Source organism: Candidatus Eremiobacterota bacterium (assembly GCA_031082125.1).
Taxonomy (GTDB): domain Bacteria; phylum Vulcanimicrobiota; class CADAWZ01; order CADAWZ01; family Ess09-12; genus Ess09-12.
The window spans coordinates 57,672-111,680 of sequence record JAVHLM010000028.1 but is presented as its reverse complement, the minus strand read 5'-3'; the positions used below and the strand labels follow the sequence as shown (position 1 = coordinate 111,680).

Below are 54,009 nucleotides of genomic sequence, written 5' to 3'. Positions count from 1 at the left end.
CCGGCGGCGGCCCCGGTGGCGGTCCCGGCGGCCCTGGTGGCGGTCCCGGCGGTCCCGGCGGTCCCGGCGGTCCCGGTAGCGGTCCCGGCGGCCCCCGTCCTTAAAGAAGCAAGAAAAGAGGAGCCTCAGAAGGCTCCTTTTCTTATTTTACGGGCAATCCTTCAATGAGGTGCGTCACCAGGCCCGGGGGTGAACGCCGATCTCCGGAGAAAGGGATTCCCCCGGCACAGAGTGAATCAGAACTCAGTGGTCATGAGTAAGCCTTTGGAAAAATACCATCTTATGCTGCCCGTCTCGTCATCAGACTATGCCGTCTGTTTCAGGGAGCTTGCCACTCTTTACAGGGCCGGTGTTCCCATCGCAAAAAGCATGAAAATAATTGCCGGCCAGGCAGGGCACCCGGGCCTCCGGGCGGCGCTTGAGAGCTGCGAGGCAGACATTCTGTCCGGCAAGAGCATTGCCCGGTCCCTGGAAGCCTGCAAGGCAATCTTTCCCGTCCTCACAGTGAAAATGATTGATATTGGCGAGAAGACGGGAAGACTAGAGATCATGCTCGAGAGAATAGCCTTCCATGCCGAGAAGACGCGGGAGCTGAATATGAAGATCTCGGCGGCCCTTGTATATCCTCTCTTTGTCGCCCTCTTTTTCCTCGCTTTTCTCATAGTGGCGCCTTCCATGCTTTTCAAGGGGATATTGCAGTTTCTTGGTGACCTCAATATGTCCCTCCCCCTCCCGACGCGGATTTTCATGGGAATATCGGCCTTCATCAGGTCAGGTTTTTTCCCTGTTGCGGTAATCATGGGCATTTTCCTTCTCTTCATCGCTTTTCGCTCCCTGTGCAGGCAGATATACTGGAAGATACAGGTCCAGAATCTTCTCTTCTCCCTTCCTGTCATAGGGAAATCTCTCAGGATGGTCGAGGCCGCCAGGTTTGCCAGAACCCTCTCCATAATCTATGACACCGGTATGCCGCTCCTTGAAGGGCTTGATATCACGAGGGAGGGAGCTTCATCAATTTTCTTCTCCGAAAAAATAGCCGTGGTCCGTGAAGAGGTCTCCCAGGGGGTGGACATCTTCACCGCTCTCTCGGCCACGGGCTTTTTCCCGGCCACGTTCCTTCATCTCGTGGAGGCGGGAGAGCAGTCCGGCAGGGTGAAGGAGATGCTGGACAAAGCTGCCGACATCTGTGAAGAAAGCCTTGAGGAATCTCTCAATACCGTCATTACGGTGATGCAGCCCTTCATACTGCTTGCAATTGGAATTATCGCCGCCTTTATCATGATTGCCACGATGACGCCGCTTCTGCAGGTGATCCAGGGACTCTCATAAGCTCCCGGGATCACCGTCATCTCCATTTGCCGGCACCAGGGCGAGGAACTCGAGGGCGCTGGAAACCTCCGCGAGGCTCCTGAAGCGCTTATCGGGCTCTTTCGCAAGCATTTTCATTACGATCGGTATAAGGGCAGGAGGAAGGTCACCCCTGTAAGAGGCCAGGGGCGGGGGGTCTGCCGAGAGCTGCAGCATCACGATCTTGAAAGGATCCTCGTCGTCAAAGGGAAGTCGGCCCGTAAGCATCCTGTAGGCAATGATGCCAAGGGCGTATTGATCGGTGCGGGCGTCAAGCTCGCCCAGGGAGACCTGCTCGGGGGCCATGTACTCGGGAGTCCCTATGATCTGTCCCGGCATGGTGATTGTCGATTCCCTGGGGCCTTTCGCGAGGCCGAAATCTATCACCTTCACCTTCCCCCCGTCAGTGATGATGATGTTGCCGGGCTTGAGATCGCGGTGGATGACCCCCTTCTGGTGGGCATGCTCAGCGGCCCTGAGAACGGGGAGGAATATGGCAGAGAATGTATCGAGGGCCATTCCCTCCCGGGGAATCACGTGGCCCAGGGTTTTTCCTGAAACGAGCTCCGTGACAAGGTAGAGCTGCCCCTCATGGTCGCCGAAATCGAAGAGCTGCAGGATATTGGGATGACTGAGCGACGAGAGGATCTTCATCTCCCTTCTGAAGCGCCGAAGGTATTCATCGTGCTCCACAAGCTCTTTCTTGATGATCTTGAGGGCCACAGTCTCCTCAAGTGATCGGCTTTTATCAGGAACCGCCCGGTAGACCGTTCCCATGCCTCCCTCGCCGAGCCTGTCGAGAATTGCAAAGCCTCCTACAACCGTGCCGCACATGGGATCCTTTGTCTCAGTAGCCTGCGAAGCCTCCTGCCAGGAAGAAAGTCTCCTGTAATGGGCCAGAAATGCACGGACGCGCGGTATTATTATAAAAAAAAGGAGCGCTCCCAGCGCAAGGATGGCAGCAGTGGCCGAAATCATGGATAAGGCGGCGTGCTCTCTGCCCCAGTAATAGAGATAGTTAATGGCAGGCTCCGACTTCCTGAGAGCTATGGCTTTATTCTCTCCAGGATAATAGTTCAATGAGTCATTTTTGAACTGGTCAATGGAGATGGGCTCTTCCTTCTCTTCATAGTGCTCGCGCTGGAAGTAAAAAGAATAAGGGCGGTCTTTCCTGAATGGAGACTTGTCAAGTGTTATCTTCTCCCCCGCGAGGCCAAGATACTTTTTCCCCCTGGCGCTGTAAAGATCGACAAAGACGGCGGCACCGGGAGGACTGGTGGTGAAGATGACAGAGGCAGTCTCCGCTCTCAGCCTGATTGGCTCTTCGCTGCTCCCGGGGTACTTTGCATGGGTCCTGAGATACTCGACCGGTATGAGCCTTTCCTCCTGGTGATAACCTTCTTTCCGCAGGATGAATCTTATCATCGCGGGGTCCTTGAGGCTTGAGAGGTCGAGGGAGAATTGCTCAGGCCTCTCAGCGTGGCTTGAAAAGGTGAACATGAGCTTTTTCCGGGAAAGCTCCCTGAAATCGACAGTGAAAGGCCTTCCTGAGGTGCCAAGGGGCGCCTCTCTCTCTTCCGCGCCAGGCGATGGGCTCCAGGTCAAAAAAATTCCCGCCTCGGGAGGTATGGTGGAGAGAGAAAAGCTCCTCCGGAAGAGGTGGTCTTTCGATTTTTCTGCAGGCGCCGGGCAGGCGGGGCGGGGAGCTCCGGAAAGGATGAGCACACAGAGGGCGCAGGCTCCCAGGGTCCGTATGCACAAAATAATCCGGCAGAATGCACTGTAAAATTTGCTCATAATTCGTTCTTAAATGAAATTGTCGTTGAAAGAGTAAAATTTTCCGGCGTGCTCTTTCCCGTGGCGCCCTTCCTGGTAATGGTGATGAGGGGCTCGAGGGGGGAGCTCACTGTTCCCCCGCTCATGGCGCCTGTCACTTTGAATTCACTTACGTCGCGGGAGAGCACCTGGCCTGTTATTGCGGTGCTGCCGGCGATCTCTTCAAGAGTCGCCTGTGAGGCCTTCGCAGGGATATGGAGCGCGGGGGAGAAGGACGCGGCAAGCGTAATGGCCGGTGTCCATTCCTTGCGGAAGAGAGGCGCTCCCTGGCCCTGCCAGCTGTAAACCACCAGTGCCTGCTCCCATTCCTGCCGCCCCTGGGAATCTATATCAGCGAGGCGCATGATGCCGAGGTATACAGGGCCTCCTTCAGGCGGTGATCCCGTGGCATAGTAGCTGATACCGCCTGCAGCGCTGAGCCTTAAATCAGCGCAGAGCCTGTTGAGGCTGGTGACTGCCTCCTGCTGGATCGCGGCGCGAATCGAGCCGCGGACGGAAGACCTCATGGCAGTCGTGAGGAATGAAGAAAAGAGGCCAAAAAGCAGTAGCAGGAGCATTGATCCAATAATGATCTCAGCCAGGGTGAAGGCAAGTCCGCGTTTCCTGGCGGCTCCCCGGGAACAGCCGGCCCTGTCATTGGGAAATATTGCACACATAAAGCTCCTGAGTCAGTGAATAGTTCTTCCCTTTGAATTCCCAGGTGATAGTGATTACTGCCTTTTTTAAAAGTGACGCTTCGGCACCGCTCACCGCGAGAGTGCTGTAATGAAGGGTGTAAAGGACCCCGCCGGAGCCTCTCACCTCGCCGGGATCGGGATCGTCATCGACCTCGCTGAACGGTCCCGACCTTTTCTTCTCAAGCACAGACTGGGCGATATGGGAGGCCTCGATGCGGTGCTCTGCATGATCAATGGCCATCAGGGAGCCGGGGAACACTGAGAGCATGACAATCATCAGGAACAGAAGGAGCGACGAGGTGAAGATCACCTCGATGAGGCTGAAGCCTCCGGGGTTCATGAGACGGCACCGCATCTAAAAATCCCTCCAGAGAAGCACCTTCATCCTGTCCTTGATGCTGATGAACTGGCTCAGGTTTATCTCCACGAGGCTCACCACGGGCGGCGGGGGATCGGGCCGGCCCGGCGGGGGATTCCGGTGATTGAGGTAATCATCAAGGAACCTCTTCGCTATCTCCAGTCCCTGCGCGGTGAATTTAGCCGGTATCCTGCAGTATTCAACGAGAAACTTCTGTTCCAGCTCCTGCTGGCTCTTGCAGAAGAAGGCGCTGTCAGGCCTGCTGCCGTCGGTCACTTCTATCTGCACGAAATACCCGGTAGTCTGCTTCCCCTTGTAGTCATGGGTGACAGGAATAACGGAGCATTCGTGAAACTGAGCCTTCTTAAACTCAATGTCCGCCTGCCCCGGGTCGTCATCGGGATTAGGTGGCATCTGCGACGTAATCGCGCCTATTATATCCATCACGGTGAAAGTGGGAGCGGTTCCCACGACAGCAACAGCATCGAGATCCTCATAGCCGGGAACCTGGATCACCCTGGAATTGTTCAGTTTCATTCCCTGAAACTCCGCCGACTGTCCGCTCCCTGCTGAAGCCACTGAACTGCCCTGCCCTGCCGAGACAAAAGTCCCGCAGAGGTTCACGCGGTCGGCAGTGAAATTCCCCTTGTTGTAGATCAGGCCCTGGAACGATGAGTAATCAAGCGCGTTCGAGGTTCCCAGCGCCACGTCACTGCCTGAGAGAAGGGCCACCTGGTTGTCAGTGGAGAGATCGGAGCCCTTCATTATCGTGGTGCTGCCCGTTGATACAAGGGCGCCGCTTCCATCGACTCTCCCGGTAATGGTGAGATCGCCGTCCACATAGAGCAGGCATCCGCCAAGCCTCAGGTTGCCTCCCACGGTGAGGTCGCTCCCTGCCCGGCAGAAGCCCTTGAGGGGGTCGCTGTCATTTCTTCCGTCCAGGTATCCGCCATTCACGGGGATATAGCCCGCAGGGCATCTTTTCAGGGGATCATAGGAGGTGATGTCCAGGGGAGTGATAGTCATGGGATCGGCATGGCATATCGTTTCACCGAGGATTGAAATGGCTCCCGGAGTTGAGGACTTCATCATCAAGTCCCCTGCAGTCCTGAGGTTTCCTGTGATTCTCGCTTCTCCCCTGAGGTATACGGCATCAGTGCCTCCGCCATTTGCAACGAGATTGCCGGCAAGAAGCTTGGAAAGGTCCGGTGTCGGAGAGAGCTGCCCCGGGAGGTCGCCATAGCTCTCAACAGAAGCAACGAGAAGGGTGCCGTCGGAGTGGAATTTTCCCGATGACGCGATGCTGTAAGGGAAGGGGGGAACATGAATGATGGCTTCCACTCTGCATGTCGAGCCGCGGCAGGTGCCGATTCCGGCAATGTGAGTGCTGTAAGGCGGTACCATGCAATTTTTGAAGCCGTTCACAGCAACGTCACCGTCAAGATTGTTCGTGGACCAGGGGATCCCGCGCTGCGCCGCCACATTCCTGTCAAAAGTGAGCATGCCCGAGGTCCGCGGCTGGCTGCCAGGGATATCTATGGTCTTGTTTCCTGAGTATGATGCCAGGCCAAAGGTCTGATCAGCGATGATTTTTTCTATTGCCTGCGCCATTGCCGACTCGGCGAGGTTCCGGGCCCTCTGGGTGTTCTCGATGTGAGTGCTCATGTTGAGGTGGAATATTCCCGTGCCGGCGAGGGAAAAGATAAGGATCACGGCGATGAAGACCACCATGAGGAGCGACGCGAGGGCCGCCCCCCTGGCGAGCCGCCGCACCTTTTCCCCCCGAAGACGCAAAGAAAATAAAAATCCTATAACCCTGACCTCCCCGATGGTGGTGGCCGGTATTGCGGAGTTTTCTCCAAGCATATTATATAAAAAAAACCGGCTTTCTTCAAGCGGCACGAAAATGCCGTCAGTGAGATAATCTGTCATGAGGCCTGAAAATATTCCAGTTCTTTTTACCGATGATGGTCATGTGGAAGGAAGATGAGGAACGGCTCTTTAAAATATAAGTTATGAGATTCTGGAGGAACAGGGATAATGACAATTCATCATTCACGCCAGCAGGAAATAGTAGAAACGGCAAGAAAAATTATCTCTACATCGGGGATGCAGGGCCTCACCATCAATGCCATCGCAAAGGAACTGAAACTGACCGACGGCGCTCTTTACAGGCATTTTAAAAGCAAGAGGGAGATCCTGGAATTCCTTATTCATGAGATAGATGAAACACTCACGGACCTCTTTGAATCGACAGTCGCAAGCATTGAAGACCCCCTGAAGGCACTTGAAATAGTCTTCGCCTCCCATCTTTCCTACGCCGAGCAGAGAAAGGGCGTATCCTTCATCATCATCACCGAGACGCTTAACCTCAATGATAAGAAGCTTCAGAAAAAAATGAAAGAAGTTCTGGACAGGTACATAGGCAGGATCGAAAATCTGCTCTCGGAGGGGATAAGGAAGGGAATGGTCAGGGAAGATATTGATCCTTCCTCTGCCAGCATTGTTTATTTCGGTATAATCCAGTCTACCGTTACGTTATGGGCGCTTTCCGGCTATCGGCACTCATTGAAGCGAGGATATCTGAAGCTATTTAGAATCTTCAAGTCGGGAATTGCGCAGTCACCTCTCCATTAGCGATTCCGGCATTCCGCCATATCCCGGATATCACCGGCCGGGGGCGGGGGGGCAGGATTCATATATTAATGCAGGTATAGTAAGTGTTGATGTTGTTGAAGTTCCCGCCTGCAAAAATGACCAATATTAAAAGTAAATGAGACAGTGCCGGCTTAAGGAGCATTCTTGCAATAATCAAATCATTGTCTTCCTCTCTGACAATGTGCTACTGTTCCAGGTACTTCCCCGGGTGGCGCTTTGCACCACCCTTGGGAAAGAACCCTGGAGCCAATGCAAGGAGTAAATAGACATTTACATTACGGTGCAGGTACACCATCTGTGGGCTTTTTACCGGGAGTTCCTGCAACTTTTTAAAGTCTCCCTCCACTGGGGCGCTGCATATGAGTGAAGACCTGTGCCTTGCAGAATAATAGAAAAGGGCTCCAAAGAACGTTACTGCGATAAGGGCTGCAGCAATATAGCCTGCTGTATCCACTTTCACCTCTCCTTTATTGAATCCTGGTCTTCAATATTGCAGAACCTGTGATATAATGCGATCACGTTCTTTCCGGTTATCAGGCCGACCAGTCGAGAGGTATCATTTCTTTCAACCACGGGGATGTGATCGATATTTCTCTCGCCCATCTTGTCCAGCACATCGTGCAGTTTCTCGTCGGGATAGCATACCAGTATACTGCTTGTCATTATTTCTCTTACTAGGACAGCTCTGCGGGATTCATCTGAAAAGGCTCTTTTATGAGCCTCCAGGATATCGTGAGAGGCAAGTACACCCACAAGTTTCCCGGTGCTGTCAAGAACGGGAAAGCCATAGTGACCGCTGAACTCAATGAGAGCCTCCGCTTTATCCAGTGCATCCGAATCATTGAGCGTAGCAGGATTTTCTATCATCGCCTCAGCAACGGTATGATGCTCCATCATGTCCTGTTCAATGACCCTGTCTATGTCTATCCCTCTTCTTTTGAGTTTTAGCGTGTAGATTGATTCACTGGATAGTTTTCTCACCACCAGGGTTGATATAATACAGGTGATCATAAGGGGAAGTATGATCCGGTAATCGCCCGTCATTTCGAAAAGGATAAGAACGGCGGTGAAAGGAGCCTGCGCTGCCCCGGCAAATACCGCAGCCATTCCTACCAGTGCGCAGGCCCCGGGTGGTATGGCCATAGCGGGGGCAACCAGGTAGGTAAGCTTGCCATACGCTTCACCTGCCATCGCCCCGATGAATAGAGATGGAGCAAAGATCCCGCCGGAGCCTCCTGAGCCCAGTGTGAGAGAGGTGGCGACGATCTTGAGGAATACGAGGGTTATGCCGATGATCAGCGAAATTTTTCCAAAGAGCGCCAAGTCGATTGCCTCATAGCCGACTCCAAATATCTGCGGGTAGCAGAATCCTATGGCACCTATAAGGACTCCTCCGATTGCGGGCTTGATAATTTCGGGGATCTTGAGGGAATCGAAGAGGTCTTCCGAACCGTAGAGCAGTTTTATGAATGCCAGGCCAAGGAAGGCAGCAATAAATCCGAATATCAGATAGAACAGAAGTTCCCAGAGGCTGTTGAACTGGTATACGGGCGTGACAAAAGCGGGCCTGTCACCCAGGTGATGCCTCGAAATAAGGGTGGCAATCATTGATGAGAGCACAATCGCGGAAAAAAATCGCTGGCTGTATTTTCTCAGGATGACTTCCAGGGCGAAGAACGTTCCTGCTATGGGAGCGTTGAATGTCGCTGCGACACCGGCTGCAGCGCCGCAGGCTACCAGAACTCTGATTTTATCCTCGTCCAGCCTGAACAACTGGCCAAGGCCTGATCCCAGAGAAGAGGCAATCTGGACGATAGGACCCTCTCTTCCCACCGAGCCCCCTGAGCCTATGCAGATTGAAGAGGCAAGAGCTTTCACGGCAGATACCCTGAATCGTATCCTGCCCCCCGAGCGCGCTACGGCAAGCATGACTTCCGGCACCCCGTGCCCCTTTGCCTCCCTGGCAAAAGTGGTGGTGAGAAATCCCACGACTATGCCTCCCAGCGCCGGTATTATGATGACATAGTACGGGCCCATGAACTTCAAAAGACTTTGCAGATAATTGAAAAAAAAAGCCGTGAAGCTTCCTATCATCCACCTGAACACTATCGCTCCATATCCTCCTGCCACCCCAGTCACGCCGGCGAAGAGGACAAGAAAAGCGCTCTCAGAGCCTCTGAGAAAGTGGATCAGGTCATGCGAATATCTTATTACCTGCCCCGATGATGTCTTGATAAATTTTTCCATAATTTCTCACCTTTCTCGTTACCCGAAACTCTGTAAATTATATCACTATAACGACAATATGTAAATATATATTTACTGTTTTGCCTTCATAATTTGCTCGTGAAATCAAGAAAATCTTTCTATGACGCCAAGCAGGGGAGCTGCTCTTATACAAAATCAGCACTCGGGGAGAGTATCTAAAAGTCCCGGTTTGAGCCTCTTTCGCCCTGTGGCCAGCCTGTCAGCCGGATTTGTGGCCTCAAGGAGGGTATAGCCATCCCTGAATGGAAACTGTATTGAAAGAGGGTGAATGAAGACATGGTACTCCAGGAAAAGGTGAGCCTCAGCCTGAATGTGAGGGGCCTCGGTATCTCGCCGACTCTTGCAATCAATGAAAAATCCCGGGAACTGGCCGGCAGGGGCTGCCGGATTTTCCGCCTGGGGCTGGGCCAGTCTCCTTTTCCCATCCCGGCTTCCGTTGTTGATTCCCTCAAGTTTCACGCCCACAGGAAGGAATACCTGGCGGTGAAGGGGCTTGAGGCGCTGCGCGAGGCTGTTGCTTCATTCCACAGGAGAGAAGATAAGGCGGAGGCAAGTGCTGAAAACGTGATCATCGGGCCGGGTTCGAAAGAGCTCATGTTTCTTCTCCAGGTGGTGTTCTACGGTGAGATCATTGTGCCCACTCCCTGCTGGGTCTCATACGTGCCGCAGGCGAGGATTGTGGGAAGAGAAGTAAAGCTCATCCCAACAAGCTTTGAGAGCCGCTGGAAAATCACTCCCGATGCCCTTCTCGCGCTGCTGAGGGAGGAAAATGACAAGTTCCGCCCCAGGCTTCTCGTGCTGAACTATCCTGCAAATCCCGATGGAGAAAGCTATACACAGGAAGAGCTGATGGAAATTGCCGATATCGTGAGAAAATTTGATATAATACTCCTCTCAGATGAAATTTATGCGATGATTCACCACAAGGGAGAGCATGTCTCAATTTCCCGCTTTTATCCTGAGGGCACAATTATCAGCTCCGGCCTGTCGAAATGGTGCGGTGCCGGCGGGTGGAGGCTCGGAACCTTCACCATCCCCTCAAGGCTGGAATGGCTGCTGGAGGCGATGGCGGCAGTGGCCAGCGAGACTTACACCTCGGTGAATGCCCCTGTGCAGTATGCCGCAGTGACAGCTTTTTCCAGCAATATCAATGTGAACCGCTATCTTTGGCATGTCCGCCGCATACTCAGTGCCCTTGGCAAAAAGTGCGCAGCCCTTCTGCGGCAGGTCGGCGCGAGGGTCCACGATCCCGTGGGAGCCTTCTATCTCTTCCCCGATTTTTCACCAATGAAAGAGGTATTCGCCCGCCGCGGAATCACCACTTCAAGGGAGTTCTGCGACAGGCTTCTCATGGAGGCGGGAGTGGCTGCATTGCCCGGCGAGGCATTTGAAAGGCCCCCGGGTGAGCTCACCTTGAGAATCGCCTATGTGAACTTTGACGGGGCAAAAGCCCTGGCCGCAAGCGAGAATATCCCCCTGGACAGGAAGCTGCCCAAAAGGTTTCTCGGGGACTACTGTCAAGAGACGATCACAGCGATTGAAAAGCTTGCAGGTTGGATTGAGAGCCTGAAATGATTTCTTCATCGCACCGCCGTGAACCCGCGCTGGGAAAACACGGCTTCCCGATTCATCAGCCCGGCGGACGGAATCGGGCCGTATTATGGCAAGAGACGGTGGGTCTGCGCTCTGTAGTCTCAGGGATTTTTCCCGTTCTTCCCGGGGTAGCTCCGCTCGAGGCTCTCCTTTGAAATCTTGACAGCGCCGGCATATTTCAGTTCAATCGCCGCCTGGAGGGTGAATTTCCCAGAGAGGATCTGGGGATTCTTCGTCACCACCGGGAGGTAATCGCGGGCTACCTTCTCGCCTGCCGCTATCCTGTCGATATCTGACCACCGCTTCAGCTCGTGCCACTTCCCATTGCTTCTGTCAAAGACGAAGAGCGCCACGGAAAGGTTCCCCATGAGGTTCTCCGCGTCGGCATTCCCGATGTTGCCCACGATGACCCTGAAGTCTACCTGGCTGCCCTGTTTTCTTATAATGAGGTCGCTTATCGCAAGATTCACAGAAGCCTGTTCCGCCGCGCAGGCTGAGGTGAATTGGAAAAATGACTGCAGCAGCGCGCAGAGAAGAATGGAAATAAGGATTCTCTTCATTATCGTCTCCCCCATTCACTGGTTATTTCGCGAAGCTGAAGCCCGGCAGCGCCTGTTGAATCTGTATCTCTCAGAGCGGCTGAGCGCTTCCGCAGAGGCGTCTCTTTATATGATTTCAAGATAAATATCCATTTACCTTCTTTGATAAGACCCTCAATGCCCTATGAGTGCCGAAGTTCTCATTTTACTGAAAGCATCATCATTATTTATTCAATGAAGAAAATGCACGGTGAGATTTACCGCAAATTGCAGGGATTATTTATCATAATGTCATAAGGACCCTGATTTTTAGAATAAATATTTCTTTACTTGTGTGAAGCGTTGAGGCGAGTTGAAGGCGCCTGGAGGAAAAGGAACGTTCCATGCCAAATAACGTATGACTGGAATCAAGCGTCAATAATACTCTGGAGTCTGTAGTAAGGCTCCTCATAAAAACAGGAAACGAGGTGGGATTTCATGGCGCGAGTAAGGGAAAACTCTCATGGCCTGTGTGACGCCGATTCTTTTACTCCGCTTGACAAACTGGATTTTCTCAACAAAGCCCTGGACATCTTCCCTGAGATAAAATCCATCATGGGCAGGAAGAGCGGAGTCGAGGAAGCCCGGGGTGCCCTCCTTTCGCTTTCATACAGGATTGAGAGGGGCATAGAAAGTCGCGATTCCATGGTCCACCCCCTTGAAAGGATAAGCATCAAGGAAGCCCTGCTGGTGTTCCGCAATTTCCTCAGCGAGAGAAATGAAGAGAGAACGGGCCACCAGGTCCTGAAGACTGTCTTTCAGGCACTCAGAAGTGATGAAGAGACTCTGCGCGGCATGTCCATTGACTTCATAGAGGAGCTTGAGCACCTTCTGAAGGCCCTCAGGGGAATGTCCGGGCAGTACTCCCGGGACGGGCTGCAGGGAAAAGAGCCTGCTTACCTGAAGCTGAAAGGCCGCGAAGCGGCTCTTGCACGCTGCCGCTTCCTTGACGGGCTTTCGAGGTACAGCGAGAAGTACATTTATCACAAGTACCCTTCCGGTATTGAAGAGCATGTCGCCGCCGCTCGAAAAGAGAACGTGCGCAGGATTCTGCGCTTTTTCAGCGCCAGGCAGCGCGACTGGAATGATTATACCTGGCACCTGAAGCACATTGTGAAGGACTGCAGCACCCTCGAGAGCTTGGTGGAGCTTACCGGCGACGAGAGGGAAGCCATAGAGGAGGCCCGGGGAAAAGGCATTCCTTTCGGCATCACCCCCTACTATGTCTCCCTCATGGACAGGGAGCCACACCGGAAATTCGACCATGCCGTACGCGCCCAGGTAATCCCTCCCCTGAGCTACGTGAAGCGGTTCCGCCACATGGACAGGAGGGAGATGGACTTCATGCGCGAGCAGGACACCTCTCCCATCGACCTGGTGACGCGCAGATACCCTATGATCGCCATCTTCAAGCCCTTCAATACCTGCGCCCAGATTTGCGTTTACTGCCAGAGAAACTGGGAGATAGACGAGGTGAACTCGCCCCATGCACTTGCCTCTTCGAGGCAGATCGATGATGCCATCGAGTGGTTCAGGGTGAACGATACCGTGCGTGCGGTCCTCATCACGGGAGGAGACCCTTTGATTCTGCCCGATGCAATGCTTGATGAGCTTATCGGCCGCCTGAGCGCCATCCCGCATATCGAGAGAATCCGCCTCGGCACAAGGACCCCCGTGGTGCTTCCCATGAGGTTCACAGGCACCCTTGTGAAGATCCTGAAAAAATACCACTCCCCCGGGAAGAAGGAATTATGTATCGTGACTCATTTTGAGCATCCTTACGAAATCACGCCACAGGCCATGGAAGCGGTGCAGAGGGTAAAAAAGAGCACGAGCATCAACTTTTACAACCAGCAGGTATTTACCATAGAGAACAGCCGCAGGTTCGAAACGGTGGCGCTCAGGAGGGCCCTGAAGCTCATGGGCGTTGATCCTTATTACGTGTTCTATGCCAAGGGCAAGAAAGAGACCGAGCATTACATAGTTCCCATTGCCCGCCTTCTCCAGGAGAGAAAGGAAGAAGCGCGCCTCACCCCCGGTGTCATAAGGACCGATGAGCCGGTATACAATATACCGGGAATAGGCAAAAACCACCTGAGGGCCATGCAGGACCATGAGCTCATAATGCTGACCCCCCGGGGAAACAGGATTTACGAGATGCACCCCTGGGAGAAGGCGATAGTCACTTCCGGCACTTACCTCTACGAGGACGTACCCCTGGGCAGTTATTTAAGGAGGCTTGCCGGGCGCGGAGAAGATACAAGTGAATATGGGAACCTCTGGTATTACTATTGAAAACCGCTTGGCGGCCTCTTACCGGGCTATGCAGAGAGCGATATAAGGAACAAGGTTGAAGACAAAGAACGCTATCTTATACAGGCCGATGAAGGAATAGATGGCAATGTTGAAGGCTTCCCTCGGGATTGGTAACCACCTGCTGTGCATGCCGTAAATCCAGTTCCCGGCAGCGGCGCAGAATATGAAGGCCAGGAACAGCAGAGCTGCATTGATGACTGTGCACCACATCAAGACAGATTTCAGGGTTACGAGGTCCATGATTCTCCTCCTTTTCAATTCGATTGAAGCTCAGTGCCTTCAGGCACTGTGGGAATGCATGAGCCTTCAGGGAGCCCGGAGAAACTCTCATGGCCGTTTATCAATATCCGACGGTGCATCACGGAGCTTCACCGTGAAGACCGGTGCCTCCACAAGGTGGAAAGTGGCTGAGGCTAACCCAACCGCACCCCTGCTCCCTTCCACCTCTTCCAGTATTCGCGTGAATATCCTGTCCCTGGCATCCCGTCTCTCCTTAAAGTCAACCACGTAGCGGACGGTAAACTCTATCCAGTTATCATTGGCCGTCATCCACACTTTGGGCTCCACAGAAGCGTTTTCTATCCTGTAATTTTTCACCATATGCTCCCAGGCCGTGCGGGCGACTTCAGTATGCTCTTTCATCACTTCGTCAGCCGCTTCCTTAAAAAGCCTCTTCGCGAGCTTCCAGTCGCTTCCGTATTTGACAGGAACGATGATCTCATCCCAGAGAAAGGGGAAATCGCCTGAATAATTATATACGGGCTCCTTGAAAACAAAGCTGTTGGCCACCCGCACTATCCTCCCGTTGTAGCCATCGCCGCGCACCCAGTCACCCAGCTCCATGAGCGTGGTCCGCAGTACGCCGATGTCGATGACATCGCCTTTAATTCCTCCCAGCAGGACGCGGTCTCCCACGCGGTAGAAATTACCCATCATAATGGCCACCCATCCCGCTATGCTTGCAATAACCTCCTGCAGCGCAAAGGCGATACCTGCACCGGCAACGCCGAAAGCGAGCGTGAGCCCTCCCAGCTTGTCACGGAAAATGCCGGTGATGAAGATAAAGGCGACCACATAAGCAAACACCATGGTGAGCTTCTTCATGGGGTAGACGCTCTCAGGATTCCGCATCCGCAGGTCGAGCTGGCGATGCACGAAGTGCATCAAGCGATTGAGGATCAGCAGCCCTACGACCATTACCATGACCTTTACCGCTGTCGGATCATTGAGCCAGCCGAACAGGACATGCTTCATATTCTTGAGGTATTCCATGGGTGAGTAGCCTCCTGCCATTATATAGCGTTAAATTCTGCAACTGAACAGATACCCGGAGCTCCCAGGAGCATTCAACAGGACCTGTGTCTTGGCATACGGGGCTCAATCTCCTTCGAGAGATATGAGGGAAGGATACTGCCACTTGGCCTTGCTTCATCACGGCTTGCCGAGGCGCTCTCAGCTCCGGGCATCCTGCCTGCGCATCGTGAGCACCGGACATTCCGCGCTCCGCACCACCTTGTCTGCCACGGAGCCGAAGACCAGCAGGTTCAGCCCCGTATTACCATGGGTAGATATGACAATAAGATCCACACCTGCGGCTTCTGCATACTTGACGATCTCCTCTGCTGCCGCTCCCTGGAGCACGACCTTGTGAACCTTTACTTCCGGCGATATCTTCTCCTCGACCACGCTGTCCATTTTCCGATGCGCTTCCTTGAGAAGCGCATCCTGGTACGTGACCACGTTGAAGTCAACGTACTCATCGGGACCCATGGGGGAGGGATAATAGAGAAGCGGTATCGTCGGAACAATATGCAGCACGAAGAGCTCGGCATCGAGAGACTTTGCCAGTTTATCTGCCATGACAAGGGCATTATAGGAGGGGTCGCTGAAATCGCTGGGGCACAGAATCTTTTTAAAGGGAATCATACCAGGGTCTCCTATCATCTTATACTGCTTTTGCAGAATATCGGAACTCAGATGAAGGATTCATCTTTCCTTGTCACGATCCTGCAGATAGAGCATTCTGAACATCCTGACAATGGCGTCAGACGCATGAGACGCACTGATCATTTCGCTGTTGATTATCAGGTCATAGTTTGTCGCATCGCTGATGTCCATGAAGAAATTATTCCTGATGAACAGTGCCCGCTCCTTATCTATCACTTCCACCATCTCTTCTGCTTCCCGCATTGTCATGCTGTTTTTTAATGCAATCCTTTCTGCCCTGATTTTCGGAGGACATACTATTCTCACCCGAAGGAGAGGAAATGACCTGAGCAGAAAGCCCGCTCCCCTTCCCAGTATGACCACCCTGCCGTGCTGGGCCGCCACCACGAGCACTTCCGTAAGCTGCCTGAGATATTCTGACCTTGAGAGATCGTCCATCTTCATGACCGCGCGGAGATACTCCTCCATCATGCCGCGGGCTCTTTCATCGAGCGTCTCAACGGCAGTCTGCCTGATTGATGCGCGCTCCGCGATTGATTCCACGATGGCCCGGTCGAGAAACGGGTATTTCAGCTTTTTTGCGGTAAGAGCACCGATTTCACCGCCGCCGCTGCCGACCTGCCTCGAAATGGTGATGATCGGGGAGCGCCTCTGCAGTGATTCATCACGCCTCTCCCGGGCTTTCTTTTCTTTTTCCCACCGGTGAATCTGCGAATTAATAAGCCTGTCAAGTGTTTTTGTGGACATGGTATCAATCTCCTTTCCTGTGGCACTATTCAGAATTACCCCGCCTCATGCGGATGCCGGCAGATAAAGATCATGGCAGTCGGAGCGGATATAGAACAATATCAAAGCCGGGTCTTGGAGGAATAAATGCAATGCCCTTCTATACTGTGAGAATCATTGCTCTTGTTACATCTCTGGCGGCAGGAGGGCAACGGGGCGAGAGCCGTAAAGCCTCCTAAAATTATTATATCATAAATCATTGCAGGGAACAAGGAAATCAGGGAAACAGGGACAGGAACCTTTTTTTCCCTGAGCCCCCGGTATTGCTGTTGAAGGCAGCCTGGCGCCATGTGCCTCCTTCTTCTTCCCGCGATTTCTCCATAAAGTTTCCCGCGAGGTAGGAAAACGGGCCCGCCCATTGAAGTTCATTGGGAGTGCCGAAACCTCGCCTCTGTTATTTTCCAGAGAAAGATCCAGCCTTATCATTATAAAAAGGGCAGGAAGGTCTCATGAAAACCCCCAGGACCCGTAATGATTCCGATATGGAGAGAAAAATCCTCGTCCGCTATTTTATCCTGTTCTTTCTTCCCATTGCTCTTATTATCACCGCAAGCACTTACACAATATACGTGAATGAAGAGAACGTGGAGCGGGTCATCTTCGAGAGAGAGGAGGAAAAGACCGTGGGCCGCATTACAAGGGGCATCCTCTCCGACCTCCACGTGGTGATATCCGATTTTCTGATCCTTTCCGAAAAAAGAGAGCTTCGCGAGCCCCGCCGATTCTTCACTGCCTCCTTTATGGACAATCTCAAGGAGGAGTATCTCGTCAGTCTGAAAATGAAGGAATTCTTCGAGGAGCTTACCCTTCTCGATGCTGAAGGCAAGGAAGCCCTCAGGCTGGTCAATTCAAAAGGAAATCCTTTTGCGGTGCCCCAGAGTGAACTGGCCGACAGGGAAAAATTTCCCCACTTCATTGAGAGCGCAAAGGGGGGGAAATGGGAGATTTATATCTCACCGGTCATGAGGGACAGCCAGGAAGAGAGGCGGCCCGGCGAGCACCCTCATCTCTCGCTCTATATAGGGAAGCCGATTTACGACATGAACAATGAAAAATGGGGCGTCCTGCTGGTGAAATACTATGCAGACCAGATACTTAATCATTTTGAAAGATTGTCAATCAATTCAGAAGGGCATGTGATGCTTGCAGACTCCACGGGAGTGTGCTTTATGGACTCAATGAGCGAAAACAGCTTTGCCTTGAAGAGCGGCCTCTCGCTGGAGCAGCTTTTCCCTCTCGAGTGGACCCGGATTATGGCAGGCGACTCGGGGCAGTTTTTGGACAGGCAGGGCCTCTTTACCTTCAAGACCGTCTTTCCCCCAAGGGAGGCTCTCAGGCTTGCAGCCGGCCCCGGTTACAGAAGTGATCCCGCAGATGTGGTCCCGGAGGAGAGCAGCTATTGCTGGAAGATCATATCCTTTGTCCCCCGGGAGACTCTCAGCCTGCCCATCAGGAGAATCTCGAGAGACTTTATTATATTTGAAGCGCTGCTGCTTGTTCTTCTTGCCTTCATCTCATTCTATATCGCCAGAGCACAGGCAAGCAGGAGGCTCGCGGAAAACGCTCTCAAGGAATCGGAAAAGAGATACTCGACGCTTGTGGAGCAGGCCAAGGACGGGATCATCATCATGAGGGAAGGAACCATCAGCTTCGCCAACAGGGCGATGGGTGGCATCTGCGGATACCGCCCGGAAAGACTTGTGGGCATGAATGTCTCGGATATTGTTCTTGATGAAGCGGAGTGCCTCCTCAGTAATGCCTGCAGTACAAGATTCCTTGACGAGCATTCGCAGTCTCTCTATGAAATGCAGATGCGCTGCGATGACGGGTCGCTGAAAGTCGTGGGCATCTCAGCGGGAACCATCTGTTTTCATGACGAGCTTTCCGTCATGTGGGTGGTGCGGGACATAAGCGAAAGAAAAAGAGCGGAAGATGAGCTCAAGCGGGTGAGGGAGGAGTTCCTCGCGACGCTCACCCATGATATGAAAACTCCTCTTACCTCTATGATGGGATATATCGGTCTTGTTGCCAACCCGCGCTTTGGGGAGGTGCCGCGGAAAAAGTTGGATTATATCAAGACAGCGGAATACCTGGGCAGGATCCTCCTTGTCATGATAAACAACGTCATTCATTCCTCAAAAATTGAGACAGGGCACATGGATTATCACTGTGAAAGCTTTCTGCTTTCGGAACTGATCGGGGAGCTGAAAGCGACATTCGGCTCCCATTCGCTTCTGAGCGGCGTGAATAATGATTTTTCCTGCCCTGAGGATACATGGGTGCGAGCTGACAGGCCAAGAATCAGGGAAGTCTTTTATAATCTCATTTCCAATGCCTATCGCTACACCCCCGAGGGAGGGACCGTGGCAATCAGCGTGGTGCCTGCCGGTGAGGACATCAGCATCAGGGTCTCTGATACGGGTTCTGGCATTACACGGTCTGATCAGGAAAAGATATTTGACAAATATGGGCAGGGCCACGGAGAACGGAGGGGCACAGGGCTTGGCCTCCACATCGTGAAAAAGATACTTGAGGGCCATGGGAAGGAGATTAAGGTGGAGAGCACCCCGGGGGAAGGCACGGCCTTCACCTTTTCTCTCCAGAAGGGGCAGAGGCCCGTTGAGGCGCTGCCGAGGCGCAACGCGGTGCTTATCGTGGGCGATGAGGCAAAAGACATTGAAAGCCTCGCGAAGATGCTCTCCGCCGAGGGATATCCTGTTGAGACTGCTGAACGGAGCGGCGATGCCGTTGAAAAGATCCATTCCCTGGACCCGGGCCTCGTGGTCATCTTCCGCAGGCCTTCTGACTGTGACACACTTGAATTCATGGACCTCCTCGGCAGTTCCACAGTGCGCCGGAAACTGCCAGCCGTGCTGATTTCTCAGGAGCCGAGCATTGAGGCGGTGGAAAGTTTTTCCCTCGTGATCCCTCTCCCCCTGGATATCCAGTATCTCACGGACGAGGTGCGAATCCTCCTCGCATAGTGACCTTGACCTGCTGAGCCAGTCCCCGCCGGGAGGTCGCCCATTATTCTGGATCTCCGCAGCGGAATTCTTTTGAGCGGTTCACATAGTTGTCTTCCATAAACTTAAGGAAATTTTTGCTCACTCCATATTCTTCCACGGCATTGAAGGCTTCATTATCATTATTGTGCATAAAAACCGCGCATCCTTGGGCGTTTATTGAGTATTCCATAGTCAAGACGCGCCTCCAATTGCCAACCGGAAATCGCCCGAGTTGATTGACAGCAGTGTCATCGAAGAATATAAATGTATAATTACTTATGGCATGCCCTTGAGAAAAAGCTAATGAGGGGAGCGGAGGCTGTGGTATGCAGTACGAAGAGACAAAAAGAAATTGCAGAGGCGGCAATGAAAATAATAAGCACCTCGGGCCTCCAGGGGCGATAGCTGGTAATGAGAGATACGCCGGAAAATCTGTTTATCACACTTTTCTATGGAAAGATAGAGGCGGAGAAAAAAACTCTGTTCTATGTCAATGGGGGCAATCCCCCGCTGATGCTGATAAGAGGAAGCTCGCCAATAGAGGAACCGCATCATCACGGCTGAGAGCCGCCTGGTGCCATTGTTGATCGGTTAAGCGAGGCTCAATGCCCGATTATGATTAGGATCAATGAGCTCATGAATATGGAAGTTATTAATGTAATCCCAAGACAGAAGAAAATTTGCTTATCTGATTACCGATGCTAAGCTCGGAGAATTGGTAAATATATATTTACAATATAATTAATAAATTTGACAAAATATTGCATAATATGCTAAAATATAAATAAGTAATTTTTTTGCCATGGCACTCTGCCGGCAATCAAAAACTTTCCGGCAGAGAGTACATAGACGGAACAGCATTTGCTTCTTTCCTGTATTCTTGGATAATCTGCCAGTCACCTATTGAAAGGCATCCTGTAATTTCAGCGGAGAAATTAGAAGGGAGGCTTCAATGAATCTTTACAGCGGGGACGAGTCCATCATTGATTTGCTTGGAGAGGAGATAAGGTGCAGTAAAAGAAAAGCCAGGGAATACAGAAAATGCATCGCACTTTTCCGCGCCCGGTTAGCGGCGACTCCTGAGCTGCTGAAAGAGGAAAGGCAGAGGAAGGTCACAATACTCCACTGGGCAGTCAAGGAAAATTTCACCGATGTCGCGGAATTGCTCATCTCCCGGGGAGCAGATGTCAATGCTCTTACAATAAACGGTGTTTCCCCCCTTCATTGGGCCTGCGAGGGAAATTCCCTCGAGATGGTTGACCTGCTGATTCGTAAAGGGGCCAGGCTCAACGCAAGGGACAGGTGCGGCAGGACTCCTCTTTATCGTGCTCTCAGGCGCAGCAGAAAAAGAATTGCAGCGTTTCTCATCATGAAAGGCGCAGTAATCAACAGGGGAGATTTGTCTGTCGCTTCCGTCATTGATGTGCCCAAAAGAGAGCTCCTCCATGCGTATCATGGATAGGGGTCATCAGCGCAGAGGCATTCCCCGGGGCCGCGGCCATAAGGGATCAAGCTCAAAGGGAGCAAGGAGGAAGCCATGAAGGACAGCGGCAAGACGAAAAAGCGGCTCATCGAGGAGCTTGAGGAACTGCGCAAAGAGCTTGTCCGGCTCAGGGCAACACGGCAGCAGCCAGGAATGGCCATTGATGAGGAATTCATCATCAATCTCATGCATTTTGCCCCCCTGTCCATGTACATCACCTCTTCAGATAACCGCTATCTGGTGGTGAACAGGGAGTGGGAAAAGAGGACGGGGGTCGCGAAAGAGGAGGCTCTCGGGAAGAAGATTGACCAATTGTTCCCGCCCCCGGTGGCGGGGCGGATTATCTGTGTCAATAACAAAGTGAAAAATAAAGGGGTTCCTCAGAGCCAGGAGCTCTCTATTGACGGTGACGGAGGGAAGAAATATTATCTCACGGTGAAGTTCCCTCTTCGCAGTGACTCCGGACGGGTAAAAGCGGTGGGAACGATATCGCTGGATATTACCGACCGCAAACTGGAAGAAAAGGCGCTGAAAGAGAGGGAAAACGCTTTCCGGAGGCTGCTGGAAAGCCTGCAGGAAGGCATCATAATCACTGACGGGCGGGGCGTTATACTATTTGTGAACGCAGGAATGGCAGAAATGATTGGATATACGATAGAGGAGCTGACAGGGAAAGACCTGGCTGTAATCATTGCCCGTCAGGAAGTTGATGTATGCTGGCCTGGCAGCAGATGCGGCAGCAGGGAATCGGGAGAGCGTCAATATGTGGAGTTTATCAAGAAGGATGGGGGCTTGGTGCATGCAATAGTCAATGCTTCTCCGGTGCTCGATGAAGAGGGCGCCTGTCGTGGGCTGATTGCAGGGGTGCTCGATTTCACCGAGCGCAGGAAACTGGAGAAGGAAAGGGAGGATCTTATCACCGATCTTAAGATGGCTCTTGCCGAGATTAAGACTTTGAGCGGCATCCTTCCCATCTGCATGCACTGCAAGAAGATTCATAATGACAACGGCTCATGGGAGAGACTTGAGCAGTATATCTGCAGGCGCACCGATGCGGAATTCAGCCATGGCATCTGCCCTGAATGCGCGGAAAGCCTGTATCCTGAAATTTTTGCGCGGAGAAAATCTGGCTGAGCAAAAAGTCCATTCCTGATAGTATGCAGAGGTATGGAGGTAAAGGTGAATTCCTTGGAGCCATTGAGCAGTGCAAAAATGATCATGCTGTGAAGGATGCTTTGAACAAGCATATCATTTTTGCATTGCTTTTTGCTGTTCTGGCGCTCTTGCTGATGATGAAGGGAGCTCCTGCGCAGGAACAAAGCCCTGCCGCTTCACCCGGCTCAGTGCCTGAGCCATCTCTTTCTCCCATGGCCTCTCCTGCCGCTTCTGCTTCAGCCTCTCCTGCAGTCACTTCTTCGGCTCTCCCTGCAGCTTCACCTTCGTTGCCTCTGGCTGAGTCCGCAGGCCCTGCTCCCGGGAAATTCTCCCTGTTCTCCCTTCTTGAGAATATTTTCACTCCGACAATCCCTTTCATCCCGGCAGCCAGCAGCAAGATATCTTCCTTTGAAAGGCGCCGCCTCATCAACAGGCGCCTTGACATGGTGAAAACGCTCATGAACAGTGAAGAAGTCATCCTTTCTGTTGACAATGTGGGAGGGATTACGGTAATCCGCGCCGGCGACATCATTGTCATGACCGTGATAGACGAAGACCTCCCCGAGTATAACCTGAGTCACATTTCTGCAAAGGAGCGCCGCGAACTTGAGCAGGAGTTTGCGGAGAAAGCCCTCAAGGGTTTCAACGCATCGCTGAAAAGATACCGGAAGATGAGCGAGCCCGGCTATCTCCATGCCGCTGCCGCTATCGCCGCCGTGCTCATTGCCATCGCTACCATTATCAACTTCCTTCTGCGCAGGTTTTTCCCCCGGACATACCTCAGGTGGTTTGTCAGATTTGGCATCTGGATCTTTACCGCCATAATAGTCCTGCTTCTCTTTCCCTTCACGCGGGGAGCCGCTTTCCTTGCCGTTGACATTGTTATAATGCCCATCTTAATTCTCTGGGGAGTGATTGCCGGGGCCTGCCTCATTGATCCTCTCCTCCAGTTCATAGCCGCAAAGGATATTGAGGGGCTTCGCTCGCTGGGAAGATTCCGCGGCGCCAGGGAGAAGCAGCGAGTCGAGACTCTCCTTGAAGCCGCGCGCTATGTCATAAGGAGCCTGGTGATCCTGATGGCGATCATAATATATCTCAAGATTCTCAAGGTCAATACTACGGCCATCGCGGCTTTCGCGGGGGCGATTGGTGTCATCCTGAGCTTTGTCGGCCAGGATTTTTTGCGCGACACTATATCGGGGTTTATCATAGTGCTGGAAGACCAGTTCGGCGTAGGGGACATCATTGAGAGCAACCGCTATGGAGGCATTGTTGAGAGCTTCAGCCTGCGCTCCACGCGCCTGCGCGACATCAAGGGCGCCCTTTGCACGGTTCCCAACTCGCTGCTCCGCGAAGTCCGCAATCTCTCCCATAATTTCGCCCAGGTAGATTTCAAGGTCCAGGTCTCCTACCGTGCAGATATTGACCTGGCTCTCAGGGTCCTCAAGGAAGAGGCAGACCTGCTCCGGGAATCGGCTTCAGGTGATATAATTGAGGAGCCCGAGCTTGCAGGTGTTGACAGGCTGGGAGAAAGCAGCGTGGAGCTCCGCATGTTTCTCAGGACCCGGCCCAAAATGCAATGGTATATAGAGAGGGAGCTCAACAGGAGAATCAAGCAGCGTTTTGACAGGGAGGGAATCGAGATACCCTTCAACCAGCTCGACCTCTGGATCCGCCAGGGCGCTCCACTGCCATGCAGTGAGGGACAGCGGGAGCAAACGCATGTTGTCAGCGCTCAGAAGCTGAAATAGGCTTATCTGTTTACAGCAGCGGTCTTTTTGCTATACTAAAATAACATAATAAAATGGCAATAGATAAAATGCATATTATTTCCGGGGGGGGAGCGCGAAATCCAGGAATACGCCGACTTAGAGGGAACCGTGGCCCTTGCAGAGGCTTTAACGGCCAAGTGCTATAATGTCTCCTGGATGAACAGGGCACAGGTCACCGGGGTCCTGAGCGAAATTGAGAGCCTTCTCGGGCCCGTGAGCTTTATCAGACCTCCACGACCCTGGTTTTATGGCGCACCCTCTCCAGGAGCGGTCCCAGGTACTTTTCGGTAAGGGAGCCCATGACAAGAATCTCATCGGCGTGCCTGAACTGCTGAAAGACCTCATCTCTCGCCTCCTCTGCGGTGAGCGTGGGCTTCCTGATGAGAGGGGGTATGAGGTGAACGACGGGGAGAGAACCTTGATGACTACCAGAGCATCTGTACTATTATTAAGGCGCTGCCTCCTGCCGTTGCAGGAAATGACCTCCTTTGATGGAATTGACTGCAGATGATAGCCACTGCCATTATCCTGTTTTTCCCTTTCATGGAGGACTGAAAGGCCACGGCAGGTCTTGCGCTTCAGGCAGGATAAGCGGTTCTCTATGGTGAAATCCTTGGAGAGCCCTTTCACAGTGAATTTTCAGGAGAACGTGATGCCATGCCTGAGCCAAAAATGATAGTCTCAGCCCTCATTTTTATCGTCACTTTCACCCTTATCATGTCGGAGAAGGTGCACCGCACGACGGCGGCCATGCTGGGAGCTTCAGCGATGGTGCTTGCCGGCACCTGGATGGGATTTTATAATGCCGAGGAAGCCTTTAAAGCCGTGGACCTCGAGACAATAGGCCTCTTGATGGGAATGATGATCATACTTGCCATGCTCGAGCGGACGGGCTTTTTTGAGTACGTGGCCATCTTTGCCGCCCTCAGGAGCAAGGGCAATCCCGTGGTCCTGCTTGTCGCCCTCGGCACCACCACCACGGTGCTCTCGATGTTTCTGGACAACGTGACGACGGTGGTCCTCATAGGGCCCGTGACAATCCTGATCTGCAGGATGCTGGGAATCAGCCCGGTGCCTTTCCTCATGGCGGAAGCGCTCCTCTCCGACACCGGCGGGGTGGCAACCCTCGTGGGTGATCCTCCTAACATCATGATAGGCTCGGCATCGGGCCTCACTTTCATGGACTTCATCATTCACCTGGCCCCTCAGGTTCTCGTTGCCTGGATTATCGCCCTCGTAGTCCTGATGATAGTCTTCAGGAAAACGCTGAGAAAAAAGCCGAAGGGCCTTGACGCGCTGATGCACATGGATGTGGCTTCCGTGCTCAAGGACAGGGTGAATGCCCGCCGCCTCATGATTGTGCTCGGCGCCGTCATCGTGCTCTTTTTCCTGCACAGTGCCATTCATCTCAAGCCTTCAGTCGTCGCCCTGATGGGGGCTGCCGCGGCGCTGCTGTGGGTGAGGCCCAGGGTGGAGGAGATTTTCACGCAGGTCGAGCTCGCCGTGCTGGTCTTTTTCGCCGCTCTTTTCGTCACCGTGGGGGGACTCGAGCACAGCGGGATCCTCACGGTGCTTGCTAAGAGCATCGTGGGCCTTGCAAAATCAAACTGCCTTCACTGCTGCATCTTCCTGATATGGGCTTCGGCCGTCGCCTCGGCCCTGGTGGACAACATCCCCTTCACCATGGCGATGATCCCCGTCATTCAGTATCTTGAGACCCAGGGGGTGATGGTGACACCCCTGTGGTGGGCACTGGCACTTGGAGTGGGCTTCGGCGGGAACGGCACGCCCATAGGCTCTACTGCGAACGTCGTGATAGTAAGCCTTTCTGAAAAGACAAGCACCCCGATTACCACCAGGATATGGCTGAAAAGCGGGCTCGTCGTGATGCTCGCCACGTGTATGGCGGCCACGCTCACCTTCATCCTGTTTTTCAACTTCATGAAATACTAGTCATCATCCTGCGGAGAGGAGCTTTCCTTCTCGGAGAGCTCTGCACTGGACTTGATCCAGTGCAGGAAGGCCACGCCGAGGTCCACCGTCGAGACGAGGCCCTTGAGGAAGCCCTTGTCTGCGATAAGAAGGTCATAGATATTATGGCGGGACATGATATTGACGGCGCTGAACACGGTGCACTCCGTTGAGACGGTGACGGGATTTCTTTCCATCACCCCGGCGACTTGTCTGCTCATCAGGGCCTGGCGCTCTCTGGAGGGGAGCTCCATCGCCCCGAAATCCTCTATATGATCAATATTCATTTTCAGGTCAAAGAAATCGGGAAGAAACTGCTTCAGGATCCTCTTCATCGTCACGAGCCCCAGGAGCCTCCCGTCGGCGGCCACGACGGGAAGAGTGCCCACCCGTTTCTCGACAAGAAGGTTGATGGCCTCCTCGATGGTGGTCTCGCCTGCCACCGTGACAAGCTCCGTTTTCATCCAGTCCGCTATCTTCATAGACTGACCTCCGCAGATTCAAAGATTTTGTGCAGACTCCCCCTTAATTGTACGTCCTTCAGGGCCAAAAGACAAGGAGCTCAAGCTTCTCCTGCGGTATCCTGCCTTTCGTCATCTTCTGCGAGCGGAAGGCCGCGACTCACTTCCTCTTCGGCGTCCAGGGGGGCCTCACCGCCGATTTCTGCAGTCTCTGAGCCCTGCTCAATTTTCCTGTCAATTTCTTTCCTGAGAGAGGTGAAGGTCTCCTCCGAGATGAGGCCTTTCATGAAAGCGTCTTCTACTGCAGTGCGCTCGGCGCGGGCAAGTGCGATGAGTATGTCATCATGGCGCGAATATGCCACACCGGGGTGTTTTTCCAGGTAGCTGGTCATCTCCTCTCTGAGCCGTGAAGACTTGTTTTCCAGGATGGTGAAAAGCTTTTCATAAAAATCATGAGGTATCTGCCCCGTGGAGTTCATCTCCTGGAGGCTTCCGTGTGCTGCTGAAAGGGCCATCCTGCGCCCGATGAGGAACTCGAAATCACTCTCATGCTCGTCCTTTTTCGCGAGCCCCAGGCGGGCAATGAGGGGCTTTATGGTAAGGCCGTTCAGCAGAATTGAAACGGCGACCACTCCGAAGATCAGAGTGACGAATTCCTTCTGGACAGGAATGCCACCGCCTGCAGCGGGGAGTGTGACGCCCAGCGCGAGCGCGACGGGAATTGAGCCCCGAAGGCCCGACCAGCCTATCACGAGCTGCCATGAGAAGGGCATCGGTCTTCCAGTGGCTTTGAGAAGGAGGCCCATAAGGAACACGAAGATCAGCCGGCCAATCAATATTATCATGAATATGAGGGCGATTTTCCCGGCATAATGGCCGAGAGCGGCGCTTTCCATCGCGATGCCCATCAGAAGAAAGAGGAGAGAATTGGCGATAAAGGCCATGACCTGCCAGAACGAGGAGAGGACGAGCCTCGTGCTCGGCGACATGGAAAAGACGCGGCCGTAGTTTCCTACTATCAGGCCTGCAGCCACGACGGCCATTACGCCGGAAAAGTGGAGCCTCTCCGCGAGGATATAGGCGCCGAAGGCGAGGATGACTGATATCATCACCTCAATGAGGTGATCGTCGATATATTTCATGATCCGGTAGACGGCGTAGCCCAGCACAATACCTACCGCGAGGCCCCCCGCCACCTCTGAGACAAAAAGCAGCAAAGCTTTCGACGCGGCGACGTTTTCACCGGCCACAAAGCGGGAGAAGATCAGGAAGAGCACGACGCCCAGGCCGTCATTGAAGCATGACTCACCTTCCACCATGAGGGAGAGGCGTTTTGAGACACCGAGCTCCTTGAAGAGGGCAAGCACGCTTATAGGGTCGGTGGGCGAGAGAATGGCCCCGAGGAAGAGGGATATGGTCCAGGAGTAACCCAGGAAATAATGGGCCCCCGCCCCGATGGCCAGCACCGAGAGGAACGTGACGGGAAAGGCAAGCAGCAGCACTTCCCGCCATTTTTCCCTGAGGATCTCGAGATCCATCGAGAGAGTGCCTTCAAAGAGGAGGGGCGGGAGAAAGAGGAGCAGTATCACGTCGGTGGAGAGGGAAAAGGGGAGGAGAAGGTGGTTGACGCCTATGGCAATGCCGATGAGCACAAGCGCCACCGTGTAGGGGACCCTGATTTTCTTCGTGATGAGCGCCACCACCGTGGCGACGATGAGGAGCTCGACGATCCTCTCGATGCTGAGCTCCATATCAAAGCTGCCGCCGTGGCTCATGGCTGCTCCTTTCCCGCTCCGCTGCCGGGCACTGCCGGAACCCCGCCACCGGGCACACTCCTGGCATCTTCATTGTTCAAATCCGGTGAGAGCCTGCTTTCATCGAAAAGATAGACATACCCCGATGAGGAGGTGTCGGTCCCCACCGTCGAGCGGATGACCAGGTCGAGCCGGGGGGTGATTGACTTTCTCAGGCCTTTTTCGATGATTTTCACATCAAGGGGGCGGAAGTTCACCGGCGTTTTCACCGACGCGAGTACGACAAGGCGCTTATCTTTTTCCCTGTAGCGCACCTCTATGAGCATTGACCCTTTTACCTGCCTGCCGATCTCTTTTGTTATCTCAAGCTGCAGGCGCTTATAAAAGGCAAGGGCATCGCCGGTGAGGGGCTTCACTTCCTTCTTCTCCTCATAGAGGAAGCGCTGTGAGTCTGCATTGCGGGTCATAAGGGAACGCACCATAAGGTGGACCGGCTTTTTAAGGCTTTCACCGAGGGACTGCTCCATTTCCTTCACCTGGGAAGGAGCAATCACCGCGGGGGTATCGACGGCGGCAATAACGGTCAGGTCTCCGTTTTCCGCATCGACCCGCACCTCGTCGAGCTGGGCGCCGGAGACTTTCTTCAGGCTCTCTTCAAGGATCTGCGAGGTCTGTGTAAGAAGGAGGGTCTGCTCCGAGGTTCTTGCCAGGCGCTCCCGCTCCTTTTCATCGATGAAGACAATCCCGCTCCTGTCGGCATCCTTGGAGATAAGGGACCTCACGATGAGATTGACGGAAGGATTCACCACTTTGCGGAGCCGGCTCTCAAAGCGCGCCACCTGGGACGGCTTGAATTCCTGCGGCGTCAGTACGGTGGCGATCACTTCCATGGCCGCGCCGCGCTTCCTGATGGTGGTCTGAGATAACTGGGCGCCCAGTGAGGAATGGATTTCCGCCGAGAGCACCGACTCGATTTTCCGTGAAAGCTTCCTTTCCTCAATCAGACCCGCAAGGGTTCCGGTCATGAAAATTGCTGCAATGGCGAGCGCTATGAAGCTTATAGCAAAACGCTTCAAGAAGCGCAATATGTTATAAGGTTCATGGGGCTTCGCCTCCGACATGCCGAAGAAGGTGAATACTATGGCCGCCGCCAGCTCGATGGCAAGAAGGTTGGCAAGGAAGAGGAGAAATGCGCCGAAGGACCACTCGTAGCGGCCAGCGGCGAGGCAGAGGCCGCATGTGGCGAGGGGAGGGACGAGGGCCGTGGCTATGGCCACTCCCGGAAGGGCCGGGCTTATCTTTTCATCCACCAGCGCATAAGCGCCAGCCAGGCCCGATGCAAGGGCGATGATAATATCATATAGTGTCGGCTGGGTCCTTGCCATGATCTCCGAGCCGAAATCCAGGCGGAGAGGAAGAAGACCGATGAGCATCCCCACCAGCGTTGCAAGGATCAGGCCGAACAGTTCGGCGGCGAGGGCTTTCCTGAGGAGCTTTCCATCACCGGTTGAGAGGCCCAGGGCTATGCCGAATATGGGCCCCATCAGCGGTGCCACGAGCATCGCGCCTATGACCACCGCGGTGCTGTTGGAGAGGAGTCCATAGGCCGCAATGGTCGTTGAGAGAATCACCATTATATAAAATGAAGCCCTTGGAGTGGAGATATCATCTATATTCCCGTATATCTCCTGCTGGCGTTTCTGTGAGATTCTGAGGTGTTTCACGATGGAGTGCCTTCTGTAAGTGTGTGCAATAGTATATGTTCTGTGCTTATTTAATTTGTTTTTTATATCCATAATCCTTCCCCGGCTTCTCTCCGCTTCCCGGTGGTTTTCATTTTTCGATTAAAGGCAGCGCTCCTGCTCCTGCTGAGAGAAATCTCGATAGCTTGGCTCTTTGCTCAATTTCTGCTATAATTCTTCTGACTCTCACAGGACAGCTATACCTGCTGCCTGCCCATTCATTCCAGATTTCTTTATAGAGGTGATGAAAGTGGAAGAAAGATGGCAAGAACATTACAGGGAGCAGACAGAGAGGGAGGAATATATCAGGTGGCTCGAGCTGAACTCGATGCTGTACCAGGCGGAAATACTCGCGAGAAGCTATCTCAGAACGGAAAAGAAATGGCAGAGGCCCTATGCCCTGCCGAATCCCCGCGCGGTGGTCTCAAAGGCCCCCGCATGGTTCACTGCCTACCCGGCTTCGATGATAACGGCAAAGGGTGAATCAATACTCAGGACACTCGCCGATGACAGATTGTGGGACTGCCTGAGGGAAATCGGCATCAAGGCGCTCCACACCGGCCCTACAAAAAGGGCGGGAGGTCTCAGCGGGAGGCACTACACCCCCTCCATAGACGGGAGCTTTGACAGGATCAGCTACGATGTCGCCCCAGACTTTGGTTCCGATATAGACTATCTTGAAATGGTGCATGTGGCGAAGAATCACGGCGCAATAATAATCGGCGACGTGATTCCCGGCCATACCGGCAAAGGTGCTGATTTTCTTCTCGCAGAGCGGAATTTCAGCGATTACCCGGGCATCTATCACATGGTAATGATAGGACCTGAAGACTGGAATCTTCTCCCTCCCGTGCCTGCCGGGGCTGACTCGGCAAACCTTTCGCAGGAGCAGGTGCAGAAACTGAAAGAGAAGGGATACATAATAGGGGAGCTCACCAGGATCATATTTTATGAGCCGGGAATCAAGGAGTCCAACTGGAGCGCCACCGCCGTGGTGACCGGCCAGGGAGGGGAAAAATTCCGCTGGGTATATCTCCATTACTTCAAGGAGGGGCAGCCTACCCTCAACTGGCTTGACCCGAGCTTTGCAGCCCAGAGGCTTCTCATAGGCGACATCATCGACTCCATGAGAGTGCTTGGCGACAGCGGCCTCAGGCTTGACGCGAACGGGTTTCTTGGTATCGAGGTGAACCCTATGACAGGGAAGGCCTGGTCTGAAGGCCACCCCCTCTCCGTGACGGCAAACGGCATTATCGCGATGATGGTGAGAAAGCTGGGCGGCTTTACCTTTCAGGAGCTGAACCTGACGCTTGAGGACCTTAAGGCAATGACAATTACAGGCCCCGACCTGTCCTATGATTTTATCACAAGGCCGGCATATCATCACGCCCTTGCAGCCGGCAACGTGGAATTTCTCCGCCTCATGATGCGCCTCATGCACCAATATCAGATTGATCCTGCAGCGCTTGTCCACGCCCTCCAGAATCACGACGAGCTCACTCTCGAGCTTATCCATTTCAATACCGCCCACGCGGAAGAGCTTTTCAGATACCGGGGAAAGAAGCTCAGAGGAGCCGACCTGAGAGCCGCCGTTCACCGCGAAATGTTTTCACGTTATGCGGGAGGCGGAATCTCCTATAACGTGGCTCATCCGAACGGAATAGTGAGCACAAATGCCACATTGTGCGCCGCGGTGCTTGGCATAAGAGATGTGTACCGGACGACTCCTTCCGAATGCGAGGGGATCAAGAGGCTTCACCTGCTTCTTGCCATGTTCAACGCATTCCAGCCTGGAGTCTTTGCCCTCTCGGGCTGGGATCTTGTCGGAGCTCTCACTCTCAGGCCCGAAGAAGCAGCAGAGCTTCTCGCGGACGGCGATACGCGATGGCTCAACAGGGGAGCCTATGACCTCATGGAGGTAAATCCCCATGCGACCCATTCAGGAGCAGGTATCGCCAGGGCGGTCTCTCTCTATGGCTCTCTGCCGCAGCAGTTGAAGTCACCGGATTCTTTCCTGCGGAAACTCCAGCACATGCTTGCCGTAAGGGAAGAATACAGGATCCCCGAGTCAAAGCAGACTGCAATCCCTCCCACAAGATCCAGAGGACTTATCGCAATGGTGCATGAGCTCCCGTCAAATCGAGGGATTCTTGTGACCGTGCTCAACTTCAGCTCCAGGAGTGTTGAAGACACCATCAGGCTCAAAGAGAACTCCCACTTCACGGTGACCGACATCCTCGAGCGGAAGACCATTGGTTCTACCCGGGGGCAGCTTTGCCTTTCACTTGCTCCCTTTGAAGGGAAAGCGCTTCTCCTTGACTGAGAGGCCCCTTACTTTACCCCGTGAGATTCCGGGGAGACCTCCACTACCCTGGTTTTATGGCGCACTTTGCCAAGGAGCGGGCCCAGGTAGCTTTCGGTAAGGTGCCCCACGATGATTATTTCATCGGCATACCTGAAGTGCTGTTCCACCTGCGCGAGCTGAAAATCGACCCACGGGAACATCGGTGACCACCCGTGCATATCATGGGGCCCTGCGTGGAGCACGGAAGAGGCTCCGTACTGGAGTATATCGGGAGTGGGCACGAGGTTCCCGAAGTCAAGCTCCATATGGTGGGTCTGTCCTTCTGCAGACGAGAGCCAGAGGCTCTCAAGGGCGAGATAGGGCAGCGAGATGAAAAAAGGATAAAGATGCCTTTCAGTCTTCATTATTTTTTTTGCCGCCTCGATTTCCGCGGTCCTGTTAAGACTCACCAGGAGCCTGGTGCGGATCCTGAGAGGATGATGCTTCGCTTTTCTTATGAGCCGTGCCGCTTGTTGTGCGCCATCGAGATTTCCATTGTGGAGGGCTTTTACTTTTGCAATCCAGGTCTCCCTCCCGGGGGATCTCTCCATGAGAGTTTTTACTTTGCCTACAAGGTCTGCGGAGAAATAAGGATAATAGGGGAGCACCTCCAGGATCTGCGGATCTATCCATCTGTTGAGGAAGCCCTCATGCCTGCCGATGCACACCACGGGAGTGCCGAGCGAAAACGCTTCCAGAATCTGCAGGTATCCTTTTTTGCACACAAGAAGATCGCTGGCGAGCAGCAGGTGGCGGATTGGCTCTTCCTGGAGCACAGGCGTGCAGATGACATTTCCCTGGCGCTCTATTCTCTCTGACGCCGCGATCACAATGCAGGTGAGGCTGCTGTTGCGCTCAGTGAGTGCGTGGAAGAGGCGGTCAAGAATCTCCCTCACGTCGTCCTTGTAGCCGCTTGCAAGGAGGAGGCGGTGGTCTTCCGGTATCCCGTATTCCCGGAAGATGGCTTTCCTGGCATCCTCAGCCGTAAGCGAGGGCTTCTTGATAAGAGGGGGGATCAGGTGGACTCTGGGGAGCTTCCTTTCCCAGAGGCAGCTCAGCCCGTTCCATAGGAAGAGATCGGCATACTCCATCACCGAACGGTACACCATCTCCCGGTGCTGGTCTCTATGGTAAATATTCTCTACCACGACCGTAGGAATGCCCTGTTGTTTCGCCGCAAGGAATAGGAGCGCCTGGTAAGGGCGGTTTGTCGGTATGTCGGTAAACACCACGGCTTCCGTTCCCCCGGGGAAGCGCACCGATGAAAGGCGGGATACACTGTCGAAGGGTGCGTCGATGACCCGGTATCCCGCCTGTTCAAGCCATTCCGCATCGCCGGAGTTGAGAAATACTATCTCTTTATCCTTGAGATGCTCGGCAATTCTCACCCCCCTTGCCTGGACTCCGCGCATTCCTGCAAAGGAATAAGTGACAAAGGTATACATTTCTCTTTCACCTCGCTTTTAATGGTGTGCCAATGACGGGAATGCCGGGGCTCTTCAAGTCGGCAAAACTGCCAAGGAGATTCAGCACGTCCCGGTGATCTTTCACCGCGTAACGGGCCTGGGTGCTGCCCATTCCCACCTTTATCGTGTAAGCAGGCTCAGAAAAAGCCCTGAACATGTCCTCATCGGTCTGGTCATCACCAATGGCGAGAATAAAGCCGAACTCCTTTTTCGCGAGGAAGCGCTGCGCGGCTACACCTTTATTTATCCCCGAATTCTTTACTTCAACGATCTTGTTTCCCTGCACAATATGGAGATTCTTGTTTGCCACGTAGCTCACCAGGTCTGCCACGAGCTCTCTCACCCTCAGGAAGCTCAGGTCGGTCTCAGACTTGCGGTAATGAAATACAAGGGAGTGCTCCTTGTTTTCAATGAAGGACCCGGGAAGCCTGTCGCATGACCGCTCAAGCAGCGGGAGCAGGTGAAGCTTCCATTCGCTTTCATGGTGCACAAGCGCCTCCCACTCCAGGCCTTTTTCTCTTGTCCAGACGCCATGCTCGGCAATGAGGTTTACCGGCAGGGTGTCAAACCACTGCGACAGGATCCTTCTGTCGCGGCCGCTGATAATCGTCACTTCCGTGCCGGGCAGGGAGGAGAGCCGCAGCAGGAGCTCAAGAACCTCCGGTGTCGGCACCGCCTGGAGAGGATGATCGGAAAAGGGGATGAGAGTGCCGTCATAATCAAGAAAGAGTATTTTCTTCCCTGCTTTCCTGAAATCTTCGACAATCTGCTTCCGAAGGGAAGGAGTCACCATGTGGCATATTGACTTTTTCTGCTCTTCCTTGAGGGAAAAAAGAGAATCCAGGAAATCCTCGGCCCATGCGACTATGTTGTACCTCATAATCCTTGACTGCATGGCGAGGATTCTTTTCTTCTGATCGTCCTCGCTCATCTCCAGCGCTTCCTTCAATGCCCCGCACATGTCTTCCGTGTTATTGGGATTTATCAGGATCGCCTCGCCCAGCTCCTGCGCCGCTCCCGCCATTTCGCTCAGGACAAGCACGCCCCTGCCGTCAATACGGGAAGCCACGTATTCTTTCGCGATGAGATTCATGCCGTCCCTCAGGGGGGTGATAAGCGCAATGTCGCTCAGGGAATACAGAGCGGCTATCTCTTTAAAAGAGAGCGACTTGTAAAGATAGAGCACCGGTGTCCACTCCATGCTGCCGTATGTGCCGTTTATCTTTCCCACAAGCTCGTCTATCTGGCGCTTCATGGCCTGGTAGTGCTCTACTTTTATCCTCGAAGGCACTACCACCAAGATGAGCACCACTTTCCCCCGCCACTCGGGAGAACAGGAAAGGAAGTGCTCATAGCCTTTGAGCCTGTTGCTGATACCTTTTGAGTAGTCCAGTCGGTCCATCGACAATATGGCCCTGTGGCCAAGGAGGATGGAGCGGTATTTTTCTATCTCGTCTTCCACCTCGGGGGACCGGGCGGCCTCATTGAAGCGGCGGTAATCTATGCTTATGGGGAACGCATCGGCCTGGACCATCCTCTCGCCGTCGTAAAGCTTTCCCATGCTGTGATCTATCCCGAGGATATTGCGGACGCACTCGAGGAAGTACCGCGTGTAGCTGTAAGTGTGGAATCCAATGAGGTCCGCGCCGAGCAGTCCCTGGAGAATCTCCCTGCGCCATTTCATAGGCAGAAGCCGGAACACTTCAAAGGTGGGGAAGGGGATATGGAGAAAAAAGCCGACCTTGACTGCGGGTATTTTCCTGCGAAGCATGGCGGGAAGGAGCAGGAGGTGATAGTCATGGATCCACAGGGTATCGTCAGGCTCTATCACCTCAAGTATTGTTTCCATGAATTTCCTGTTGGCCTCTTTATAATGATTCCAGAGCGACTCATCGTAGATGGTGTACACAGGGAAATAGTGGAAAAGAGGCCAGATTGTCTTGTTGCAGAACCCTGAGTAAAATTTCTCGACTTCACCGGCAGAGAGAAATACGGGGTGTGATCTGAACTTTGAGGCAAGCTCAGCCTTGATATGATCCTGTTTTTTTTTCCCGACAGACACGCCGGGCCACCCAACCCAGAGATATTCGTCGAACATGTGGGAAGAGGTGCCGATGGCGTCAAGGAATCCCTTCAGTCCGGTGGCAAGGCCTCCGGCACTCTCGCTGAAGGTGAACTTCCCGCTTTTTTCATCATTCACGGTTACGGACAGGCGGTTGGAAACAACGAGAAGACGCATGGTATCCCCCTGAAAGAATTTATTTCAGCGCGCCATCAGCTCCTGCCAGAAAAGAAAACACCATCATCCATGGTAAAACAGATGATGGCGACCCAGCGCATCACAGATCTCCGGGAATGCTCCCCGGACCCGTCAGTTATTAAGTTTTACCAAGGGGAAAGGATGCTTCGATTCCCTGGTATCGTGAGAAATAAATCTGTGATTACATTTTAACTTACCGGGCTGGATCTGTCAATCAAGGTCAACTGCCCGTCCATACAAGTGAGGTGCCAGGCGCTGGATGCCAGAAAGGTTTTTCATACGATTTTATAGAAGGCCTTCTCTTGTCGCTGATCTGCTCCAACAATCCTGGCAATGGAAGTAAAATTATGAAAGTTGTTTCCCGCAGCCTCCTGTCATGCGCCGCGCTTGCGCTCATTTTTCTGATTCACCTTGCGCTTCCGGCCTTCGCCCAGAGGGATGCCGGCGAATTCAAGGGCATCTACGGCGAGGTGTTCAACAGGGAATACAGGGACACGCCTGAGGGAAGGCAGAAGCTGGTAAATGACATAAAAGTGATAACCCTTGAACGGGGGCTCCTAAAATATTTCCCGGAGTTTGGAATAAGCGTCTCCACCCTGCAGGAGTTTACGGCCATCTCTGAGCGATACCCGGCCTTTGAGGCAATAAGCGGTAAAGTGGATAAATTCGGGATACTCATGTCCGGCACGGGGCTGTTGTTTGACCTCGCCTCAGGCACGCGGAAAGACATCGTGGTCGTGAAAAGCTCTCTGCTGGTCATGGCCAATCTCCTCGGGAGAGCGGGAATGGGGGGAATAGGGGTTGCCCTCACGGCCGGGCAGCTTTTCATGGAACGGGCCGGCAATGCGATGTATGACGCCTATGAGCAGCGCTGGTATCAATTTTACCGCCATTATTACACCGAGGGGGAGAGAAGGCTGAAGTACACGGAGTGGGCTGACAGGCTTGAACAGAACACTTATAGAGCTTACATGAACCAGTTCTGGGATCAGGAGAACCTCATGGGCTTGTTCAGGGATTATCACGGCAAGGATACCAAGGGATTCGTCGGTGACGCGCTGGCCTTCTCCGACAAGAGCTACCGGGAAAAATTCATGGCGCGCTTTTTCGCCGAAGAGCTTAAAGACTCGGTTTCCAATATATACAGAGTGAGAACAGAGAAAAGGGCCCAGAGAGAGCTGGATGAAATAAGGGCGGAGCTCGAGCGCCTCTCAAGGATCGGCACGCTGAGGGTGAGCGTGGCGGAGTCTGAAACCGGCACGCCTGTCGCGGGAGCCTCTGTCAAAGCAGTGCTCGGGGACCCCGGAAAGGGAGCCCCTGCCGTAGAGCGGAGCGCCGTCACTGACAGCAAAGGAACGGCAGATCTTCAGATCCCCCTGGTCTCGTATCTGACCCTCCACGTGGCCCACAAAGACTACAAATCCTATGAGACCAGCCTGGGCAGGTTTGAAGTCTCCCTGGACAGCAGGGGCAGGCCTGTCGTCATGACAGGAAGCGCCTTCCTGAGCAGGGACAAAGTCCCCCTTGACATTCAGGTGAAAAATTCCAAGGACGGCTCTGCGCTGAAGGGCGCAGCCATCGAGGCAAAGGCCGGCGGCTCCTCCGTGAGTGCGGTGACATCAGGCAACGGGCGGGCTTCCCTGAAGGTGCTTCCCGGGAATGTGGAGATCACCGTATCGATGGCCGATTACAAGTCCCAGAGCTTATCCATCACTGTGCCGGCGGCGGGAGCGAGCAGGACAGTCGATCTTGATCCCGGCCTTTACGGGGGCAGGCTCACGGTGACCGTGAGGCACAAGATGACGAAAGCGCCTCTTGACGGCGTCACCGTGACGGCAGCGGCCGGGGGAGAGACAGCATCCGACGTCACCAGGGGCGGCAAGGCCGAGCTCTCCTTCAGGGAAGTCGGCAGGGGAAATGCTGCCGGCATCACTGCCGCCAAAGAGGGCTTCAGGACACTCACCGCGTCAAAAACATTCGAAGGGGCGAAAACGGCCTCGCTGCTCAGCGCCTCTGCCATGCTTGAAATGGAGCCGGACCAGGCAATGCTCGAAGTCTTTGTGAAAGACAAGGACACCGACGCCCCCCTTGCCGGGGTCAATGTCGCCGTGGCGGGAGTTGCCGAGCATGCCCTGACAGGAGAAGATGGCAAGGCACGCATGGCGGTGCCTGGTAAAGAAAAGGTTTCCGTTACCGTCTCAAAAGATGGTTATGCAGGCAGAACCGGGGAGCGTGAAGTCAAGGACGGGGTGGCAAAGGCGGCGATATATCTTCAGAAGAGCGGAGCCACTCTGAGCGTAATGGTGGGAGATAAATCAAGCAAGCGGCCCCTCGGCGGGGTGAAGGTAAAGGCTTCTGTCAATGGAGCTGAAACAACGGTAACAACCTCTACCGATGGAACTGCCGTTCTGCAGATTCCTGCAGGTAAATCGGTTACTATTGCTCTTTCAAAACAGGGCTACGAAGATGTACAAGTAACAAAGCCCATTATTGAAGGGAAAGCCTCTGCGAGCGGCACTCTCGTACCGGTCGCGCAGTTGGCGATAACCATAAGGAACAAGGATACTCAGAAACCGGTGCGCGGAGCCCTGGTGAAAGCAGGCACGGCATCGGGCACGACCAATGCAGGCGGCGTGTGCGTGCTCAAGGTGCCCCCTGGAACCGAGGTGGAGATGAATGCCTCGGCAGAAGGGTACCTGCCGCGCCAGGCGACGGGGAAAACCCCCGCAGCAGGCGAATCCAGAACGATAGGGTGGTTTCTCGCGCCTGTTGCAAAACAAGCCGGCCCGGCGGTGAAACCGGCTTCGCCGGCCGGGAAAGATCCTCAACACGGCTATGACGGTTCTTATAGCCCGTCACTCTATGATGCTTCGGGTTCTGCCACTGGAACAATTAGTTTTACCATTATCAAGAGTAATGTACAGGGAAGTTTTAGTTATACGAACGAATGGGTTAAAGGCAAAAAAATAGCGTTCGCAGGCACATTTGGACATGATATTAGAAGAGCACAATGTTTTAAAAGGTCCAAATGTATTGCCATTTCTGTCCCTGTCACCAGCGGGCACTATGGTGATAAACCTTTTGGGAAAGAGACTTATGTGATTATACGATTTGAAGCGGATGGCAGGATGGATGGTGATCTCCCAGGTGGGGCTCATTTCAAGAACTACTGATATGTAATTCTCTCATGGAGGCCCGGTAAGAATAACGGTGCCATCCGGCAGTCCTGCTGCACCAGGGCCTCTGTGCGGCGCACCTGTGAAATAAAGGAGGAAACTATGAAAAACCGTGTTATCCTGGCGGGCGCGCTTGTGATCCTTGTGCTGGCGGCGGTGGCCGCCGCCTCATATGCCGGCGAGTTTCAGAGCCCGCGCCATGGAATCAGTGTCAGCTGGCCGGACACCCTGAAGAGGAGCCCTGCAGACGAGAAAGGAGCCACGCTGGTGTACCTTGAGTCGCCGGGGCAGAAATCGGCGGTCCTGGTCTTCAGAATTGACGTGATTGGTAAAATGTCAGAGGAAGTGGTGTTTTCACAGGAGCTCCATGACAGGATACTCAGCTCGTTGCAGCCTTTCGGGCCTGAGAGGTTCATCATCGATAAGAGAACTGAGGTGGGCGGCCTGCCTGCCCGGAGGCTCCAGTACAAAGGCACCACGGCGGGGAAAAATTTCTGGGGGGAGTCGATTATCGTGGCGGGAAGCGGCACTGCTTTCATGATCCAGTGCTTCGGGGATTTTGACCGGAAGAGCGAGTTCGTGGACGCCCTTCAGCAGATACTTGCCAACGTGAGCATCGCCGGGGCCGCGCCGGGAAAGCCGTCGCCTGTGGAGACGTCACCGGTGAAGCCGCTGACGGGAAAGCCATCACCGACTCCCGGCGGGTTTGGAGATGATTTCTGAAGAGGATTCTGCTGGCAGCTGTTACTGCAGAGGGCCGTCACCGCTTTTCGTGCCTCTGCGAAAAGACTCTCTCCCGGAGCGCAGGTGTCGGCTTGTGAAAAGGCTTGTACCCAGATTATACCCCCCCTGCATTGCCTTTCCAGCATTCCATACTAACACCCATTGCATGATCCATGCATCAGGAATTAAGAATTCAGCCGGAGCGATTCAGCCTTTGATATACTCATCCCATTTGTTGATCATTTTGTCCTGTGTCTTTGCCCTGTGAAGCGTTACCTCCTGCTGGATCTTGTAGATCTCGGTCTGGAGGTCCTGGTTGAGCTTCCAGCTTTCCCATGTGCTTTTTGTTTTCAGCGCTGCCATCTGCATAGCCGTTTTCTCCGACAGAAGGCTGTCGGTAAGCTGCATCTGAGCCATCGACATAACGGAAGATTGTGATATCAGGTTCATAGCATGCCTCCTTTCGTGTCATGCATATGATAGCATTTCAGCTTTATCAGAATATTGCTGTCTTGTGAAATAGCTGCGTTTTATGTTAAATTTTCAGAAACCATGCGGGTGGGGCAGGAAGGGAGAGAGGGATGCACGAGCCAGCCGAATATCCGGAAGGCCATCATGCAGATCACTGTGAATAAGTGACGTGGCGGCTTCTTGAGCCCCCGCTGTCCCTGAAGCTCTGGAGCGCCGACTCAGCCCTCAGGGTGTCCAGGCTGTTCTCTCTTATATAACGCTCAAAGGTCTTCACATGGTCGATGCTCACCGTTTTCTGGAACTCCTCGGCACTGTCAAAGGTGCGCTGTGAGTTCCTCAGGCCCGCCCACATGGAGCGCATGATGCCCTGGAGATGGCTGTCGATATTCGCAGTGAACTGCTCCCTGGTCATGGAGGATGATATATGGCCGCGGCGCCACTCAGGGTCGTCGTAGAGGGCCAGAAGCTCTTTCCTCATTACCGCGAGCACGCAGTTGAAGGCATCGCGGTCAAGGGTGCCGTCGCTCCTGATAATGCCGTCACGTGAAAGCTCCGCGAGCTGGCTCTCGCTGAAATATGCGCCGGAGCGGCTCTCGTAAAGCATCTGCCGCGCATGCCACAGGCTCCCCGCGAGGGTCGTGGCATCCCTGCTATGGGCTTCTATGCCGAGCTCCGCGAAGACATTCACCACAGACCCGTACTGGAGGCGCACCCGGGCTTCAAAGGAGACTTCCCGCGCCGACCGGGCGTTCTGGAATGTCCACCTGTTATGGCCCGGGTCGCTGGTGAAGATGCTTTCCACCAGGTTGAAGAGCACCTCGAAGGCTTGCATCTTTTTGTCAAGCATGAGGTGCACCGGCGAGGCAAGTGTCACTTCAACGCGACCCTGTGCAGAGAGGCTGGCGCGGAAGTCGGCGTGGGTGAAGCCCTGGAGCAGGCGCTGCCTGGCGGCATCGTCCAGCTGCTGGGGCGTCATGCGGTCCGCGCCTGGAATCCTTTTGAGCAGTTCGGGCCTCATCTGCTTTACCGACTCAAGCAGGTTGTTGACAAATTCCATCGGAGTGTCCAGCAGGTGCTCGCTCCTGCCGCCTCCTATTCCCGCGCCTGCGCCGAAGCCGAAGGTGAGCGTGGTGCCGTTGGCCACCTGGTTTCTTGCGCCGTTCTGATCCTCCGCGGTGACGCTCAATTCCACATCAGCGCCTCGGATTCTTATCCTTGCCGAGTCTGTCTCGTGCATTGAGCTGATGGTGGTCTGCTGGGACTGCCCCTGGGGGAGCCACGGGACCTGGTAGCGCACCTCGGCAGTCTCCTCCCGGGCGCGCCTGCTCACCGCCACGGGACCTGCGTGCCCCTCAAGCTCGGTATAGGAGCCGGTCCTGTTGACCGCTACAGGGGGATCATAGCGGGGATTCTCCTCTGAGATACCAATCTGGTGCATGATCGACTGGATAAATTTTGCCGCCTCGTCTTCATTCGCAAATGAATAGGATATCATGGTGTAGCGCCCCGCGCCTCCTGAGCCGCCTGCCCGGAGGGTATCGCTCTGCACTCCTGCTCCCACCCCGATGCGGGCACTGAAGGAGACGACGACCTGGCCCTCTTCAGTCATGCTGAGGTAAAAGCCGGCCTTCCCGTCAACAAAGGCCTCCGCCCTGCCGAAGAAGGGGATGTCGACGGCCACGCCCACGCGGGCATTGATCCCGACGAAGAAGGAATCTGTCGGAGAATCAACAGCGAGCCTTATCAGCCCCCTTATCGCCCTGAAATCCATCCCTCCCCTGAACTGGAGCTGTTCCTGGAGGCGGCGGTCTCTCTCCTCTTCGGTGATCTGCCCGAGCCTCTGCCGGGCCTGGAGCTTTTTCGCTTCAAGCCGCTGGCGCGCTGACTCCAGCTCCCCCGTGTATCTGCGGTAGCGGGGGTCTGCCTCCATGGACTCAGGGATGCGCCCCCTGTCCTGCCTTATCTGCTGCAGAAGGCCTTCTATTTCTGCGAGGGCGGAGGTCACCTGGGGCTTCTGCATCCACGAGAAATTATAGTATTTCCCCGTTATCGCATCGGCAAGGGCAATGGTCCCCTCGAGATTTGCGAAATCCTGAATCTCCCGCTCTCCTGAGGGGAGTGAGCTGCTGCCCCTTCTGAGTTCTCTGAGGGATTGGATAAGGTGGTCCCTGCTGTCGGAGCGGCCTGCCGCAAGCTCAAGCCTGATCCTGTTGACCTGCGCGAGCCGGCCTGAAGAGGTGTTTGAAGGGACAAGAGTGGCGGTGCCGGCGGCCTGCTCAAGGATGGTGCGGGCCGCCGAACGGGCATCGAGGTCTCTCCCGGAGCGCTCAGTCAGGGTGTCAATCACCGAGCGGCTCCCGTCGGGATTGAGCATAAGCTCATGAGAGCGGCCCTGTGCAACAAGAAACTGCGCCATTCGCTCGCCCATGGGGCTCCCCGATGAAGCGCGGAGCACCGACCCCTGGAAAAGGGGCGAGCTTTCCCCTTCCCGGGAATAATCCCTGAGCTTCCTGAGGCAGAGGTCGCCAATTCCTTCAAGAAGCTTTTCAGGCGTACCGGCATTCCTTACCACGGCCTTCAGGTTCTCCGCGGGCAGATCGCGTGACGCCTCAAAAACAAACTGGAGCGTGGCAGGATCGATGCCTCTCCCTGCACCCGCAAGGCCGAGCAATCTGCCCAGGGTTTCGCCATTGTCTATCTCCCGTACCTTTGAGGCGCTCATCAGAAGCCCGTCAAACTGCCCGGCATCCCTCTGGCGGCTCTCGGGGGTGATGACCCTTGGATAAGGCCCTCCCCGTGCATCAAGGTAATGAGTAAGGGAATCAAAGCGGTCACCAAGCGCGGCTGCCGCTTCGACTCTTCCTGTGAGCCCGGGGAGCCCCGCTCTTTCCCTCTCATAGGCGCGGGTCTTTTCCTCAATCTTCCGCTGCAGCGCATCGGTATTCTGCCCGAGCCTGTCAAGACGCTCCCGCTCAATTACAAGGCCCCGCATCTCCTGGTAATACCTGTTCGCCAGCTCCACGCCGCGCCGTGAGAGTTCGTCGGAGCCGGCAGGGAATCCCAGCGGCGCTTCTTTCCATGATGACGGCTCGTCGCCAAGGTGCTCAAAAAGAGCTTTCCTCCGTGCTTCAGGCAGCCTCCCCGAGGAGATTACGAAATCTCTCATATATGAGCCATTGCGGCCGTATGGTGTCCAGAGATGTGATCCCCCGAGGCTCCGGGGAAGGTAGTCGCGGCCGGCGGGAAGGCCCGCCGAGGCTGCGGCGATGGTGCTGAAAAAATCCCTTATCTCTCTCGCGTCTTCATGGCGTCCCCCGCGCAGCGCCTTTTCATAGAAGAAGCCAAGCCTCTCCAGGCCGCCGTCGAGGCGCGCGAGGCCCCTCTCGTCTCCACTCATATCCTTTGCCTGTGAAAGCACCGCTTCCCTGTTCCTCGCAATCAGAGCGTTGAGAGCCCTTTTCTGGCCGGGATCTGTTTCATCCACGCGAAGGCGGTATGCCGCGAGGAGCGCCTCAGGCCCGGCATCGAAGCGCCCGATGAGCTCTGTGAGATTTCTTCTGGAGGGGGGCGGTATGGTGCGCCCTTCAATCCCCGTGTCCCTCACGTCCACACGGTCGCCAATCATGGTGAATATCCTCCGGGCTGCCTCCCGGGCGACGCCGCTTTCGCGGTGCCGCGAGAGCATATCGAGAGTTTTCTGCGCCTCCTCGAGCCCCACTGTTCTCTGCTCCCCGTAAAACTGTGAGCCGTCCCGTTCAGAGACCATGTTCACGACAGTCTCCGCGACCTTGCCCTCAGGATCGGGAGCCTCCAGCAGCGGCTCGATGAACCTTTCTGCGTCGCGGAAGCCGCTCGCACGGTAAGCATCCATGAAATAAGGGGCAAGGCGCTCCCATGGAACGCCAAGCTCTCTTAAGCGGGAAAGCTCACGGTGATAGTCATCAGCCGATGCTCCCAGGCGGCTCATCCTGTCGAAGGCCTCCTCGATCTCCCGGTCACCTGCCGGGACATTGCCCGGCGCTGAAGAGCCCGTGCCTCCCCGCGCGTCAGGAGGCGGAATGAACCTTCCGTGGACATCCCGGCCGCCTGATGACTCCACAAGGCGGCGGCGGTAATTCTGGTGAAGGTGGGGGTAGCACTGGCGGAGCGCCTGCAGCAGCTCTGTCCTTGCCGGTTCAGACGCATTGCTGAGCGCTTCTCCCAGTTCCCCCATCCCCGTGGTATCGAAGAAACGGTCATCACGGGGCTTCCCTTCGGCATCTATATGGGAAGTGACCGCCTTCGCGAGCGTTGATGCCCAGGTCCCCGCATCAAAGGAAGGATCAAGCTGCTCCAGCAGAGACTTTGCCATCCCTGCCTGGATAAGCCCGAAGCCCTCCTCATTCATTTTTTTCCTGATGAGCGCGGCTGCCTCTCTGCGCTGATCCTCCTGGAGGGGAAGGGTTATTCTGCCGCCCTGGCTGCCCTCGGTGAGGCGCCAGTAAAGCTTGTGTATATTGTACTCGGGGGTGTCAAGCTCCCTTATAAGCAGTCCCATGCGGGACTGGTCGTTCCTGCCGCGCCAGGTGCGGTAGCGGTCAAGCCCCGCGGCGAGCGCTTCGTCCTCTGAGCTCTCTTCAAGAGCTTCCCCTGCAATCTCTGCTTCCCTGCTTTCAAAGCCGCTTCCCCCCATCCCGGGGCGCGATGAGCGCTCCCTCACAAAGGCGAAGGCACTCTGCAGGGCAGGGCGGTTTTCGCTGCCTACCACTCCTCTACCGGCCCCGTTGGCAAGGCTGTCAAGAAAAACCCTTACGAGGGCGCATTGGTCACCGTCCCCAAGAGTTGTTCTCCCCGTGCCGTCTTCCTCATAGGGCGGGGCTTCCTGCCGGCTGCTCCCTGGCTGCGTGAGTATACCTGTGATATAATTCCTTATGATGCTGAGCTGGCGGGGAGACAGGTCCCTTGCCTCCATTTCGCCTGAGCGGAGAGCCGCGGCAATCTGGCGCAATTCGGCTTCCCCCTCACCGGGGGAATGAACCTGACTGCCGGCCGCGCCAGGCTGGCGTGCCTCTTCGGCCGCATGACGGAGAGCTTCCCGGGCACTGCGGGGTACTATGGAGCGGATTCTCTGGATCCTTGTGAGGGTGCTCTCGTAATAAGAGAGAAGTGATGCGGCTTCATCCTCTGAGAGAGAGGCAAGTGCCCTTTCGCCTGACTCTACCTGGTTTCTGACCATGGAAGGATCACCGGGTGCCCGTGCAGATTCACCGCCGGGGGGCACTTGCAGGCGGGGCGTCGCCCTTGTGCGAAGCTCATCAATTACCGCGAGGGTCCTGTGGTAATATTCAGTGAGTACTGCCGCGTCCTCGGTAGTGACCTGCCGTGCCCCTGCCTGTCCCCCTTCCTCGAGGCGATCAATAATGGCTCTTGCCTGCAGAGATGAAATGGCCCGAGAGGCCTGCACTCCTCCTTGAGATGAACGGATATTCTCCATGCGGCACCCCTCTGTATTTAAAAACACATTATTATGTTGACATAAAATCGTGACAACTATAGTATAGCAAAAAAGCTCTGGTATGTCAAATAAAGGCTTATGATACGGGAGCCGGTTGACCTTATGGTATCTCTTGTCTGATGCCGGCCATCCGTGGAAATTACACGTCAGCATTGTGTGAGATATAGTAATGCTGCAATTTCATATGCTCTGGAGTATAAAAATGCAGAAGCCATAACAGAATAAAGCAATTCCATGATGCCTGCTCTCTGAGAAGGACTTCCCATGGGGTGGCAGAAGTCTTTTGAGAGGTGATCAAGATGGAATGGACAGGAATCGCGCTCTGCACGCTGCTTCTTCTGGGGCTCCTCGCTTTTTCCGGCTGCTCCACGCTTACCGGCAGGGGAGCGCTGCCTTCACAGAAGCCGCCCGTGGCGACAGAGGCGCCCTCGCCGGCAGGGTCTCCGCGGCACACTCCGGCAGAAGCCGGCCCTTCCATGAGCCGCGCAGAGATTGAGAAGCGCCTGAAAAAGCTTGCGGAAGACCCCGCCCCCACGAACCTTGCCCAGGGAGCCATGTGTTACGCCGCTGGGCCGCGCCCCGGCAAGGTTGAGAGCGAATATGTCTGCCCTGTCTGCGGCCATAGGACCTTGTACAGCAATAACTTTTCTGTCGGCGATATTCCCTCCTGCCGGAGGCTCTCAGGCGAGCTCGGGAGCCTTCCCGTGAAGCTCGACGAATCTGAGTTCTGTAAGGCATGCCGCCCCCAGGTGAAAGAGCCCCGCCTGGGCATCATTATCCAGTACCCCGGCGAGGAGCCTGTCCGCGTGTGGACTGTCTACGAGGATGATTTTCTGCTGCTTCAGCAGTTCAGCGAGGGCAAGGACCGCTACAAGGACGGAGGAGACTGGGAGCAGAGCCTCAAGGACAAGGTGCCGCGGCTGAAATATCTCCTTGACATAAAATAACACCGCCTGAATCTCTTTTTCTCTGGAAGTGAAATAGATCAAAGAGTTTACCTCCCTGTAAAACCGGTGAGTTTTCTTAAAGAATCCTGTGAGAATTCTGTGAGTCATGCCTGCTATAATGAGAGTAAGAAAGGGAGATCAGGGAGGGACTGAGAATGGGAACCAGCACAGGGCAGAAGCAACGGCAGAGCCTGCCGTATCTGATAAAAGCTTATGAAAAGGAGGTGATTCAGTGACATCGGGCTGGTGACAGCGCCGTCTCCCGCACAGAACAGGTGCTGTCGCTCACACCCCGTATCAATGGCTGTTTTCCCCGATTTGAGATAAAGAAATGGCTGCCTCTCCGGAAAGGCGGCCCTTTTCTTTTCTCCCTGAAAAGCTCAAAGCCATCCTGATGCTGACGGCACCCCGGCCGGGAGAGGGAAAAGCGTCGTGGGAGAAGAAGATAGCCACCATGGAGAAGCGCGGTGAAGAAGGCATACCACGTGACAGCCCTGACAGCGGGCACTTTCACCTTGTCAAGCAGGCAAGCGAGCTTCTCTCATCATCCCACGACATCACGTCGATCCTGGACCGCCTCATGGACGAGGTGATAGGCGTCATCAGGGCCGAGAGGGGCTTTATCCTCATGCGCGGCGCCGTCGAAGAAAAGTGGCAGTTCATCACGGCGAGGGGCATCGATTCAGGGGAGCTGGAAAGCGAGAACTTCCGCGTGAGCAAAACCATCGTGGAGCATGTGGCCCGCGACGGCAGGGCCATCATGGCAAGCGACGCCCTCAGCGACAGGCGTTTTGAAGGCCGCGGCAGCATCACGCAGTATGGCCTTCGCTCCATCCTCTGCGTTCCCCTCATTATCCATGGGAGAACCCTCGGTGTCATCTATGCCGATCATCTCATCGAGACCTGCGTATTCGGGAAAAAGGAGAAGGAGCTCCTGGAATGCATCGCCCGCCAGGCGGCCATTGCCATAGAAAACGCCAGGCTCTATGAGAAAATGAAGAGCATTTACGAGGAGAGCCTGGAGCAGGCCCGCAGGGAGATCAAGGAGACCCAGGCCCAGCTTTTCCAGGCATCGAAGATGGCGGCCGTCGGGCAGCTCGCGGCAGGCGTGGCCCACGAAATCAACAATCCCCTCGGTGCCATAGAGATCACCGTGTCTTCGCTGAGAAGGCAGTCCTGTACCGGTGACCTTGCAGAACGCCTGGAGACTATCGAGGAAGGTGTGCAGCGCTGCAGGGAGATAGTGGGCAAGCTTCTCGGCTTTGCCCGCCCCGAGGGAGGCGAGGCCTTTGAATTGACGGATATCAATGTTCCTCTGCGGGGAGCTCTCTCCCTCATCGAGGATATGCTGGAAAAAGAGGGTATCACCGTGCAGAAGAACCTCGGCGGTGGGCTCTTTGTGAAGGCCCGCAGGGGCGGGCTCTCACAGGCGTTCCTGAATGTACTGCTCAACGCGAAGGATGCCCTCAGGGAGCTGCAGGGAGACGCGGCAAGGCAGGTCAGGGTAAGGACCTGGAAAGAGGGGCGGCAGGTTCATTGTGAGATAAGTGACAACGGCGCTGGTATGGACGAGAAGACGGCCGAGAGGATATTTGAGCCCTTTTTCACCACGAAGCAGGTGGGTGAGGGGACGGGCCTTGGCCTCGCAGTCGTGTTCCAGATCGTGAAGAGCAACGGCGGCAAGGTGAGTGTCTCATCAAGGGAAGGAAATGGCGCGGCTTTTCATTTTGAGTTTCCGGAAGCGGGGTAGCCTATGGAGGAGCGGATACTGATCATAGATGACGACAGGCTCATGCGTACGAGCCTCAAGAGGGAGCTTGAAGCCCACGGCTTTTCCGTGGCAGTGGCCGATGACGGCAGGATGGCCATAGAGATGGCCGGGAATGAGCGCTTTGACCTCATCATCTGTGACGTGAGGATGCCTGCCATCAACGGAATCGACACCATATCGGCAATCAAGGAGGTTCAGCCCGTCGCCCGCAGCATCATGATCACGGCCTATGCAAGCAATGACGCACCCATATCGGCTCTGAAGCTGAAGGTCGATGACTACCTGATGAAGCCTTTTTCCATAGACGAGCTTCTCAGGAGCATCAGGACAGCCCTTCTGCGGGCGGGGCAGCAGCAGGAGCGCAGGAGCCTCACGCGCTCCAGGAGGAATTTCCTCAAGCTCGTCAGGGGAGTGCTTTTTGAAAGCAGGATTTCCCATCTCATAGGCCATTCAGACCACGTGGCGAGGCTTTCCCTTGCCATGGCCGGCAGGCTCGGCTTTCCCCCCGAGAGGATGCAGAACCTCTACCTGGCTGCCCTTCTCCACAACGTAGGGTATGTTGAGCTTCCTCCCCGCATGCTGGAAAAAGGGGAGTTTGCGGAGCATGACCGGGAGCTTGTCAGAAACCATCCGCAGCTCGCAAGAGAGCTCCTGAGGCCCTTTGAGGAGCTTAAGGAAATCGCTACGGTCATCGCATGCCACCATGAGCGGTGGGACGGAAGCGGATATCCCCGTGGCCTCAGGGAAGAGCAGATTCCCCTGGAGGCAAGAATCATCGCCGTCTGTGAAGCTTTCAGCAGCCTCGTGAGTGAGCGTCCCCACAGGAAGCGGAAGAGTGGAGCCGATGCCCTCAGGATTATCGAAAAGGAGCAGGGGAAAAGCTTCGAGCCCCGCCTTGTGAAGCTCCTTGCTTCCATGACGGAGCTGGAGGTGGGCGGTGAAAGTGATATGCCCATGGCTTTCAATGAAAGGGATGATCACAGGGCACTCACCTTGTTGAATCTTGCCAGGGTTTATGGTGATATGGGCGATTACGCCGTGGCAGAGAGCGCCTATGCTGAGCTTCTGGCCCTCATCGCTCAGGGTGAGTCACAGGAGCTCTCCATAGAGGCTCTCATGGGGAGAGCCTCTATGCTTCAGCGCTCAGGCAGGCACCGCGAAGCTTTGGAGCTTGCCTGTGAGGCCCAGCGCATTGCCAGGGAGCAGTCCCTTGAATTCTTGAGGGCACGGGCGCTTCTTCTTGCTGCTTACAGCAGGATCAGGCTGTCATCTCTTGAAGGCATAGAGGACGATCTCCAGGCCGCCCTTGAGGTATTCCGCATCTGGGAGTCATCTTATCATCAGAGCGAGGCAGAGCTTCTCCTCTGCTCATGTCTCGTGAGTGCCGGCAAGGCGGAAGGACCTGAATACCTCAGCCTTTTAAGGGGCCTCATGGAAACCATGGCGAGAGAGCGTTTTTACGATATCCTCACAAGGCACGAAGAGCTCTCCACCATGGTGATCCGCCATGCGCTCAAAGGCAGTCTCCTTGTAGATGAGATAGGAGCATTGTTCAAAGATTCGCAGGGTGCCCTGATGGCACTGCTGGAGAGTCTCGCCGGCGAAAAGGAGATCACCCTGAAGCTCAAGGTCATATCGATCCTGAAAGACCTCAAGGATGTGAGGGCGAGAGCCCTGCTGGTGAAAGCCCAGGCTGATTCTGACAGGCTTGTCGCCGATAGCGCCTCCAGGGTTCTCTCTTCAATCGGCGCGGCGGAGAGCACAGGAGACATTGTACCGCTCCAGGTCTTCTTTTTCGGAAAATTCAGGGTAATGGCGGGGAGCACCCTCATCGGTGACGAGGCGTGGACAACCCGCAAGGCGAAGAGCCTCTTTGCCTACCTGGCATCCCGCCGCAGTGACGGGGAGCGTGAGGACAGGCTCGTTGACATGTTCTGGTGTGATTTCGGCGAGAGGGGACGCCATGCGCTTCACAACACCATCTCCCTCATACGGAGAATCCTTGCCCCGATGCTTGGCACCGCAGCCAAGAAACTCCTTGTCAACCAGAAAGGGCGGTACATGCTCAACAGAAAGATGCCGGTGTGGACCGACCTGGATGAGTTTGAGAGGCATTTCAGCAGAGGCCGCTATTGTTTTGAGCGCAGAGAGTGGGAAGAAGGGCTCCCGGAGCTTCAGAAAGCCGAAAGGCTCGTCACCGGAGAATTCATGGAGGGGACCTACGACGAGTGGAGCGATGACATCCGCCTGCTGACGAGGAACAGCTATCTGGACCTTCTCTCGGTCCTCGCAAGGTATTTCGCCGGGAAGAACAAGCACGAGGTGAGCATAGAATATTGGAAGAAGATCCTCGCCTTCGACAACTGTTTCGAAGAAGCCTACGGGGGCCTCATGGAAAGCTTCGGAGCCCTGGGAAACAAGAACGAGGCCGTAAAGCTCTTTCACCGGTGCGAGGCGATCCTGAAAAAGGAATTGAACCTGGCGCCTCCCCCCGCCGTCGTGGAAGCTTATCTGAAGCTCTCCAGGTAGCGGTGCCGGAAGGGAACATGCCCTCAATGAATCTGTGCCGCGGATCAAAGTGCTGCTTCACCTCAAGGAGGAAGCTCCTGAATTCCCTCTGATCATGCTATTCCCTTCTGCACCAGCCGCACCTTTCTTTGCTTTCCCCTCAAATGTCTTCAATAAGGGCTTTTATATCTTTTCATCATGCATCTTGACAACCAGGTGTATTACTGCTATAATACACTATAGAAGTATGACACTGATACACCGGGGAGGTCACCATGAAGAAGAGAGTCGTAAGGATCGCCACAGCAACCCTCATTATGTTTGTCCTGAACATGGCATGCACTGTCGTGATGCATACCGCATGGGAGATGAGCCCGGCAGCGGGACCCCACAGCCTCCTGGCCTCCCAGTGCTGCCATATGGCCCACTGCGATGACGGCAAGTGCATAAAATGCGACGGATCGAAGAAGTGCCAGGTGTGCTGGGGCTCGGGGAAGAACAGCTCTGACAATAAATGCTCAATCTGTGACGGCACCGGCAAGTGCTACTATTGCAGCGGCACAGGAAAAAGCTAGCATTGGTGGAAATAATGACGTGCTGAAAGAGAGAGGCCAGGAGAAAGGCAGCGACTCCGGAGCGAAGGAAAGGCTATGAACCTCAAGATTGATCCCTCCTCAGGGCTTCCCATTTACCTGCAGCTCATCGAGCAGATAAAGTATCATATCTCTGTGGGGACCATGAAGGCAGAAGATCAGCTCCCCTCGGTGAGAAAGCTCTCAATGGATCTCAGGATCAATCCCAATACGATAGCAAAAGCCTTCAATATCATGGAAAATGAAGGCATCGTTTACACGAAGCGCGGCGAAGGGACTTTTATCTCCTCAGCGGCAGCGGAATCAAGCAAGGAAGAGAGACTTGGCGTGCTCAGGAACCTTCTCGGGCAGGTGGCAGAAACGGCGAGGACCCTCAAGGTGCCTCCCGCCGAGGTCCACCAGATGCTCGATGAGCACCTGAGCACTGCCGGCTCTCTCCCTGCGGGAAGTGAGGCACCGGGACATGTGTGACTATGCGATAGAGATGAACGGGGTCCATAAAAGCTACGGGAAGCAGAAGGTCCTGAAGGACATGTCGCTCCATGTCCCCCGGGGCAGCATTTATGCCTTCCTGGGCAGAAACGGAGAAGGGAAGTCCACATCAATCAGGCTCATGATGAACCTGCTGTCACCTGAGAGCGGAACTGTCGCCATCCTGGGGAAAGATTCGGTCAAGGAAACCGAATATATAAAAAGCAGAGTGGGTTATGTGCCGGAATCACCGCACATCTATGACTGGATGCCCGTCGATGCTCTTATCGCCTTTACCTCGCGATTCTATCCTGACTGGGATCATGACAGGGCTTCAAGACTCAAGCAGTCGCTGGGAATAGACGGCAGCAAGAAGGTGCAGGAGCTGTCGCTTGGGACAAAAGCCAAGGTGGAGCTCCTGCTTGCTCTGGCCCACAACCCCGAGATCCTGATCCTCGATGACTGCACTTCGGGCCTTGACGCCCTCGTAAGAAGAGAGTTCCAGGAGCATATCGTGTCGCTTGTCGAAGACGGCAGGCATACCATATTCTTTTCTTCCCACATTATCACCGAGCTCGAGAGAGTCGCCGACATGGTGGGCCTCCTCAGGAACGGGAGCCTCGCCTTCGAGATGCCTCTCGACGAGCTCAAGGGAAAGGTGAAAAAGGTCTTCATCTCCCTGGAGGAAGAGGTGAGCGACGAGGCTCTTGCCCCCTTCTCCTCAAGCGTGCTCCGCGTGGCGCGGGAGAAGAATGATCTCACCATCTATACCAGGGACAGTCATGACGGGCTGCTCGCCCTGCTGAAAGGCTTGAAACACAAGGCTCTCGATGTGCAGGACATGGAGCTTGAGGATATTTTTGTGGAATATACGAGAGAGCAGGGCACGGCGGGGCTTGCATAAATGCCGGCGGGAAACCCGTAAAAAGGAATCACTATGACAACCCTTATCATCAAGGAGCTCAGGGAGCGAAAGCCCGTCATACTGACAGGGATTATTCTCAGCCTTATCCCATCCCTCTATGCCCTTATTGCCGGCCTTCTAAAGGATCCTCTGCTGATAAGCCTCATATTTCCCGTGGCATTTCTGAATCTCCTGCTGATCGACGTGGCCCTGCCCATCATGATAGCCGAATCGGCCGTGGCGGGAGAAGTGGAGGCAGGGACTCTCTCATTCCTTCTGTGCCTTCCCGTATCCAGGAAAAGACTGTGGTGCGCCAAGATCGCCTCGTGCTTTCTCATCCTTTATGGCACGCTATTCCTCTCACTGGTGACGGCGTCTTCACTTTTTGCCTTCGCGAGGCTCAGAAGCCCCGGAGCGGATGCCGCAGGAATCCTGATAGCAGTCATAGTGCTTGTTCCCACAGTCATTCTTTCCCTTGCCCTCTTCGTTTCCACAGTGGCCTCCAGGACAATGACGGCCAGTATAGGCACGCTCCTGCTGGTTTTTCTCACTTCCTTCGCCGCCCTCTTTATCCTTAACGGCTTCCAATGGACCATTTCGCTGGCGGAGCTTATCCTGCTCGCTTCTGCTGTTTCTCTCTCGGCGGCAGCGACGTCGTGGTATATTTTCCAGAAAGCCCAGTTCCTTGACGAGGGAAAGAAGATCCGCATGGCCCTCAAAGCCTCAGGAGTGGGGCTCCTCGCCCTTACAGGCCTGGTGGCGGCCATCTATGCCGGCTCTTACTATTTCCTGTCATCGAAAGCAACGGGCTTTGAATCAGTCACTGCCGTGCCTGGAAGCGGCAGGCTTCTCGCGGACGTGCGATGCAAGGGCTTTCAGAACTACCGCATGTGGCTCCTGGATCCGGAAAAGGGCACCACGCGGAAGTTCGGTGAGCGGCGCATTCTTGCCCCGATGTTCGTCAACAGCACTGAGATCCTCTACGAAAGAATAGTGGCCTGCGACATGCTTTTCATGGGCAAAGTGACCCTCGAGCACTGGATGATGGGGAGCGACGGGAAGAATAGAAAGCTTCTCTTCACCTCGGTAGTGGATGCGCAGTCCCTGGGCTCCTTCTTTTCCAAGGGACTCTCGATGAGTGACGGCGGCGGGAAGATCTTTTTTATCCTGCCGG

38 protein-coding genes (1 of these 38 cut by a window edge) are annotated in these 54,009 nt (G+C 54.6%); 19 read left to right on the top strand and 19 right to left on the bottom strand.

Annotated features, from left to right (window positions below):
* Window positions 1-252 precede the first annotated feature (252 nt).
* A complete protein-coding gene (locus RDV48_24750; GenBank protein ID MDQ7826036.1) occupies window positions 253-1,329 on the top strand; it encodes a type II secretion system F family protein in 1,077 nt (358 codons plus the stop codon).
* On the opposite strand, the gene RDV48_24745 is transcribed toward RDV48_24750, so the two are convergent.
* The 4 genes from RDV48_24745 to RDV48_24730 all read right to left on the bottom strand — a co-directional run bounded on the left by RDV48_24745 (window position 1,324) and on the right by RDV48_24730 (window position 5,991).
* Window positions 1,324-2,952, bottom strand: coding sequence for a serine/threonine-protein kinase (locus RDV48_24745; GenBank protein MDQ7826035.1), 1,629 nt, complete (start codon window positions 2,950-2,952; stop codon window positions 1,324-1,326). The two genes, RDV48_24750 and RDV48_24745, sit on opposite strands and share 6 nt — an antisense overlap.
* A gap of 188 nt (window positions 2,953-3,140) precedes the next feature.
* A complete protein-coding gene (locus RDV48_24740; protein MDQ7826034.1) occupies window positions 3,141-3,839 on the bottom strand; it encodes a hypothetical protein in 699 nt (232 codons plus the stop codon).
* Window positions 3,817-4,215: a hypothetical protein gene (locus RDV48_24735; protein ID MDQ7826033.1), complete on the bottom strand. Its 399-nt coding sequence runs from the start codon at window positions 4,213-4,215 to the stop codon at window positions 3,817-3,819. Before RDV48_24735 ends, RDV48_24740 begins: the two co-directional genes overlap by 23 nt.
* A complete protein-coding gene (locus RDV48_24730; protein MDQ7826032.1) occupies window positions 4,216-5,991 on the bottom strand; it encodes a hypothetical protein in 1,776 nt (591 codons plus the stop codon).
* Window positions 5,992-6,258: 267 nt separating this feature from the next.
* Here RDV48_24730 and RDV48_24725 point away from each other — a divergent pair, with 267 nt between their 5' ends.
* Window positions 6,259-6,855, top strand: coding sequence for a TetR/AcrR family transcriptional regulator (locus tag RDV48_24725; protein ID MDQ7826031.1), 597 nt, complete (start codon window positions 6,259-6,261; stop codon window positions 6,853-6,855).
* 205 nt (window positions 6,856-7,060) lie between these two features.
* Here RDV48_24725 and RDV48_24720 read toward each other — a convergent pair whose 3' ends face one another.
* Together RDV48_24720 and RDV48_24715 are read right to left on the bottom strand one after the other, a co-directional pair.
* Window positions 7,061-7,330, bottom strand: a complete 270-nt coding sequence (locus RDV48_24720) for a hypothetical protein (protein ID MDQ7826030.1) — start codon at window positions 7,328-7,330, stop codon at window positions 7,061-7,063.
* A gap of 2 nt (window positions 7,331-7,332) precedes the next feature.
* Window positions 7,333-8,913, bottom strand: coding sequence for a chloride channel protein (locus RDV48_24715; GenBank protein MDQ7826029.1), 1,581 nt, complete (start codon window positions 8,911-8,913; stop codon window positions 7,333-7,335).
* A gap of 507 nt (window positions 8,914-9,420) precedes the next feature.
* Between RDV48_24715 and RDV48_24710 the strand changes: the two genes are divergently transcribed.
* Window positions 9,421-10,719, top strand: coding sequence for an aminotransferase class I/II-fold pyridoxal phosphate-dependent enzyme (locus tag RDV48_24710; protein ID MDQ7826028.1), 1,299 nt, complete (start codon window positions 9,421-9,423; stop codon window positions 10,717-10,719).
* A 119-nt stretch (window positions 10,720-10,838) separates the two neighbouring features.
* Here RDV48_24710 and RDV48_24705 read toward each other — a convergent pair whose 3' ends face one another.
* Window positions 10,839-11,297, bottom strand: a complete 459-nt coding sequence (locus tag RDV48_24705; GenBank protein ID MDQ7826027.1) for a hypothetical protein — start codon at window positions 11,295-11,297, stop codon at window positions 10,839-10,841.
* A 456-nt stretch (window positions 11,298-11,753) separates the two neighbouring features.
* Between RDV48_24705 and RDV48_24700 the strand changes: the two genes are divergently transcribed.
* Window positions 11,754-13,610, top strand: coding sequence for a KamA family radical SAM protein (locus tag RDV48_24700; protein ID MDQ7826026.1), 1,857 nt, complete (start codon window positions 11,754-11,756; stop codon window positions 13,608-13,610).
* 18 nt (window positions 13,611-13,628) lie between these two features.
* Here the strand turns inward: RDV48_24700 and RDV48_24695 are convergent, their stop codons facing one another.
* The 4 genes from RDV48_24695 to RDV48_24680 all read right to left on the bottom strand — a co-directional run bounded on the left by RDV48_24695 (window position 13,629) and on the right by RDV48_24680 (window position 16,325).
* Complete coding sequence (locus RDV48_24695) at window positions 13,629-13,871, bottom strand: hypothetical protein (protein MDQ7826025.1); 243 nt, start codon at window positions 13,869-13,871, stop codon at window positions 13,629-13,631.
* Between the two features lie 87 nt (window positions 13,872-13,958).
* A complete protein-coding gene (locus RDV48_24690) occupies window positions 13,959-14,903 on the bottom strand; it encodes a mechanosensitive ion channel (GenBank protein MDQ7826024.1) in 945 nt (314 codons plus the stop codon).
* A 180-nt stretch (window positions 14,904-15,083) separates the two neighbouring features.
* Window positions 15,084-15,575, bottom strand: coding sequence for a universal stress protein (locus tag RDV48_24685; GenBank protein ID MDQ7826023.1), 492 nt, complete (start codon window positions 15,573-15,575; stop codon window positions 15,084-15,086).
* A gap of 42 nt (window positions 15,576-15,617) precedes the next feature.
* Complete coding sequence (locus RDV48_24680) at window positions 15,618-16,325, bottom strand: cytidylate kinase-like family protein (GenBank protein MDQ7826022.1); 708 nt, start codon at window positions 16,323-16,325, stop codon at window positions 15,618-15,620.
* 488 nt (window positions 16,326-16,813) lie between these two features.
* On the opposite strand from RDV48_24680, the gene RDV48_24675 reads away from it, so the two are divergent.
* Window positions 16,814-19,348, top strand: coding sequence for an ATP-binding protein (locus tag RDV48_24675; protein MDQ7826021.1), 2,535 nt, complete (start codon window positions 16,814-16,816; stop codon window positions 19,346-19,348).
* Between the two features lie 43 nt (window positions 19,349-19,391).
* Here the strand turns inward: RDV48_24675 and RDV48_24670 are convergent, their stop codons facing one another.
* Window positions 19,392-19,559, bottom strand: coding sequence for a hypothetical protein (locus tag RDV48_24670; GenBank protein MDQ7826020.1), 168 nt, complete (start codon window positions 19,557-19,559; stop codon window positions 19,392-19,394).
* A 762-nt stretch (window positions 19,560-20,321) separates the two neighbouring features.
* Here RDV48_24670 and RDV48_24665 point away from each other — a divergent pair.
* The 4 genes from RDV48_24665 (at window position 20,322) to RDV48_24650 (ending at window position 25,732) form a co-directional block, all read left to right on the top strand.
* Window positions 20,322-20,831 carry an ankyrin repeat domain-containing protein gene (locus RDV48_24665; GenBank protein ID MDQ7826019.1) on the top strand — a complete coding sequence of 170 codons (510 nt, stop codon included), beginning with the start codon at window positions 20,322-20,324 and terminating at the stop codon, window positions 20,829-20,831.
* A 75-nt stretch (window positions 20,832-20,906) separates the two neighbouring features.
* On the top strand, window positions 20,907-21,986 hold the full coding sequence (locus tag RDV48_24660; protein ID MDQ7826018.1) for a PAS domain-containing protein: 1,080 nt from the start codon (window positions 20,907-20,909) through the stop codon (window positions 21,984-21,986).
* 101 nt (window positions 21,987-22,087) lie between these two features.
* Window positions 22,088-23,758 carry a mechanosensitive ion channel family protein gene (locus RDV48_24655; protein MDQ7826017.1) on the top strand — a complete coding sequence of 557 codons (1,671 nt, stop codon included), beginning with the start codon at window positions 22,088-22,090 and terminating at the stop codon, window positions 23,756-23,758.
* 678 nt (window positions 23,759-24,436) lie between these two features.
* Window positions 24,437-25,732 carry an ArsB/NhaD family transporter gene (locus RDV48_24650; protein MDQ7826016.1) on the top strand — a complete coding sequence of 432 codons (1,296 nt, stop codon included), beginning with the start codon at window positions 24,437-24,439 and terminating at the stop codon, window positions 25,730-25,732.
* Here RDV48_24650 and RDV48_24645 read toward each other — a convergent pair.
* The 3 genes from RDV48_24645 to RDV48_24635 form a co-directional block, all read right to left on the bottom strand.
* A complete protein-coding gene (locus RDV48_24645; GenBank protein ID MDQ7826015.1) occupies window positions 25,729-26,232 on the bottom strand; it encodes a CBS domain-containing protein in 504 nt (167 codons plus the stop codon). The two genes, RDV48_24650 and RDV48_24645, sit on opposite strands and share 4 nt — an antisense overlap.
* 80 nt (window positions 26,233-26,312) lie before the next feature.
* Window positions 26,313-27,986 (bottom strand): Na+/H+ antiporter, encoded by a 1,674-nt coding sequence (locus tag RDV48_24640; protein ID MDQ7826014.1) that lies wholly within the window; start codon window positions 27,984-27,986, stop codon window positions 26,313-26,315.
* Window positions 27,983-29,689 carry a TIGR00341 family protein gene (locus RDV48_24635; GenBank protein ID MDQ7826013.1) on the bottom strand — a complete coding sequence of 569 codons (1,707 nt, stop codon included), beginning with the start codon at window positions 29,687-29,689 and terminating at the stop codon, window positions 27,983-27,985. The genes RDV48_24640 and RDV48_24635 overlap by 4 nt, the downstream gene beginning before the upstream one ends.
* 268 nt (window positions 29,690-29,957) lie before the next feature.
* Here RDV48_24635 and treS point away from each other — a divergent pair, with 268 nt between their 5' ends.
* A complete protein-coding gene (gene treS, locus RDV48_24630) occupies window positions 29,958-32,030 on the top strand; it encodes a maltose alpha-D-glucosyltransferase (GenBank protein MDQ7826012.1) in 2,073 nt (690 codons plus the stop codon).
* Window positions 32,031-32,038: 8 nt separating this feature from the next.
* On the opposite strand, the gene RDV48_24625 is transcribed toward treS, so the two are convergent.
* Together RDV48_24625 and RDV48_24620 are read right to left on the bottom strand one after the other, a co-directional pair.
* Window positions 32,039-33,496: a hypothetical protein gene (locus RDV48_24625; protein MDQ7826011.1), complete on the bottom strand. Its 1,458-nt coding sequence runs from the start codon at window positions 33,494-33,496 to the stop codon at window positions 32,039-32,041.
* 7 nt (window positions 33,497-33,503) lie between these two features.
* The gene (locus RDV48_24620) at window positions 33,504-35,756 is read right to left on the bottom strand and encodes a bifunctional alpha,alpha-trehalose-phosphate synthase (UDP-forming)/trehalose-phosphatase (protein MDQ7826010.1); all 2,253 of its coding nucleotides are present in this window, start codon (window positions 35,754-35,756) and stop codon (window positions 33,504-33,506) included.
* A 368-nt stretch (window positions 35,757-36,124) separates the two neighbouring features.
* Here RDV48_24620 and RDV48_24615 point away from each other — a divergent pair, with 368 nt between their 5' ends.
* Both RDV48_24615 and RDV48_24610 read left to right on the top strand, forming a co-directional pair.
* On the top strand, window positions 36,125-38,950 hold the full coding sequence (locus RDV48_24615) for a carboxypeptidase-like regulatory domain-containing protein (GenBank protein ID MDQ7826009.1): 2,826 nt from the start codon (window positions 36,125-36,127) through the stop codon (window positions 38,948-38,950).
* 105 nt (window positions 38,951-39,055) lie between these two features.
* The gene (locus tag RDV48_24610; protein MDQ7826008.1) at window positions 39,056-39,676 is read left to right on the top strand and encodes a hypothetical protein; all 621 of its coding nucleotides are present in this window, start codon (window positions 39,056-39,058) and stop codon (window positions 39,674-39,676) included.
* A 207-nt stretch (window positions 39,677-39,883) separates the two neighbouring features.
* Here RDV48_24610 and RDV48_24605 read toward each other — a convergent pair whose 3' ends face one another.
* Window positions 39,884-40,126: a hypothetical protein gene (locus tag RDV48_24605; GenBank protein MDQ7826007.1), complete on the bottom strand. Its 243-nt coding sequence runs from the start codon at window positions 40,124-40,126 to the stop codon at window positions 39,884-39,886.
* 172 nt (window positions 40,127-40,298) lie between these two features.
* Window positions 40,299-45,620, bottom strand: coding sequence for a hypothetical protein (locus RDV48_24600; GenBank protein ID MDQ7826006.1), 5,322 nt, complete (start codon window positions 45,618-45,620; stop codon window positions 40,299-40,301).
* A gap of 320 nt (window positions 45,621-45,940) precedes the next feature.
* Here RDV48_24600 and RDV48_24595 point away from each other — a divergent pair, with 320 nt between their 5' ends.
* The 7 genes from RDV48_24595 to RDV48_24565 form a co-directional block, all read left to right on the top strand.
* A complete protein-coding gene (locus RDV48_24595) occupies window positions 45,941-46,588 on the top strand; it encodes a hypothetical protein (protein MDQ7826005.1) in 648 nt (215 codons plus the stop codon).
* Between the two features lie 331 nt (window positions 46,589-46,919).
* Window positions 46,920-48,338 carry an ATP-binding protein gene (locus RDV48_24590; protein ID MDQ7826004.1) on the top strand — a complete coding sequence of 473 codons (1,419 nt, stop codon included), beginning with the start codon at window positions 46,920-46,922 and terminating at the stop codon, window positions 48,336-48,338.
* A gap of 3 nt (window positions 48,339-48,341) precedes the next feature.
* Window positions 48,342-50,888: a response regulator gene (locus tag RDV48_24585; protein ID MDQ7826003.1), complete on the top strand. Its 2,547-nt coding sequence runs from the start codon at window positions 48,342-48,344 to the stop codon at window positions 50,886-50,888.
* Window positions 50,889-51,142: 254 nt separating this feature from the next.
* A complete protein-coding gene (locus RDV48_24580; GenBank protein MDQ7826002.1) occupies window positions 51,143-51,442 on the top strand; it encodes a hypothetical protein in 300 nt (99 codons plus the stop codon).
* A 75-nt stretch (window positions 51,443-51,517) separates the two neighbouring features.
* Window positions 51,518-51,931: a GntR family transcriptional regulator gene (locus tag RDV48_24575; protein ID MDQ7826001.1), complete on the top strand. Its 414-nt coding sequence runs from the start codon at window positions 51,518-51,520 to the stop codon at window positions 51,929-51,931.
* Window positions 51,924-52,835: an ABC transporter ATP-binding protein gene (locus tag RDV48_24570; protein MDQ7826000.1), complete on the top strand. Its 912-nt coding sequence runs from the start codon at window positions 51,924-51,926 to the stop codon at window positions 52,833-52,835. The genes RDV48_24575 and RDV48_24570 overlap by 8 nt, the downstream gene beginning before the upstream one ends.
* Window positions 52,836-52,868: 33 nt before the next feature.
* Window positions 52,869-54,009 carry the 5' portion of an ABC transporter permease subunit gene (locus RDV48_24565; protein MDQ7825999.1) on the top strand. Its footprint extends 884 nt past the window's final position, so the window shows 1,141 of its 2,025 coding nt (coding positions 1-1,141); its start codon is at window positions 52,869-52,871; its stop codon lies beyond the right edge, outside the window.

Coding starts and splice junctions, on each gene's coding strand:
- RDV48_24750 (MDQ7826036.1), top strand. CDS start 253: ATGAGTAAGCCTTTGGAAAAATACCATCTTATGCTGCCCGTCTCGTCA.
- RDV48_24740 (MDQ7826034.1), bottom strand. CDS start 3,839: ATGTGTGCAATATTTCCCAATGACAGGGCCGGCTGTTCCCGGGGAGCC.
- RDV48_24735 (MDQ7826033.1), bottom strand. CDS start 4,215: ATGCGGTGCCGTCTCATGAACCCCGGAGGCTTCAGCCTCATCGAGGTG.
- RDV48_24725 (MDQ7826031.1), top strand. CDS start 6,259: ATGACAATTCATCATTCACGCCAGCAGGAAATAGTAGAAACGGCAAGA.
- RDV48_24715 (MDQ7826029.1), bottom strand. CDS start 8,913: ATGGGCCCGTACTATGTCATCATAATACCGGCGCTGGGAGGCATAGTC.
- RDV48_24710 (MDQ7826028.1), top strand. CDS start 9,421: ATGGTACTCCAGGAAAAGGTGAGCCTCAGCCTGAATGTGAGGGGCCTC.
- RDV48_24705 (MDQ7826027.1), bottom strand. CDS start 11,297: ATGAAGAGAATCCTTATTTCCATTCTTCTCTGCGCGCTGCTGCAGTCA.
- RDV48_24700 (MDQ7826026.1), top strand. CDS start 11,754: ATGGCGCGAGTAAGGGAAAACTCTCATGGCCTGTGTGACGCCGATTCT.
- RDV48_24695 (MDQ7826025.1), bottom strand. CDS start 13,871: ATGGACCTCGTAACCCTGAAATCTGTCTTGATGTGGTGCACAGTCATC.
- RDV48_24690 (MDQ7826024.1), bottom strand. CDS start 14,903: ATGGAATACCTCAAGAATATGAAGCATGTCCTGTTCGGCTGGCTCAAT.
- RDV48_24685 (MDQ7826023.1), bottom strand. CDS start 15,575: ATGATAGGAGACCCTGGTATGATTCCCTTTAAAAAGATTCTGTGCCCC.
- RDV48_24680 (MDQ7826022.1), bottom strand. CDS start 16,325: ATGTCCACAAAAACACTTGACAGGCTTATTAATTCGCAGATTCACCGG.
- RDV48_24675 (MDQ7826021.1), top strand. CDS start 16,814: ATGAAAACCCCCAGGACCCGTAATGATTCCGATATGGAGAGAAAAATC.
- RDV48_24670 (MDQ7826020.1), bottom strand. CDS start 19,559: ATGGAATACTCAATAAACGCCCAAGGATGCGCGGTTTTTATGCACAAT.
- RDV48_24665 (MDQ7826019.1), top strand. CDS start 20,322: ATGAATCTTTACAGCGGGGACGAGTCCATCATTGATTTGCTTGGAGAG.
- RDV48_24660 (MDQ7826018.1), top strand. CDS start 20,907: ATGAAGGACAGCGGCAAGACGAAAAAGCGGCTCATCGAGGAGCTTGAG.
- RDV48_24650 (MDQ7826016.1), top strand. CDS start 24,437: ATGCCTGAGCCAAAAATGATAGTCTCAGCCCTCATTTTTATCGTCACT.
- RDV48_24645 (MDQ7826015.1), bottom strand. CDS start 26,232: ATGAAGATAGCGGACTGGATGAAAACGGAGCTTGTCACGGTGGCAGGC.
- RDV48_24640 (MDQ7826014.1), bottom strand. CDS start 27,986: ATGAGCCACGGCGGCAGCTTTGATATGGAGCTCAGCATCGAGAGGATC.
- RDV48_24625 (MDQ7826011.1), bottom strand. CDS start 33,496: ATGTATACCTTTGTCACTTATTCCTTTGCAGGAATGCGCGGAGTCCAG.
- RDV48_24620 (MDQ7826010.1), bottom strand. CDS start 35,756: ATGCGTCTTCTCGTTGTTTCCAACCGCCTGTCCGTAACCGTGAATGAT.
- RDV48_24615 (MDQ7826009.1), top strand. CDS start 36,125: ATGAAAGTTGTTTCCCGCAGCCTCCTGTCATGCGCCGCGCTTGCGCTC.
- RDV48_24610 (MDQ7826008.1), top strand. CDS start 39,056: ATGAAAAACCGTGTTATCCTGGCGGGCGCGCTTGTGATCCTTGTGCTG.
- RDV48_24605 (MDQ7826007.1), bottom strand. CDS start 40,126: ATGAACCTGATATCACAATCTTCCGTTATGTCGATGGCTCAGATGCAG.
- RDV48_24600 (MDQ7826006.1), bottom strand. CDS start 45,620: ATGGAGAATATCCGTTCATCTCAAGGAGGAGTGCAGGCCTCTCGGGCC.
- RDV48_24595 (MDQ7826005.1), top strand. CDS start 45,941: ATGGAATGGACAGGAATCGCGCTCTGCACGCTGCTTCTTCTGGGGCTC.
- RDV48_24590 (MDQ7826004.1), top strand. CDS start 46,920: ATGGCTGCCTCTCCGGAAAGGCGGCCCTTTTCTTTTCTCCCTGAAAAG.
- RDV48_24585 (MDQ7826003.1), top strand. CDS start 48,342: ATGGAGGAGCGGATACTGATCATAGATGACGACAGGCTCATGCGTACG.
- RDV48_24580 (MDQ7826002.1), top strand. CDS start 51,143: ATGAAGAAGAGAGTCGTAAGGATCGCCACAGCAACCCTCATTATGTTT.
- RDV48_24575 (MDQ7826001.1), top strand. CDS start 51,518: ATGAACCTCAAGATTGATCCCTCCTCAGGGCTTCCCATTTACCTGCAG.
- RDV48_24570 (MDQ7826000.1), top strand. CDS start 51,924: ATGTGTGACTATGCGATAGAGATGAACGGGGTCCATAAAAGCTACGGG.